At 53.2% G+C, this 51,390-nt stretch carries 64 protein-coding genes; 11 read left to right on the top strand and 53 right to left on the bottom strand.

Annotation, left to right across the window (positions count from 1 at the left end; genetic code table 11):
• Positions 1 to 118 precede the first annotated feature (118 nt).
• The 5 genes from I9W95_RS05530 to I9W95_RS05510 form a co-directional block, all read right to left on the bottom strand.
• Positions 119 to 2,641 carry an ExeM/NucH family extracellular endonuclease gene (locus tag I9W95_RS05530; RefSeq protein ID WP_225672684.1) on the bottom strand — a complete coding sequence of 841 codons (2,523 nt, stop codon included), beginning with the start codon at positions 2,639 to 2,641 and terminating at the stop codon, positions 119 to 121.
• A gap of 161 nt (positions 2,642 to 2,802) precedes the next feature.
• Complete coding sequence (locus tag I9W95_RS05525) at positions 2,803 to 3,531, bottom strand: substrate-binding periplasmic protein (protein ID WP_225672682.1); 729 nt, start codon at positions 3,529 to 3,531, stop codon at positions 2,803 to 2,805.
• A 33-nt stretch (positions 3,532 to 3,564) separates the two neighbouring features.
• Positions 3,565 to 4,542 (bottom strand): CobW family GTP-binding protein, encoded by a 978-nt coding sequence (locus I9W95_RS05520; protein ID WP_225672680.1) that lies wholly within the window; start codon positions 4,540 to 4,542, stop codon positions 3,565 to 3,567.
• A gap of 37 nt (positions 4,543 to 4,579) precedes the next feature.
• The gene (locus tag I9W95_RS05515) at positions 4,580 to 7,057 is read right to left on the bottom strand and encodes an ABC transporter permease (protein WP_225672678.1); all 2,478 of its coding nucleotides are present in this window, start codon (positions 7,055 to 7,057) and stop codon (positions 4,580 to 4,582) included.
• Positions 7,054 to 7,749, bottom strand: a complete 696-nt coding sequence (locus I9W95_RS05510; RefSeq protein WP_225672676.1) for an ABC transporter ATP-binding protein — start codon at positions 7,747 to 7,749, stop codon at positions 7,054 to 7,056. The genes I9W95_RS05515 and I9W95_RS05510 overlap by 4 nt, the downstream gene beginning before the upstream one ends.
• On the opposite strand from I9W95_RS05510, the gene I9W95_RS05505 reads away from it, so the two are divergent.
• The 3 genes from I9W95_RS05505 to I9W95_RS05495 all read left to right on the top strand — a co-directional run bounded on the left by I9W95_RS05505 (position 7,736) and on the right by I9W95_RS05495 (position 11,970).
• Positions 7,736 to 8,353: an arylesterase gene (locus I9W95_RS05505; protein WP_225672674.1), complete on the top strand. Its 618-nt coding sequence runs from the start codon at positions 7,736 to 7,738 to the stop codon at positions 8,351 to 8,353. The two genes, I9W95_RS05510 and I9W95_RS05505, sit on opposite strands and share 14 nt — an antisense overlap.
• Before the next feature lie 105 nt (positions 8,354 to 8,458).
• Positions 8,459 to 11,092, top strand: a complete 2,634-nt coding sequence (locus tag I9W95_RS05500; protein ID WP_225672672.1) for a putative bifunctional diguanylate cyclase/phosphodiesterase — start codon at positions 8,459 to 8,461, stop codon at positions 11,090 to 11,092.
• An 83-nt stretch (positions 11,093 to 11,175) separates the two neighbouring features.
• Positions 11,176 to 11,970 (top strand): inositol monophosphatase family protein, encoded by a 795-nt coding sequence (locus I9W95_RS05495; protein WP_225672670.1) that lies wholly within the window; start codon positions 11,176 to 11,178, stop codon positions 11,968 to 11,970.
• On the opposite strand, the gene I9W95_RS05490 is transcribed toward I9W95_RS05495, so the two are convergent.
• The 8 genes from I9W95_RS05490 to I9W95_RS05455 all read right to left on the bottom strand — a co-directional run bounded on the left by I9W95_RS05490 (position 11,971) and on the right by I9W95_RS05455 (position 19,390).
• Positions 11,971 to 12,966: a lipase secretion chaperone gene (locus I9W95_RS05490; RefSeq protein ID WP_225672668.1), complete on the bottom strand. Its 996-nt coding sequence runs from the start codon at positions 12,964 to 12,966 to the stop codon at positions 11,971 to 11,973. It lies immediately after the preceding gene.
• Position 12,967: 1 nt separating this feature from the next.
• The gene (locus I9W95_RS05485) at positions 12,968 to 13,906 is read right to left on the bottom strand and encodes a lipase family alpha/beta hydrolase (RefSeq protein WP_225672666.1); all 939 of its coding nucleotides are present in this window, start codon (positions 13,904 to 13,906) and stop codon (positions 12,968 to 12,970) included.
• Positions 13,907 to 14,174: 268 nt separating this feature from the next.
• The gene (locus tag I9W95_RS05480) at positions 14,175 to 15,116 is read right to left on the bottom strand and encodes an esterase/lipase family protein (RefSeq protein ID WP_225672664.1); all 942 of its coding nucleotides are present in this window, start codon (positions 15,114 to 15,116) and stop codon (positions 14,175 to 14,177) included.
• Between the two features lie 279 nt (positions 15,117 to 15,395).
• Entirely contained in the window at positions 15,396 to 16,439 is a 1,044-nt protein-coding gene (locus I9W95_RS05475; protein ID WP_225672662.1) for an NAD(P)H-dependent flavin oxidoreductase, read from the bottom strand.
• 70 nt (positions 16,440 to 16,509) lie between these two features.
• On the bottom strand, positions 16,510 to 16,848 hold the full coding sequence (locus I9W95_RS05470; protein ID WP_225672660.1) for a hypothetical protein: 339 nt from the start codon (positions 16,846 to 16,848) through the stop codon (positions 16,510 to 16,512).
• A gap of 99 nt (positions 16,849 to 16,947) precedes the next feature.
• Complete coding sequence (locus I9W95_RS05465) at positions 16,948 to 18,321, bottom strand: sensor histidine kinase (protein ID WP_225672658.1); 1,374 nt, start codon at positions 18,319 to 18,321, stop codon at positions 16,948 to 16,950.
• A 3-nt stretch (positions 18,322 to 18,324) separates the two neighbouring features.
• Entirely contained in the window at positions 18,325 to 19,020 is a 696-nt protein-coding gene (locus I9W95_RS05460) for a response regulator transcription factor (protein WP_225672656.1), read from the bottom strand.
• A gap of 94 nt (positions 19,021 to 19,114) precedes the next feature.
• Entirely contained in the window at positions 19,115 to 19,390 is a 276-nt protein-coding gene (locus tag I9W95_RS05455; RefSeq protein WP_225672654.1) for a late competence development ComFB family protein, read from the bottom strand.
• A gap of 87 nt (positions 19,391 to 19,477) precedes the next feature.
• Between I9W95_RS05455 and I9W95_RS05450 the strand changes: the two genes are divergently transcribed.
• Positions 19,478 to 19,897 (top strand): CBS domain-containing protein, encoded by a 420-nt coding sequence (locus I9W95_RS05450; RefSeq protein WP_225672652.1) that lies wholly within the window; start codon positions 19,478 to 19,480, stop codon positions 19,895 to 19,897.
• 10 nt (positions 19,898 to 19,907) lie between these two features.
• Here the strand turns inward: I9W95_RS05450 and I9W95_RS05445 are convergent, their stop codons facing one another.
• Positions 19,908 to 21,032, bottom strand: coding sequence for an HD domain-containing phosphohydrolase (locus I9W95_RS05445; RefSeq protein WP_225672650.1), 1,125 nt, complete (start codon positions 21,030 to 21,032; stop codon positions 19,908 to 19,910).
• Positions 21,033 to 21,202: 170 nt separating this feature from the next.
• Here I9W95_RS05445 and I9W95_RS05440 point away from each other — a divergent pair, with 170 nt between their 5' ends.
• Positions 21,203 to 21,535, top strand: a complete 333-nt coding sequence (locus tag I9W95_RS05440) for a TraR/DksA family transcriptional regulator (RefSeq protein ID WP_225672648.1) — start codon at positions 21,203 to 21,205, stop codon at positions 21,533 to 21,535.
• Positions 21,536 to 21,551: 16 nt separating this feature from the next.
• Here I9W95_RS05440 and I9W95_RS05435 read toward each other — a convergent pair whose 3' ends face one another.
• From I9W95_RS05435 to I9W95_RS05390, 10 genes are all read right to left on the bottom strand, one after another.
• On the bottom strand, positions 21,552 to 22,394 hold the full coding sequence (locus I9W95_RS05435) for a potassium channel family protein (protein WP_225672646.1): 843 nt from the start codon (positions 22,392 to 22,394) through the stop codon (positions 21,552 to 21,554).
• 86 nt (positions 22,395 to 22,480) lie between these two features.
• Complete coding sequence (locus I9W95_RS05430; protein WP_225672644.1) at positions 22,481 to 22,921, bottom strand: OsmC family protein; 441 nt, start codon at positions 22,919 to 22,921, stop codon at positions 22,481 to 22,483.
• Between the two features lie 2 nt (positions 22,922 to 22,923).
• Positions 22,924 to 23,472 carry a Tll0287-like domain-containing protein gene (locus tag I9W95_RS05425; RefSeq protein ID WP_225672642.1) on the bottom strand — a complete coding sequence of 183 codons (549 nt, stop codon included), beginning with the start codon at positions 23,470 to 23,472 and terminating at the stop codon, positions 22,924 to 22,926.
• Positions 23,473 to 23,481: 9 nt separating this feature from the next.
• Entirely contained in the window at positions 23,482 to 23,862 is a 381-nt protein-coding gene (locus I9W95_RS05420; RefSeq protein WP_225672640.1) for a rhodanese-like domain-containing protein, read from the bottom strand.
• Between the two features lie 77 nt (positions 23,863 to 23,939).
• Positions 23,940 to 24,236: a cyd operon YbgE family protein gene (locus I9W95_RS05415; RefSeq protein WP_225672638.1), complete on the bottom strand. Its 297-nt coding sequence runs from the start codon at positions 24,234 to 24,236 to the stop codon at positions 23,940 to 23,942.
• A 7-nt stretch (positions 24,237 to 24,243) separates the two neighbouring features.
• Positions 24,244 to 24,360 (bottom strand): cytochrome bd-I oxidase subunit CydX, encoded by a 117-nt coding sequence (gene cydX / locus I9W95_RS05410; protein WP_225672636.1) that lies wholly within the window; start codon positions 24,358 to 24,360, stop codon positions 24,244 to 24,246.
• A gap of 16 nt (positions 24,361 to 24,376) precedes the next feature.
• Positions 24,377 to 25,513, bottom strand: a complete 1,137-nt coding sequence (gene cydB, locus I9W95_RS05405) for a cytochrome d ubiquinol oxidase subunit II (RefSeq protein ID WP_225672634.1) — start codon at positions 25,511 to 25,513, stop codon at positions 24,377 to 24,379.
• Between the two features lie 10 nt (positions 25,514 to 25,523).
• Entirely contained in the window at positions 25,524 to 27,128 is a 1,605-nt protein-coding gene (locus I9W95_RS05400) for a cytochrome ubiquinol oxidase subunit I (RefSeq protein WP_225672632.1), read from the bottom strand.
• On the bottom strand, positions 27,125 to 27,334 hold the full coding sequence (gene cydP / locus I9W95_RS05395) for a cytochrome oxidase putative small subunit CydP (RefSeq protein WP_225672630.1): 210 nt from the start codon (positions 27,332 to 27,334) through the stop codon (positions 27,125 to 27,127). Before cydP ends, I9W95_RS05400 begins: the two co-directional genes overlap by 4 nt.
• Positions 27,327 to 27,857, bottom strand: a complete 531-nt coding sequence (locus tag I9W95_RS05390) for an MBL fold metallo-hydrolase (RefSeq protein WP_225672628.1) — start codon at positions 27,855 to 27,857, stop codon at positions 27,327 to 27,329. The genes cydP and I9W95_RS05390 overlap by 8 nt, the downstream gene beginning before the upstream one ends.
• Positions 27,858 to 28,100: 243 nt before the next feature.
• Here I9W95_RS05390 and I9W95_RS05385 point away from each other — a divergent pair, with 243 nt between their 5' ends.
• The 6 genes from I9W95_RS05385 (at position 28,101) to I9W95_RS05360 (ending at position 37,035) form a co-directional block, all read left to right on the top strand.
• Complete coding sequence (locus I9W95_RS05385; protein ID WP_225672626.1) at positions 28,101 to 29,450, top strand: sigma-54 interaction domain-containing protein; 1,350 nt, start codon at positions 28,101 to 28,103, stop codon at positions 29,448 to 29,450.
• Positions 29,451 to 29,576: 126 nt separating this feature from the next.
• Positions 29,577 to 33,293: a DUF1631 family protein gene (locus I9W95_RS05380; protein WP_225672624.1), complete on the top strand. Its 3,717-nt coding sequence runs from the start codon at positions 29,577 to 29,579 to the stop codon at positions 33,291 to 33,293.
• A gap of 130 nt (positions 33,294 to 33,423) precedes the next feature.
• The gene (locus tag I9W95_RS05375; protein ID WP_225672622.1) at positions 33,424 to 34,260 is read left to right on the top strand and encodes a TRAP transporter TatT component family protein; all 837 of its coding nucleotides are present in this window, start codon (positions 33,424 to 33,426) and stop codon (positions 34,258 to 34,260) included.
• 7 nt (positions 34,261 to 34,267) lie between these two features.
• Positions 34,268 to 35,269, top strand: coding sequence for a TRAP transporter substrate-binding protein (locus I9W95_RS05370; RefSeq protein ID WP_225672620.1), 1,002 nt, complete (start codon positions 34,268 to 34,270; stop codon positions 35,267 to 35,269).
• 6 nt (positions 35,270 to 35,275) lie between these two features.
• A complete protein-coding gene (locus I9W95_RS05365) occupies positions 35,276 to 35,761 on the top strand; it encodes a TRAP transporter small permease (protein WP_225672618.1) in 486 nt (161 codons plus the stop codon).
• The gene (locus tag I9W95_RS05360; RefSeq protein WP_225672616.1) at positions 35,758 to 37,035 is read left to right on the top strand and encodes a TRAP transporter large permease; all 1,278 of its coding nucleotides are present in this window, start codon (positions 35,758 to 35,760) and stop codon (positions 37,033 to 37,035) included. The genes I9W95_RS05365 and I9W95_RS05360 overlap by 4 nt, the downstream gene beginning before the upstream one ends.
• Positions 37,036 to 37,426: 391 nt before the next feature.
• Here I9W95_RS05360 and rplQ read toward each other — a convergent pair whose 3' ends face one another.
• From rplQ to I9W95_RS05215, 29 genes are all read right to left on the bottom strand, one after another.
• Positions 37,427 to 37,828: a 50S ribosomal protein L17 gene (rplQ, locus tag I9W95_RS05355; protein WP_225672614.1), complete on the bottom strand. Its 402-nt coding sequence runs from the start codon at positions 37,826 to 37,828 to the stop codon at positions 37,427 to 37,429.
• Positions 37,829 to 37,860: 32 nt separating this feature from the next.
• Positions 37,861 to 38,862: a DNA-directed RNA polymerase subunit alpha gene (locus I9W95_RS05350; RefSeq protein ID WP_225672612.1), complete on the bottom strand. Its 1,002-nt coding sequence runs from the start codon at positions 38,860 to 38,862 to the stop codon at positions 37,861 to 37,863.
• Positions 38,863 to 38,884: 22 nt separating this feature from the next.
• Positions 38,885 to 39,505, bottom strand: a complete 621-nt coding sequence (gene rpsD / locus I9W95_RS05345; RefSeq protein WP_225672610.1) for a 30S ribosomal protein S4 — start codon at positions 39,503 to 39,505, stop codon at positions 38,885 to 38,887.
• A 12-nt stretch (positions 39,506 to 39,517) separates the two neighbouring features.
• Positions 39,518 to 39,907 (bottom strand): 30S ribosomal protein S11, encoded by a 390-nt coding sequence (gene rpsK, locus I9W95_RS05340; RefSeq protein ID WP_145466702.1) that lies wholly within the window; start codon positions 39,905 to 39,907, stop codon positions 39,518 to 39,520.
• Positions 39,908 to 39,990: 83 nt separating this feature from the next.
• Entirely contained in the window at positions 39,991 to 40,347 is a 357-nt protein-coding gene (rpsM, locus tag I9W95_RS05335) for a 30S ribosomal protein S13 (RefSeq protein ID WP_225672608.1), read from the bottom strand.
• A gap of 106 nt (positions 40,348 to 40,453) precedes the next feature.
• On the bottom strand, positions 40,454 to 40,567 hold the full coding sequence (gene rpmJ / locus I9W95_RS05330; RefSeq protein ID WP_225672606.1) for a 50S ribosomal protein L36: 114 nt from the start codon (positions 40,565 to 40,567) through the stop codon (positions 40,454 to 40,456).
• Between the two features lie 20 nt (positions 40,568 to 40,587).
• A complete protein-coding gene (secY, locus tag I9W95_RS05325) occupies positions 40,588 to 41,907 on the bottom strand; it encodes a preprotein translocase subunit SecY (protein ID WP_225672604.1) in 1,320 nt (439 codons plus the stop codon).
• Positions 41,907 to 42,341, bottom strand: coding sequence for a 50S ribosomal protein L15 (gene rplO / locus I9W95_RS05320; RefSeq protein ID WP_225672602.1), 435 nt, complete (start codon positions 42,339 to 42,341; stop codon positions 41,907 to 41,909). The genes secY and rplO overlap by 1 nt, the downstream gene beginning before the upstream one ends.
• A 1-nt stretch (position 42,342) precedes the next feature.
• Entirely contained in the window at positions 42,343 to 42,528 is a 186-nt protein-coding gene (gene rpmD, locus I9W95_RS05315) for a 50S ribosomal protein L30 (RefSeq protein WP_068443059.1), read from the bottom strand.
• Positions 42,529 to 42,534: 6 nt separating this feature from the next.
• Entirely contained in the window at positions 42,535 to 43,047 is a 513-nt protein-coding gene (gene rpsE, locus I9W95_RS05310; RefSeq protein WP_225672600.1) for a 30S ribosomal protein S5, read from the bottom strand.
• A gap of 11 nt (positions 43,048 to 43,058) precedes the next feature.
• Positions 43,059 to 43,409, bottom strand: a complete 351-nt coding sequence (gene rplR, locus I9W95_RS05305; RefSeq protein WP_225672599.1) for a 50S ribosomal protein L18 — start codon at positions 43,407 to 43,409, stop codon at positions 43,059 to 43,061.
• Positions 43,410 to 43,419: 10 nt separating this feature from the next.
• Positions 43,420 to 43,953 (bottom strand): 50S ribosomal protein L6, encoded by a 534-nt coding sequence (rplF, locus tag I9W95_RS05300; RefSeq protein WP_225672598.1) that lies wholly within the window; start codon positions 43,951 to 43,953, stop codon positions 43,420 to 43,422.
• A gap of 12 nt (positions 43,954 to 43,965) precedes the next feature.
• Positions 43,966 to 44,358: a 30S ribosomal protein S8 gene (rpsH, locus tag I9W95_RS05295; protein ID WP_225672597.1), complete on the bottom strand. Its 393-nt coding sequence runs from the start codon at positions 44,356 to 44,358 to the stop codon at positions 43,966 to 43,968.
• A gap of 92 nt (positions 44,359 to 44,450) precedes the next feature.
• Entirely contained in the window at positions 44,451 to 44,756 is a 306-nt protein-coding gene (gene rpsN, locus I9W95_RS05290; protein ID WP_225672595.1) for a 30S ribosomal protein S14, read from the bottom strand.
• A 10-nt stretch (positions 44,757 to 44,766) separates the two neighbouring features.
• The gene (rplE, locus tag I9W95_RS05285; protein ID WP_225672593.1) at positions 44,767 to 45,306 is read right to left on the bottom strand and encodes a 50S ribosomal protein L5; all 540 of its coding nucleotides are present in this window, start codon (positions 45,304 to 45,306) and stop codon (positions 44,767 to 44,769) included.
• Between the two features lie 18 nt (positions 45,307 to 45,324).
• Positions 45,325 to 45,639 carry a 50S ribosomal protein L24 gene (gene rplX / locus I9W95_RS05280; protein WP_225672591.1) on the bottom strand — a complete coding sequence of 105 codons (315 nt, stop codon included), beginning with the start codon at positions 45,637 to 45,639 and terminating at the stop codon, positions 45,325 to 45,327.
• A 15-nt stretch (positions 45,640 to 45,654) separates the two neighbouring features.
• Complete coding sequence (gene rplN / locus I9W95_RS05275) at positions 45,655 to 46,023, bottom strand: 50S ribosomal protein L14 (protein ID WP_225672589.1); 369 nt, start codon at positions 46,021 to 46,023, stop codon at positions 45,655 to 45,657.
• Positions 46,024 to 46,055: 32 nt separating this feature from the next.
• On the bottom strand, positions 46,056 to 46,322 hold the full coding sequence (gene rpsQ / locus I9W95_RS05270) for a 30S ribosomal protein S17 (RefSeq protein ID WP_225672587.1): 267 nt from the start codon (positions 46,320 to 46,322) through the stop codon (positions 46,056 to 46,058).
• A gap of 2 nt (positions 46,323 to 46,324) precedes the next feature.
• Positions 46,325 to 46,516, bottom strand: coding sequence for a 50S ribosomal protein L29 (rpmC, locus tag I9W95_RS05265; RefSeq protein ID WP_225672686.1), 192 nt, complete (start codon positions 46,514 to 46,516; stop codon positions 46,325 to 46,327).
• On the bottom strand, positions 46,516 to 46,929 hold the full coding sequence (gene rplP / locus I9W95_RS05260; RefSeq protein ID WP_225672585.1) for a 50S ribosomal protein L16: 414 nt from the start codon (positions 46,927 to 46,929) through the stop codon (positions 46,516 to 46,518). The genes rpmC and rplP overlap by 1 nt, the downstream gene beginning before the upstream one ends.
• A 12-nt stretch (positions 46,930 to 46,941) precedes the next feature.
• Entirely contained in the window at positions 46,942 to 47,631 is a 690-nt protein-coding gene (gene rpsC / locus I9W95_RS05255) for a 30S ribosomal protein S3 (protein WP_225672583.1), read from the bottom strand.
• Positions 47,632 to 47,642: 11 nt separating this feature from the next.
• A complete protein-coding gene (gene rplV, locus I9W95_RS05250) occupies positions 47,643 to 47,981 on the bottom strand; it encodes a 50S ribosomal protein L22 (RefSeq protein WP_451923597.1) in 339 nt (112 codons plus the stop codon).
• 11 nt (positions 47,982 to 47,992) lie between these two features.
• Positions 47,993 to 48,268, bottom strand: coding sequence for a 30S ribosomal protein S19 (gene rpsS, locus I9W95_RS05245; protein ID WP_225672579.1), 276 nt, complete (start codon positions 48,266 to 48,268; stop codon positions 47,993 to 47,995).
• Between the two features lie 16 nt (positions 48,269 to 48,284).
• Positions 48,285 to 49,109 (bottom strand): 50S ribosomal protein L2, encoded by an 825-nt coding sequence (rplB, locus tag I9W95_RS05240; RefSeq protein ID WP_225672577.1) that lies wholly within the window; start codon positions 49,107 to 49,109, stop codon positions 48,285 to 48,287.
• A gap of 14 nt (positions 49,110 to 49,123) precedes the next feature.
• Complete coding sequence (gene rplW / locus I9W95_RS05235) at positions 49,124 to 49,420, bottom strand: 50S ribosomal protein L23 (protein WP_225672575.1); 297 nt, start codon at positions 49,418 to 49,420, stop codon at positions 49,124 to 49,126.
• Positions 49,417 to 50,019, bottom strand: a complete 603-nt coding sequence (gene rplD, locus I9W95_RS05230) for a 50S ribosomal protein L4 (protein ID WP_225672574.1) — start codon at positions 50,017 to 50,019, stop codon at positions 49,417 to 49,419. The genes rplW and rplD overlap by 4 nt, the downstream gene beginning before the upstream one ends.
• Before the next feature lie 3 nt (positions 50,020 to 50,022).
• On the bottom strand, positions 50,023 to 50,655 hold the full coding sequence (rplC, locus tag I9W95_RS05225; protein ID WP_225672572.1) for a 50S ribosomal protein L3: 633 nt from the start codon (positions 50,653 to 50,655) through the stop codon (positions 50,023 to 50,025).
• A gap of 105 nt (positions 50,656 to 50,760) precedes the next feature.
• Positions 50,761 to 51,072 (bottom strand): 30S ribosomal protein S10, encoded by a 312-nt coding sequence (gene rpsJ / locus I9W95_RS05220; RefSeq protein WP_068443270.1) that lies wholly within the window; start codon positions 51,070 to 51,072, stop codon positions 50,761 to 50,763.
• 215 nt (positions 51,073 to 51,287) lie between these two features.
• Positions 51,288 to 51,390: EF-Tu C-terminal domain-related protein (locus I9W95_RS05215; RefSeq protein WP_451923596.1), on the bottom strand; the 103-nt coding region annotated here is incomplete at its 5' end.

Below are 51,390 nucleotides of genomic sequence, written 5' to 3'. Positions count from 1 at the left end.
GAGAGGGGGAAGGCCCCTCTATGAGGACAAGGGGCCTGGAATATCTAGCAAAAGTTCAAATAAAAATTTGTGGGACAGCAGTGGCAATTGCCGGCTTTTTTATAGCAGAAAGTTGCCCTTATACGGCCTGACCGCGACGAATAAAAAACAGCGACAGGAACGGCAACAACCAGAAAACAGACAATGCTCCGCCCGCTCGTGGCACCTTCAGTGCGACGACAATCGGATCGTGATCGGACGACCGGTAGGCATCTGGTTGCGCGTAGTTATCAATGGATTTATATGTCTGACCATTGGCTTCCGTCAGATAGTCCATCAGGCTGTCTTCCACCGAGTTGATGTGCCAGGCATCGACGCTCAGCACCCAATCCGTCATCTCAGCGCTGGCCAGCGCATGATCCAGACTACCCAGCATTCCGCTGAACGAATACGAATAGGGCTGTTGTTCAGTGGATTTATCGGTGTACTTCAGGTTGGTCAGGCCGCTCTGATACAACACCTGCATCGGGTCTTCCTGACTGTAGGCATTGAGATCACCGAGCAGGATCAGGTTATCTGAGTCAACGCCGGTTGGCCGGGTAGCCAGAAACTGTGTCAGCGCCTGGGCCGCACGACTCCGGGTAAGGTTGCAATTACCCTGTCCGTCCGCACCTTCGTTTTCTTCGTCACAGGCAGAGCCTTTGGATTTCAGATGGTTAACCGACACGGTGAAGGTTTCATCGTTCATAATGAATGACTGAATCAGCGACGGACGGTTTTTGCTGTCGAGGAACAACGGCTCGCCGTTGGCATCCAGTGGTGAATTTGAAGAATCGAGAATGACGGTTTCACCGCTCAGGCTCACCACCGCAGGACGGTAGAGCAGACCTACGGTAATTTCGTCTGTACCAATCTGACTGACGCCTGGCTGAACAAACTCATACTCGTTGCCCTCGACCTGCTGTGCGTTGAGCGCATTCACCAGAGTCTGTATTGCACTGAACTCACCAAAGCCATCATTTTCCAGTTCCATCAGACCGATAATATCGGCATCCATCGCCACCAGTGCGGCAACAATTTTATCGTTCTGCATAGCGAATGCTTCGACGCTCGGAGCTCCGCGAGAAGTTGGAAAACCACTGCCCTGACCATCACCGTTAAAGTAATTCAATACGTTCATACCAGCGATGATCAGATTCGCATCAGCTGCCACTTGTGGTTCAGGGCTGCGCGGATTAACCGGGTCGATAACCAGACTCTGTGGCACAACAATAAAGTTGTTTTTATAGGCATGCATAACACCCTCAAGCGCAGGGACGCTGTAGCCAATTCGCATCGGATTATCGGCGCTGAAACCACTGTCGTCCGGAAACGGAATAAACTCTGGGTATGAAGCCGAAACGCCGTCGTCGATCAGCAGGGTATCGAGAATCCGCTCCTCGTTAGCGGCAAGTGCTGCAGAAGAGCCTGGCAGCGCAATCTCGGTTCCCTGAAAATGCAGTGCCGACGACACAGCAAACTGACCGTAATTACCAAAGCCATAACCCGTGCCGAACAGATCCGACACCAGCAGGTTCTGCTGATTGCTGACACGCATACCTTCCACCGCTTCCAGTTCGGTTAACGATTGCACCGGCAGATTAACCGACACCGCATCCGGCAGAGTGTTACCGCTGGAACACACCACAATATCGGTCAGAGATTTAATCTGCGTGGTCTGACTGTATTCCGCAACGGTACCGCGCAGACGCACTTTATCGCCAATATTGACCGCATCACGATAGTGATACACGAACACCCCTTCGGAGGTGGATGCATCAGCGTCCGTATCGGTGTTTTCTTCCTGTATCCAGAAGCCACTGTACTGATAGGAAGACTCACCATTGGCCAGTAAGCCACCCTGTTTATCCATGGTGACGATACCTTCAACGATAACCGTCTGACCCAGCAACGGGCTGGCGTCTGCCGCCATATCGCTGATGCTGCCCTGCACCGCGCTGATCAGCTGAAATGCGCTTTGCGACGTTTCGCCACAAGCACCCAGAGTATCTTCAACCGGTTCATCGCCACAGGCATTGGCAGCCCCCGGAGTGGGTACCGCCTGAGTGTAGCTGTCGCTGTTGCGGGCACCGCCACTGCCGTTAGCACAGCGTTGCATGGATTCAGTCACAGTGTCATTAACCTGTGGCTGATTGCTGTTCAGCAGCGTCAGCAAACCGCTGTCATCGGCATCATTGGTGCCATACACCAGCGCGTCGCTCAGATTGCTGGTTGTCAGCGCAGAACCATTGGGGAAATCCTTTGCCTCTGCCTGATACAGAGCAACCGCGTCAGCACCATTCTGAATAAGATTGGAATCCGGAGTCACATCCAGATCACAATTCGCAACGTTGGCGCTGTCGCCACACAAGACAAAATAACCGCTGGCATTTGTGTTATAGCCATCGAGATCGAAGGCCTGATAGCTCAGATCATTTGAGCCGTTAAACAGCACCAGGACGTAACCATCCAGCGACGTATTACCGTTACCGCCATCAAAGATTTCAACAAATTCGGCAGTATCCGTGCTGCTGTTGTCGGCATCCACTTCGTTAATAATCAGTTCGGCCTGTGCCGTCAGGCCGATACCCGACAGCGCCGCCATTGCAATCCAATGCTTCATATCCTTCCCCGGAGTTGGTTATGGTGAAAAAATTCCCGCAACCATTCAGCACGGCAGATATTGCAAAGCGGATAAAGAAATCTGACAGATTTATTCTTTTTTTATGACAACCGGTAAAACATTACCGTTAACAGAGAGGTTAGAACAGGCGCAGGCTCTGTTCAGAAAACACTGGCGTCTTCGCCCATTATTTCGTCATAGCGGCCATCGTTGTGTAACACTTTCAGGCCGGTATCGAGTGCCTGGGCAAGCTCCGCCGAACGAGGATTATCACGGTTGAAGGCGATGAAAATATCACTGATATGGTTAATTTCGCCGCGGTGGAACTGTCCGGGCTGATAAGGGCTGCCCTGGATAGTAAAATCAAATACCAGATCAAAGAATATCGCCATATCGGCGCGTTCATTCTGCAACAGCGCCATCATTTGTTTTTGCTTGGACACTTCCACCAGCTGAAAACGCGCACGATTGTTTTCAAAGGCTTCACCATATTCGTAGCCATTGATCACCGCGATACGTGTACCATCGGGAATATCCGCAGTGGAAAGGTAGTTTTTCTCTTTCCCGCGTTTGTAATAAAACGAGGCTGAGGTGCGAAACAGAGGCTCATTACCAAACAGAAAAACGGCTTCTGTACTGGCCTGACGGGTCACGTTCCAGCAGGCATCCACTTCGCCACTCATGGCCAGATTAAGCGCTCGGGCATAGGGCACGCTCTGTGTCTGTAGCATCAGCCCCTGTGAAGCAAAGGCCGCACTGGCCAGTTCATAGGACAAACCCATCCCCTGCTCATCAGAAAACGGCGGCCAGGCATCTTCGGCAGCAATTGTTACCGTCTCGGCAGTTACAACGGAACTCCATGCCAGCAACAGCAGACAAAACAGGCGCATACAGACGCTCCTCTCTGAAGGTAAGGCCATTTTTCAGGAGCGGCGGCAGGATAACAAGGCATTTTGTAAGGTTTCTGTAGCCAATGGCGACCCGTTAATCAATTCAATCCGGCTTTCATCCGGTTGCCGGGTCGGCATTTCGCTCAGCACACCATCACGCATATTCAGTACCAGCGGGCCTTCATCGGTTATCACGATGCCTTTTGCCCGCTCGACATCCAGACCACCGAGCCAGTGTCTGAGTTTAGCAGCTGAAAACTGCCACTGTGCCGTCAGCAGCCAGCCCAGTGAAAAATGTCCCTGACCATGGTTTTCCAGTACGCGTAATTCTTCGCCTTCAGCCAGCGGCGCCTGCGGTGCGATGTCGTCACGGCTGCGGGCATGCTGATGGGCATCCGGGTGCAATGCCAGACGACCGGCCACAGGCTCCAGCGCCAGTAACTCAACATCCACCTGTCCCTGCGTCACCCAGCCACTGGCGACTTTCGGCGGCTGACTGTTGGCCAGCAGTTGCTCAAAGGCCTCACGGTCAGCAGCGCTGACCAGATCGGTTTTATTAGCCACCAGCACGTCAGCCATCTGAATCTGATCACTGAAGACATCGTGGTCGCGATAGCGCGGGTTGGACAGGTTGCGAGGATCGAGTAAACACACACTAACCCCCACCTGTAATACATCCTGATAATGCGGGTTGTGCAGGGTTTCCAGAATTTTACGCGGATGGCCAAGCCCGGTCGGTTCGATCAGCAGAACGTCCGGCTTTTCCCGGGCAATCAGCATATTCAGACCCATCTGAAACGGCAGACCGGAAACGCAGCATAAACAGCCACCGGGAATCTCCTTAACCACCGCGCCCTGCGACTCGAGGATGGCACCATCCACCCCTACCTCGCCGAACTCATTGACCAGCACTGCCCATTTTTCATGCTCGGGCTTCTGGCTGAGCAAGTGCAGAATGGCAGTGGTTTTGCCAACACCGAGGAAGCCGGTAATCAGGTGCGTACGGGTCATAATGCAGTCCGGAAAATCAAAGGGTTACAATATAACATCAATCATTCAGACCGCGCAGCACCATCAGCGGCGAGACATTCACCGTGCGGCGCAGCAACCACAGGCCGGGCAGAGCCAGTAACAATGCAGCAAATGGTGGTAACCACAACCAGACCCAACCCGGGCCGGCATAGGGTAAATCCAGTACCTGACGATACAGCGCCCAGGTCACCAGCTCGGCACCGGCCAGCGCCAGCAGCGCCGACACCGCACCGAGTAACATAAACTCCAGCCGCTGACCGCGACGCAGTAAGCCACGGCTGCCGCCCAGGGTACGCACAATCGCCCCTTCGCGCAGTCGCTCGGACAAACCGGCCAGCAACGACGCCAGCATCACCATCACCGCAGCGCACAACACGAACACCAGTATCAGCTCAATGGCCAGTGTGACCTGCTGCAATACCCCCTGAATCTGGGCAATCACTGCCTGCATATCGAGCATGGTGATGCCCGGGTAAGCACGAATCAGCTCCGTCAGCAGCGCTTGCTTATCCGTCGGCACATAAAAGCTGGTGAGGTAACTGGCCGGCAATGCAGCCAGTACATCCGGCGAAAACATCATGTAGAAATTGGGCGTCATCGCGCCCCAGTCCACCTCACGCAGGCTACTGACGACGGCACTGAATTCGACACCACCGGCACTGAAGGTCAGGCGGTCGCCCAGCCCAACACCGAGTCGTTTAGCCAGACGCTGCTCTATTGATACCTGCCCCGCCTGCTGCTGCAGTGCCCAGTCACCAGCGATCACCCGGTTCGAGGCTGGTAGCTGGTCGTCGGCGGTCAGTGCCAGATCGCGATTGATCGCCGGATCATCCGCCACCTGCAGCTCCTGCACACTGACATCGTTAATGCGCAGCAGACGCCCCGGCACCATCGGATACAGTTTTTCATGTTGCAGACCCGCATCGGCCAGCGACGCGGCAAAGGCCTGTTGCTGATATGGCTGAATATTAATAGCAAACACATTGGGCGCTTTCTCCGGCAGGTTCGCCTGCCAGTCGGCGAGCAGATCATTACGTAAGGCAGCGATCACCAGCATCACCATCATGGTCAGGCTGAAGGCCAGAATCTGTCCTGCACTCTGGCGACTGTGGCGGCTGATATGCAGCCAGGCAAAACGCAAGGATAACGGCAGTGCACGACCCGCCAGCAGGTGGCGCAGAGCACGAATTGCCAGTAACAGCAGCGCCAGCATCAGCAACAACAGCAAACCACCACCAAGCAGTGTGCCAACGGAAATCAGCGCGTCGCCGGTAAACAGCCACAGCAGTAACGTCAGCGCAGCCAGCGCCAGTGAAGTGATCAGCCAACCAGCCAAAGGCACGGGTGCCAGATCACGACGTAATACACGCAAGGGGGCTACACGCGAGAGCGGCATCAGATAAGGTAAGGCAAAACCCAGTAAGGTCAGCAGGCCACTGCTCATGCCCAGCAACCAGGCCGTGACGGGAGCGGCGGGCAAATCATCCGGCACCAGCCCCTGTAATAACTGCAGTAACAGCGCCTGCAAACCAAGCGCCAGCAACAGTCCCGCCAGCGTAGCGACCAGCCCGAGTAGCAATAACTGGCTGGCGTAAATGCCCCATACCTGATTCTGCTGCAAACCGAAGGTTCGCATCAGTGCGCTGATATCAAAATGACGACTGGCGTAGCGCTGGGCGCTGATTGCCACCGCCACACTGGCCAGCACCACCGCCAGTAATGCGGCAATACCCAGATACTGGCGTGCACGATTAAGATTACGCGCCACCGCCTGATTGCCATCGTCCAGTGACTCAAAGCGCTGATTAACTGCCAGCGGCTGGCTTTGCTGCCAGCGCTCAATGGCGCTCGCCTCACCGGTGATCAGCAGGCGATAGTTCAGGCGTGCGCCAGGCCCTGTTAATCCACTGCCGGCAATATCATCCCAGTGCATCATCAGGCGCGGTGACAGGCTGTAAAAATTACCACCACGATCGCTTTCCTCAGCGATTTCACCGCTCAGGGTCAGAGTAAGACTACCAACCTCGACCTGATCGCCGAGTTTTGCTCCGAGCAAGGCCAGTAAACGTGGTTCGACCCAGGCTTCGCCCCGTGCCGGGCCGTGGTTCATTTGCTGTGCTTCTGCGCCAGCCACAGTGGTGACACGCAACACACTGCGCAGCGGATAATGCTCATCAACCGCTTTAATCGCTGCCAGCGACATCTCATCACCGAACAGGGCTACCGACGGAAAGCTCAGGGTACGGGCACTGTTCAGACCCAGTGTCTGTGCGTTCTGTTGCCACTCAGGCTCTGGTTCTGTGGTGGAGTGCAAACGGACATCCGCCCCCAGTAGTTCACTGGAGCGATGCTGCATGGCCAGCTCAAGGCGTGAGCTGAACAAGGCAATAGCGGTGGTCGAGGTCACCGCCAGCAGCAATGCCATAAAAATCAGGGTCAGTTCACCACTGCGTGCTTCGCGCCACAACAGGCGCCAGGCCATACGAATAATCACGACGCCTCCTGCAGATGACCATCCTGCATGCGTACCCGCCGCGCGCAGCGATCGGCAAGGCGTTCGTCATGGGTGACCAGTACCAGCGTGGTACCGGCATCGCGGTTGAGCTGGAACAGCAAATCTTCAATCTGGGCACCGGTGGCGCGATCCAGATTACCTGTGGGTTCATCAGCAAACAGAATCTTCGGCTGACCGGCAAAGGCGCGAGCAATGGCGACGCGCTGCTGCTCACCACCGGACAGTTGTGCCGGGTAATGATCGGTGCGGCCTTGCAGCCCCACCTGCTGCAGCAAGGTCTGCGCCTGCTGACGAGCGTCTTTCCGGGCACGAATTTCCAGCGGCAGCATGACGTTTTCCAGCGCCGTCAGCCCCGGCAGCAACTGGAAGTTCTGGAACACAAAACTTACACCGCGAGCGCGCACGGCAGCGCGCTGGTCTTCGCTCATGGTGGTCAGGTTTTCGCCCAGCAGCAATACATCTCCGGCAGTGGCCCGGTCCAGCCCGGCCATGATACCCAGCAGCGTCGACTTACCGCTGCCAGAGGCTCCAACCACCGCTACCGAGTCACCATGCTTGATATCGATACTCAGCTTGTTCAGGATGGTGAGCTGTTGTGAACCCGTCGTCACCGAATGGGTCAGATTATTAATTTGCAGTGCGCAGGCTGAGGCATCCATGGGCTTACTCATAAAATTTCTGTTTGTTCTGACGATGGCACTGGCATTGCCAGTGCGGGCGGAGCCAACCATTCTGGTGGTCGGAGACAGTATTAGTGCCGGATTCGGCATTCCAGTGCAACAAGGTTGGGTCGCTTTATTGGAGCACTCACTGCAACAGGATGTTCCTGACCTTAAAATGGTTAATGCCAGTATCAGCGGTGAAACAACCGGTGGCGGCCTCAATCGTTTGCCAGCACTGCTGGCAGAACACAAACCAGACCTGACGATTATCGAATTAGGCGGCAACGACGGCCTGCGCGGTATGCCACTACTGCTGATTCGCAAGAATCTTAAGCAGATGATTATCCTCAGCCAGCAGGCCGACAGTGACGTGCTGCTGCTCGGCATGCAGATCCCGCCCAACTATGGCCCACGCTACAGCAATGGTTTCCGCGACCTGTTTGCCGATCTGGCCGAGGAGCACGATACCGCGCTGGTTCCCTTCCTTCTGGAAGGCATTGCCACGCAAGCAGGCCTGATGCAGGCTGACGGTATTCATCCTACCGCTGATGCGCAACCCGTCATGGTGCGCTGGGTAGACAGCGCCGTGCGCAAATGGCTCGAAAGTCACTGACAAATCACTGCACGCCAGCCAGCGACTCCTATACTCATAGTCTGCATGGACACCAGTATCTGAAAAGGGCTGGTAAGAACCAACAGACAGGGAGTCAGCAAGCCAATGGATACAACCAGCAAGCGACCATTATCAGCATTCGCGCGCAGGCTTCTGCCTGCGATGGTGCTGTGCGGTCTGGCACTTTTGCTGGTGATATTTCTGTTTACCAGCTGGCAGCAGAATCGCGACAGTCTCTACCGCGAGATGGAAGGACTACTGCCAGTACTGGAGAATAATTCCCGACTGTTGCTGAGTCAGTCTGATCATGAGCTGAATGAAATTATTGCCGCACTCAGCAGTCATTCAGGCGAACAGGACTGGACCAGCCTCTACCTGCCGCCCAGAGCCCAGTTCAGCCATGTGGTTCTGTTTGCAACTGACGGCAGCACCGATTCAGGTACGCTATCGGCACGCCAGCTTGCTTCTCTCTCGTTAAGCGAGCGTGACCGCGAACGCCTGCTGAATATGCCATCGACCCAATTCAGTTCCACCCTGCGTATCCTTGGCGGTAATTATCTGCCCCTGTGCAAAGCCTTTGGGCCTGCCGGAAAGCCCCGTTTTATGTGTTTACTGGTATCACACGCCAGTGGACTTACGCCGTGGCAATACGGCACCCAGGCATCACATTTCGGCGGACGCCTGCTGCGTGACGACGGGGTTCTGCTGATGGCATCACCTCTGACAACCCATTATCAGCAATCGCTGGGAAAGCAGATTCCCGCCGCCACGCTGGCACTGATTCAGCCGCAGGATGACAACGGCAATGCCCGCTTTTTTGATGCCACAGGGCTGGATCTGCAGCGCCGCATGGGCATTGCTCACAGCGACGGTGACAGCGGCCTGGTACATGTTTTGTCTGTCCCCACCAGCTACCTGACACGCTGCTGGATTGCTGACATTAAATGGATAGTCCTGCTCTGGGCTATCGCTGCCGCCAGTATCTGGCAACAGTGGCTGCGCCGAAAAAGGAATGATGAAGGACTCAGGTCTTCTGGCACGAATAACGAAAACGACGCTAATGGTTTGCTGCTGGATGTTATTAACCACATTCACGGCGCCGCCTACCGTCTGCACCTGCCGGATCATAAACTGCTGACACTGGCCTCTGCGGAAGAAGATATTTTTCCTGCACAGTTTGCCACCCAACCCGAGCGCCATAGTTTAATTAACCTGATTCATGCCGACGACCAGCAACAGTATCTGGAACAGCTGGACAAGGTTAATGCAGCAAACGACAGCTACGAACTGGTATACCGCATTCAATCCTCTGGCAGTGAACAACGCTGGGTTATGGATCGCGGCAAAGCGGTAGAAATCGATAAACAAGGCGTCATTATCGAGGGCCTCATTGTCGATATTACCGAGCATATTCTTGCCCAGCAGCACGTTGAATATCTGGCGACTCGTGATCCCCTGACTGAGCTGATGAATCGTTACTTTTTTAATGACGAGCTGATCAGCACCATCGATCGAATGCAGCCCGGCGATAATGGTCTGGCATTACTGTTTATTGATCTCGACCGCTTTAAAACCGTTAATGATTCCCTTGGCCATCAGGTTGGCGATCGTTTGCTGAAACTGGTTGCCGAACGTTTACGTCATGTCGTTGGTGACAGTAATCCGATTGCCCGCTTAGGTGGCGATGAATTTATCGTCATGATGCTTAACCCAGCCAGCCGGGAAGACGTCGCGGTACTGGCCAATCAGATTCTTGCTCATATTGGCAGAGCCTACCAGCTGGACTATTACCGCCTGACCACCACCTGCAGTATCGGCATTACTATGTGTCCTGAAGACTCGCGTGAGTCTTATATCCTGCTGCGTAACGCCGATACCGCTATGTATACCGCCAAAGGCCGTGGTGGTAACTGTTTCCAGTTTTACACAGAGGAAATGAACAAGCAGGTTAATGCACGCCTTACCCTGGAAAGCGAATTGCGGCGCGCAATCAAAAGTCAGGAATTCCAGCTTTATTACCAGCCCCAGGTCGATACAGAAACAGACCAGTTACTGGGTGCAGAGGCGTTAATTCGCTGGGTACATCCGACGGCTGGAATTATTTCACCTGCGGAATTTATTCCGATAGCCGAAGAAACCGGCTTAATCAGAGAAATTGGTGATTGGGCATTATTAAAAGCCTGCCAGGATTTCCGGAAATTAAATGATGAATTCAACAGCGAATTATCCATCGCAGTAAACGTGTCTGTGCGCCAGCTCGATGATCAGTTCTGCACACGAGTCGGAGAGGTTCTGCAAACCTCAGGACTTTCTGCCGATTTCCTGGAACTGGAAATTACTGAAAGTCTGCTGATGGATAATGTACAGGAAAATATTCGCATTCTTGAGTCCATCAATAAGATGGGCATTCGCTTCGCAATGGATGACTTCGGTACCGGTTACTCATCGCTAAGCTATCTGAAGCAGTTTCCGATCAGTAAATTAAAAATCGATCGGGCTTTTATCAGTGACATCACCACCGACCCTGATGATGATGCTATTGTGCAGGCGATTATCGCCATGGCGAAATCATTACACCTGAATCTGGTCGCAGAAGGTGTGGAAACTCAGGAGCAACTGCAGCGCCTGCAACTCATGGCCTGTGACAGTTATCAGGGCTACCTGTTCAGCCGTCCACTGCCGTTACACGACTTCCGATCCCTGCTGGCAGCTCAGCAATCCGACCTGCGTTCAGGTTAGCGCCTCCCAAAGTGGGGGGTATCCACCAGTGACCCGCCCTCCGACTCTGGTTACACTGCGCACTATTCGCTACGGAGTCGCCTATGCCTGAACAATCCCCCACCGCTGATTTTATTCTGTCACTCGCTCGTCAGGCTGGTGAGGTAATTGCTCGCTTACGCGATCAGTTACAGGTCGATTTTAAAGGTGGCCATGAACTGGTAACTCAGGCAGACCTTGCAGCTGACCAGCTGATCCGGGATAGCATTCAGGCCTCGTTTCCGGCCCACCGGATTCTGTCGGAAGAGCTGGCTCCCGATGCCAGTTCTGATGCCCAGCATCTGTGGGTGATCGATCCGATTGACGGCACCGTGAACTATGCCCACCAGCATCCTCAGGTTGCCATCTCCATTGCCTATTTCTGCGACGGCCAAGCGCAACTGGCAGTCGTTCACAACCCGTTTCTCAATGAGACATTTTTTGCCCAGCGCGGACAGGGTGCTCGTCTGAATGACCAGCCTGTTCACTGTGCTGAGACGTCGGATATGCAGCGTGCGATTATTGCGACAGGATTTCCTTATCAGAAGCCGGATCTGCCACAACTCATGCGCCGCCTAACCGCCGTGCTGCAGCATTGTGCCGACGTGCGCCGACTGGGCTCTGCGGCACTGGATATTTGCTGGGTGGCCTGCGGCCGTATGGATGGCTACTACGAGACAGTTAAACCCTGGGATTCGGCGGCGGCACGACTGATTGCCAGTGAAGCCGGCGCTATGTGCGGGCATATTCACCCTCTGCCGGAGGGGGAAAACGAAGAACTTTTCAGTGAGAATATTCTGATTGCCGTACCGGCCCTGTTTAAACCGCTACAGTCATTATTACAGCAAGCTGACGGCTGATTATTCAGCCGCCAGCAGCGATAAGGCTGCGGGCAAACGCTTGAGCTCTGCCTCGCTGAAATGACGCTGCTTATAAGCCGTCAGTAACTGTTCCCGATCGGCATCCCCCAACCCCTTATCCGCCAGAGATTCGGTGTATTTACGATATTCACGCAACCGGTTCTGCCACTGCGCCTTGCGCGCATCGGCATCGGCCAGTCGTTGTGCAGCCTCAGTACCAAATTCCTGTACCCGCCACGCCTGTATTTCACTGCTGTCAGCGCCGGATTCTCGCAATTGTGCTTCGGTCTGACGCATGGTGGTGATGCGTTCCGCTTTTTCTCGCAGCTGACGAATTTCTTCAGGTAACTCGGCTTCGGCAGCAGCCAGTGCTGCGGCATCACCGCCCTGTTGCTGGATACGCAGTCGTTGCAGGGTATAACGATCAAGTGATTCATCCGCGGCGAAGAAAGCATCTACCACCAGCGGTTCCATCCATTCGCGACGCAGGCGCTCCTGCCATTCCAGGCGCGCAACCATGGAGTCGAAATCGCCGCCACTCAGACGCTTCTGAGTTTCCTCATCGAACTCCCCCAGAGCCGCCAGATAGCCGAGGTAGTCCTCAAGAATATCAATCGCCTGGCCCTGTCCCGGTTGTGGCAATCTGGCCATCTCAGCGTGCATCGCCGCTACGATGTCTGCAAGCTCCATCTCGCCTCGCGCTGACAGATAGAAATCGATCCAGTAGCGCAGCTGCATATCAACGATCAGTTCGCCTTTGTGATTGGTACGCAGTGCACCATCAACGCTGGCCCCCCTGAACGTTTTCAGGGTGGTCGGATTAAAATCCGCACCACCCTGTTCTGTCGCAGCTGTCTGCATGGAGGCCTGATAATCCCCTCCGGAGAAGGACGCCGCTGACGACGCCACTTCAACCTGAGGCTGCATCAGGTACCCGCCAGTCCAGATACCTGCCCCAACCAGCGTCAGGGCAATCGCACCATGCAGAAACTTCATATTACAGACCAGCCTGCTTCAGACGGTTAGCGTGAGTGCGGAACACGGTCAGCGGATCGGTGTCCGTCAGAGAGTGAATACCCAGCGCCTGGTTCACTTCGTCCAGGTGGTTCATAGCGAAGTCGTTACGGATAATCATGCCAAGGCCAGCGGCACAGGAGCCAACGAAGCCGTCGTTCTCCACACCCGCCGGGAAGAAGCTGCTGAAAGTCGCCGTCACAAATTCCAGTGGATCCAGAACATTGGTCACCGGCTTGTTACCCGCCCACGAGTAATAGCGAACGCCGCTGTATTCATAGTCACCTTCACCACAATCAGTTGCAGGAATACCACCCGGATGCTGGGCATTGAAAGCCTCTGTTGCTTCGGTAGTCATGGAGCCTACAGAAGCCATTACATCAAGCTCCTGATTGGCACCAGAGAGGAAATCAATAGCGTAAGACAGAGTACCAATCGCAGCTTCGAACAAAGCGCCGAATGCAGCCTGATCTTCCGACCATGCCATCAGAGTGTCAGCCACCGGAGTCGCTTTGTTTACACCGGAAATACCGGTAACAGACGCCACCAGATCCGGACGTACAGAGGCGACGTAACGGCTGGTCGGGCTGCCATGGCTGTGGCCAATCAGGTTTACTTTTTCTGCACCGGTCACCGCCAGAATCTGCTCAATCTGCTCCAGCAGCTGCTCGCCGCGATATTCCGGGTAGTTGGTATTGGAAACGGTTGCCGTATACACCTCGGCACCATCGGCCTGCAGGGTTTCTGCCACCTTATAGAAGTAATCAACGCCAGCAAGGCTATCAAAGCCGAGGAAGCCGTGCACCAGCACAATCGGGTACTTGGTTTCGGTATAACCGGTGTCCGGAGAATCGGACATTGCCATAACGTTTGCGGAAGACAGAACGGCTGCAGTAGCCGCAGTTGCGAGGAGCTTTTTCATATTGTCTGACCTTTATTATTTTTTATTGCCAGGAACGGTGTTACGGCGACCGGCCTGTTGTGCTTGAGTGCCATCAGTGTAGGCAAAACTTCAGGAGTCTGTAGGACTCTACAGGACAGTGTCGAGCGGCATGGTCGAAGACAGTACGGGACAACAGGGGACTATCTGCGACACCCGCAACGGTGTTGATAACAGGCATAAAAACGCCTCTCCGGGGAGAGGCTCTTTTCTTATAAGGCAGATAGCTGTCCGGACAGATTCAACGCGATTACAAACCCGCGTTTTTCAGACGGTTGGCATGAGTGCGATAAACCGCTACCGGGTCCGTTTCATTCAGATCGTGCAACCCCAGGAACTGGTTGATTTCGTCCAGATGGTTCATTACAAAATCATCACGGATCACCATGCCCAGATGAGCATCACAGGCGCCAACGAAACCATCGTTAACATAACCTTCCGGGAAGAACTGGCTGAAAGCGACGGTGATCAGATCCATCGGATCGTAAGCAACGGTTGTCGGATCGGCACCGGCCCAGGAGTAGTAACGAATACCATTGTATTCATAATCACCTTCGCCACAGGCCGTTTCAGGAATACCACCCGGGTGCTGGGCATTGAACACGACTGCACGCTCGGTTGTCATGGAAGCAATGGCCGTCATGGCATTCACGTCGTCGTAGTTGGCGCCGGAAATAATATTCAGCGCTTCCGCCGCCAGATTTATGATACCACCGAATACGGCGTCAAACGCAGCAGAATCCTCGGCAGTTTCCATCAGCGTATCAGCAATAGGAGTCCCTTTGTTTACGCCCGACACCGAGGTAACGGATGCCACCAGATCAGGACGCACAGATGCCGCATAACGCGAGGTCGGACCACCATGGCTGTGACCAATCAGGTTCACTTTCTCAGCACCGGTGATCGCCAGTACGCTTTCAATCTGGTTGATCAGCTCTTCGCCACGAACCTCAGGGGTATTGGCATTCGGCACGGTAATGACGTGCACATCGGCACCACCGTCCTGCAGGGTTTCGGTGATTTTATACCAGTAGTCGATACCCACCATGGTGTCCCAGCCGAGAAAGCCGTGTACCAGTACAATCGGGTATTTCGTTTCGGTATAACCGGTATCTGCCGTTTTTGACATAGCAGATGCATTGGAAGACATAAGGGTTGCCGCAAGAGCAGCGGCCGTGAGCAACTTTTTCATAATGCGTCCTGATATTTGTAGTTATTTTTCGCAGAGGAAGTCATCTGCGGACAGTCCGGGCGCAAGTGTAGTCAGCTGCGGCCACAGCAACAGGACAATAAAAGCCACGCAGGTCGAAGACATAAGAGGCCAGAATGGACGGAGTTTGCCGAATAAAATCCGCTCAGGCCAAAGACAGGGAAAGTCGTTCTGATCGGGACAGCTATAAAAATAAAAACAGCGTTTTCACGCTGTTTTTATTACTTCCCATTAAAGGAAAAAACGGGCCAATATTTTTTATTACCCGGCACTATCAAACAATCTGGCCTGTGAGGCATGAATGTTTTTCGCTTCCTGCATAATGCGCTGAATAATGTCATCTACGCCAGCGATGTCAGTAATCAATCCCTGGGTCTGACCAATAAACTGCACCCCTTTATTCAGATCGCCATCGATAGTCGCCGCCTTAAGACGCGGAACACTGGCTCCGAAATAGGCCAGCAGAAGTACTTTATCCAGCATCGCCAGCATACCCAGCATGATTTTCCAGATAGGTTGCTTAACGATTTTCGCCGCTTTCATCGCTTCAATAACTGCCATGAAAATGTTCATCGGCCGACGGGTTTCTTTAATGGAGCGCGGTGTTTTCATTACCCGGGCATACAGGCCATCAAAGTTTTTCGAATAAATTGTATCCTGCTCACTCTTGGCAACGACCGCTTGCTTGGTGCTGTCGTGCAGTGGGCTTTCTTTACTGGTGGCGAAACGCGACCCCATTGCCACTCCCTCGGCACCTAACGATAGCGCTGCCAGCAGACCTCGTCCGTCAGCAAACCCGCCCGTTGCAATCACCGGAATGGACACCTTCGAAGCAATCGCCGGAATCAGCACCAGAGAGGTGACGTCACCACCATGAGCTGCGGCCTCGTGCCCGGTGACCAGCAGCGCATCGGCACCGATAGACTCCGCCGACAGTGCGTGTTTTTCAGAAACGACGGTAGCAATCACCTTGCCGCCGTATTCGTGGGCACGCTTCACCAGCCAGTCGCCTTTACCCAGCGAGAAATTGATTACCGGGACCTGCTCGTCCAGAGCTACTTCGGCATTTTCTTTCGCTCCCGGCATCAGCAAGGTCACACCAATACCAAATGGCTTATCCGTCAGTTCGCGAATACGACGGATTGCCGCGCGGGTCTCGTCGGTGGTCAGCGGACCGCTGGCCAGAATACCTAAACCGCCGGCTTCGGATACCGCAGCCACCAACTCAGGAGTGGAAATCCAGCTCATACCTGGCAGCACCAGGGGGTAACGGATACCCAGTAATTCTGTAATTCTCGTTTTCATAGTGTTTCTGCTCTCTCACAAGCCGCTAATAGTAACGGCTGATGCGAACGAACACGAGTATGACGAGGGCTCAGCGCACCGGCGGCATCATCATGCCAGGCGGTGGAGGTGGGGGGGGAGGCGGTGGATTCTGGACAAAATCGCGGAACTGCTGCTGACGCTGTTCCGGGCTCATTTCACGCAGACGCTCGAAATGCTGCTCGCGCTCCATACGCTGAGCATCATGCCCGGGAGGGCGCGGACGCTCCAGAGACTGGTAAAACTGGTCCAGTGCCTGGCGCTGCTCAGGGCGGGCATTGTCCCACTCCAGCATCAGAGATGGATGAGTAAAACCGGGTTCTGGCGGACGCGCACCATCCTCAGCCAACGCTGATAAGGGCAACAGACACAACAGCCAAACCAGTTTCAATACACATCCTCCGCAGAGAAAACTTAAAGTACTATTCTAGCCCGATGCGGCTTCTTACCCCAGCCTCACTGGGTAAACACCCGGTAAAGGCTTCTGCTTTCAGTTTGCGTCAGCAACACAAGGCAGCACCAGCGTAACCTGCAATCCGCCGCCAGTATGATTGGCCAGTGTCAGGCGACCGTGGTGATGATGCACAATGCGCTCTGCTATCGCCAGCCCCAGGCCAAAACCCCGATGCCCCTGCTGCAGGCTGGCTAACGAACGCTCTCGCGCCTGTTCGCTGCGTACAAAAGGCTTCAGTAAATCCTCCAGCATATGCTCAGGCACTCCCGGGCCATGATCGCGGATAATCAGCTGACACTCGCCGTTTGTGCGCCTCAGATGAATATCCACCCCCGTTCCCGCACGGGTATGCAACAGCGCATTACGTACTATGTTTTCGACGGCAGAGGCCAGTAAGCGGGCATCACCCAACACCTGACAATGAGGGTCGTCTGCCGTCAGGCGTACATCGCCATCGGCATGTTCAAAGCGGGCATCAGCAACCACCTGCTCAATCACGTCAAGGCAGTTAACCGGCTGCCATTGCTGGCGCGCTTCTTCAGCTTCCAGCCTGGCCATGCTTAACAGATCGCCAATCAACTCATCCAGACGGCTGGTTTCAAGCTCTATCCTGTCCAGGTGCTCGCCCTGCTCCACCACGGCATCCAGACGAGCCAGTTCCAGTGCTACGGCGATGCGAGCCAGCGGTGAGCGCAGTTCATGGGATACATCGCGCATCAACTGCTGCTGCCCATCCAGTAACTTCTGCAGTCGCTCCGCCATTTGCGCGAATTCACGTCCCAGATCACCCACTTCGTCTTTGCGCAGCAGAACATCATCAGCGACTGCGACCGCCAGCCGGCCACTGGCAAACGAACGAATACTCTGTCTCAGCGATAACAGAGGTCGGGTCAGATAGCGCGACAGAATAAAACCCAGTACACCGAACAGCAGTAATGACGCAACCAGACCCCAGCCGATATAGGCGGGTAAATTGAACACCGCCAACGGATGCAGAAACTCTACCACCAGCAGATAAACGTTGCCGTCGCGGTCCTGAATCGGCGCTTTCACCAGTATTTCCGTTTGCCCCAACGGGTTGATACGCGCCTGATAAGAATCAGCGGCAAATGCATAAGTGCGCACATCGGCCGGTACATCAGCCAGTAAACTGATGCCCTGATGATCAAAAACGTAAGCGTTGACGCTGGGGTGGCGGCTGAAAGTGAGCAGCCACTCCAGTAACAAAGGTTCACCACCACGCTGCAGAATCAGCTCGGCGGCAGAGATATAACCGCCAGTGGGAGCAATCAGGTTGGTTGAATCGTTGGACCACTGACGGTAGTACACCGCCAGCGTCAGAGTTACCAGCGCGGCCACCAGACTGGTGATCAGAAACGCGGCATAAATCCGCAGAAAAATTCCCTGCACCCTTTACACCTGGCCAGTAGCCTCATCGGGGGTATACATATAACCAACACCGCGTACGGTGCGGATACGCTGCTCACCGCTTTGATTAGGACCCAGTTTTTTACGCAGATTACTCAGATGCATATCCAGGCTGCGATCATACAGGGTGAGTGAGCGCTGCAACGACTGCTGCGCAAGGCGGTTTTTGTCCACCACTTTGCCTGCTTCCCGGGCAAGGACACTGAGGATATTAAATTCGGTCACGGTCAGGTCAACCTGCTGCCCTGCGCGGCGTACACAATGTTGTTCCAGATCGATTTCAAGTTCATCCAGGGTGAGGCTGGCAGCTGCCACACTGCCAGAGTGACCACGTCGCAGAATGGATCGCAAACGTGCCGACAGCTCGCGGGGATTGCAGGGTTTAGGCAGGTAATCATCCGCACCGTACTCAAGGCCGCGGATACGATCCATTTCATCACCGCGAGCAGTAAGCATAATAATCGGCAGGTCAGTACGCTGACGAATGCTGCGTAAAACATCAATGCCATTGCCACCAGGCAACATGATGTCCAGAACCACTGCCTGATAACGACCACTGAGCGCTTCATCCAGACCTTGCTCAGCGGTATGTACGGCGGTCACGGTAAACAGCTCCCGCTCGAGATAGCGCTGCAGCAGCGCACAAAGTTCAATATCGTCGTCTACCAGCAGCAGATTCATCAGCGTACCCCTCATTAACTACTGCACAGTTTCGAGGATTTATGCCCGACTATTCAAGCTGGCGGGACAGTCTTTACATACGTAAAGATTCTTTCTAATCCTTCCGGTGATGGTTATCCACGAAACTGATGGCCTGCTGAACCGCGTTATTGACCGCGGCCGTCGTCGATGCCAGCTCATCCGGGGACATGTAGAACGCCATATCCACTTCATAACGAATGTAGCGGGCAGGTAAGCGATTTAACGCCACGCAGGCAACGTCTGCCATGTAATCTACCGACGGCTTATCCTCACGCTCAGACAATGTCCTGATGATCTCTTCAGCCACCAGTTGTTCGTAATAATTCCGAATGTGATTTCCGATGCTCATGAGTACCTCCCAAGTTTGAGTTCAGAATAGCACTTCACTGATTTCCTGCTTAACTTAGGGAATGAGAATTCCCTGTGAGAACTTGCTATGAAACTGGTCCAAGACCTGATGACCCGGACACTGCTGACCCATACTCCGGAAGACACCCTTCAGGCCGTTGAAAAAACCATGGCCGAGCATCAGATCCGCCACATCCCGGTTGTTAACAGCGATGGGCAGATTGCCGGGCTGCTCAGTCAGAAAGAGTTCCTGGCTGAAGCATTCCGTATCACCGACAAGTTTGGTGCACATAACCTGCAGACCTACCTGGCCAAAACGCCTATCAGTCAGTGCATGAAAAAAGAAGTCGCAACCGTAGCACCGGATATGCCATTGGCAGAAGCCGGTAAATTACTGAAAGAAAAGCGCCATGCCTGCCTGCTGGTGTCCGCCGACGGCCAGCATCTGGATGGCATGCTGACATCACGCGACTTTGTGCGCCTGGCTATTAATCTGCTTGAGCAGTAACAACCTTCACTTACGGATAGCGCTGCTGAATATCCAGAATCTGAGCCTGTGAGCGTTTAACCGCAGCAAAGCAGGCTTTATCAATTTCTTCCGCATCCACCATGGCCTGCATGGCATCCAGGGTCTCTTCCAGAGACCAGGCTTGTTTATAGCTGCGGTGATTTAATAGCGCATCGAGAATGTCGGCCACCGCTATAATGCGAGCCTCCAGCGGAATGTCCTCTGCAGTACAGCCGAGATAACCACTGCCATTCATTTTTTCATGATGAAACTCGACGATATTGCGCAGCATATCGCTGTATTCCATATCGCCCAGTGAAAAATGGCGAATCGCCTGATCGACAATATCCCGACCAACCGACACATGTTTTTTCATGGTCTGAAACTCGTCTGCGGTGAGCGGACCCGGCTTATGAAGAATCTGATCTGAAATTGCGACTTTGCCGATATCGTGCAATGGTGCGAACAGCGTCAGATACTCAATGAACGAATCTTCCAGCTGCAAATCTTTCTGTAATTCCCGCCCGATAATTCGCGCATAGGCCGCCATTCTGCGTACGTGCGAGTCGGTTTCCACGGAGCGCCGACCACTGACATCGGTAGCGAAATGCACCAGCGCCTGCATTCGTTTTACTGCGTCCCGCTCGCGCACCATAACCTGTGCAACCAGATGTCCCCACAAATTGCAGTAGGTGCTTTTGGCCGCATCGAAATAATTCATGCTGCTGGCGTTTAAAAACAGAAACGCCCGTAGTTTTCCATCATTAAACAGTGGCATTGTCAGACTCGAACGATAGCCCTGAGCAAGTAACGCCTGAGTATGCCGCAATGGTGTTTCACGCCGGAAGACGCGCATATCATCGACAATCCTGACCGAGCCTGTTCGCGCCAACGCAGCCAGAGATGGAACCTCCCTCAGGTGAACTTCATAGCCCAGTAACGGCGAACCCTGGTCGCCTTCATAGATAAACGTTGATAGTAAATCTGAGTCACTGTCGTACAGCGCCAGAGAAAAACGCTGAATACCCTCGAAATTCTCCCGCAGAACCCGATAAAGGTGTTCGAGCGTTGCGATGAAATGCATCGGTTTTCCCAATGCCTGATAAGGGTCCTGAAATTCAACCGGGCCTGTCATAGATCTCTCCTGCTATACAACCCGGTGCAGCGGCACAGAGTTACGATCAAGCATAGATGTGATCACGCAGACTAGCGCAGGCCTTTTGATATACGCATGACGCATATCAATGCACACAGGACAGCCCCCATCTAGGCTGAATATCCAGTTATAAGAAAATGGATTGCATTATGAACCTCAGCCACATCCGCCAGACCCTAACCGAGCGTAAAGCTATGCTGGAAGCGCGCGCGAATAAAACAGAACGGGATGCCAGCCATCGCGACGAACCCGTATCCGCAGACTTTGCAGAACAAGCTGTCGAGCGAGAAAACGACGATGTATTACGAGCCATTGCGGCAGAATCAAAACATGAGGTCGAGCAGATTAACGCCGCTCTGGCGCGACTGGATGCCGGCACCTATGGTGAATGCAGCGAATGTGGCGAGAGTATCAGTGAACAACGCCTGCAGGCTGTACCGTACAGCACGCTTTGCCTGAACTGCGCAGCGTCCCACGAATAGCGCGACTAAGGGGAGTTTAACGCTCCCCGGCTTCCGGGTCCCGGCCCCGCTCCAGCTGAAGGCGCTCCGCTTCGAGCGCCATCGTCAGCAGTCGGTCCAGCTTATCTTCCAGCTGTTCGATTTTATTTTCCATACGCGCTAATTGTTCGGCATGCTGACGTTCTTTATTGAACAGGTCTTCCTCTTCCTGCTGCATGAAGAAAGCCGAAAAACTCGCGGTCATCATTGAAAACAGACCGATCCCCATCAGAATCAGAAATGAGCCGAACAGACGCCCGGCGGTACTACCCGGAACAATATCACCATAACCTACAGTGGTAATGGTCACCCAGGCCCACCAGATACCGTCCAGCGGGGTCTCGACATTCGGGTCGATCACCGCCATCAGAGTACCGGCCATAATCATGATAATAAAACTCACCATCAGCGTCGGACCGAGGTGATTGCGTCCCATGATTTTCTGAAAACTGCCGGACATATTCATCAGCATGGTGAACATGGCCAGCAAGCGCAGTGCCCGCAACCCCCCTGCATAGGGCAGGTATTGCCACAACAACGGCATGCCGGCGACGATAATAACCAGATTACTCCAATTGGTTTTCAGGTAACGGCGGCGATCATCCACCAGAACCAGCAAGACGGTGGTTTCGACCAGAAAGAAAATCCACAGAAACCAATCAGTGATGTGAGCATAGGCAAATGGTTTGCCTACTCTGGCCTCCAGATACCATTCAAACAGTATCCAGAAGGCGATCAGAATCATGGGCCATTCAAAATAGCGTCCCACGCGTCGGGCGCGTGGGTTTTCGCTCCGATCAACCCCGGAAAGGCCGACGATGCTGGAGACGGAGACGATCATGTCAGAAGTCCGTAAGCCACAGTTTCTGTAAGCTTAAACCAGGATGGGGGATATTGGCAGAACAGAGGTTCCTGTCCTGCCACAGGTCATGACAATTGTGGCTCGACCACCACATCACAGAGTACTGAGTTGGCGATAAAACAATGCTGATGTGCTTTGTCGTGCATTGCCTGAATTGCAGCATTATCCGGTAGTTTTTCACCGGAAAAGGCTACCCGCGGTTTCAGAGTCAGACGACTGACCCAGAACTTGCCATCGTCACGCTGCGCCAGTTCCGCGCTGGCCTCGTCCCGATAGCTTTCAACCACCAGCCGCTTTTTCGCCGCTAACGCCAGAAAGGTCTGCATATGACAACTGGCCATCGCTGCCGCCAGCATCTGCTCCGGATCCGCACCAAAAGTATTTCCCGCACCGCCGGCAGGAATACGAACCTCAGACTGGAAGGCGATATCATGACGACGCTCATAACCTTCATGAGAAAACTCGCCGTTTTTCTTCCAGTCGATATGAATAACGTGCTCAGCCAAGATTATTCCTCCAGCACTTTGCGTAAGGTAAAGGCGCCGCGCAGATCACCAACATTAAAACCACGGGCCTGATCCTGCGGATACAACTGTGCCAGCTTCGCCTCAACTGCCGGAGCCAGTTCAGCGCCATGACAGGTCAGGCACAGGCCAGCAGTAGGAATGGCTTTCATATAGCGGAACTCGCCGTCATCCGTTACCGAGGCTTCCAGTCCGGCCGGATCTTCGCCCGCCGCCATGCGTGCGCTGAAATCTTCCAGCACCTGAGTTTCCCAGGCATCCGCTGCGTTGTCCGGGTTGCGAATTTTCAGTGAGGTACGCGCAACCTGCCAGCCATCCGTACTTAACTGACTGGCGATCGCCGGGGCTTCGGTATTACACACTGCAATGGCCGCCACCGGACCGTCTTTCTGCATACTGGCTTTCAGCGTGCCGCCCAGCGTCGTCGCAAAGGCCTTCACCTGCTGCCGCGCTGCGCCGGTTAAATCCGCCACAGGCTCCGCACACACGGCCGCGCTGCTAAACATGGCCAGAGTCATTAATATTCCACGCATAACGTCTCCTCAGCGGTATACGCTTGGGTCTACTTCCACTTTGTGCACACTGCCGGTCCAGCCATCAAAGCCGCCTACCAGCATTTTTACATTGTTGAATCCCATACGCTTGAGCGTATGTGCAGCCAGCGTGCTGCGACCGCCATTCTTGCAATACAGTAAAATTTCGGCAGCGCTGTCGGTTAAAGCCGGATGATCACCAACACGGAACTCCAGCACACCGCGCGGTACATTCACCGCACCAGGCAGATGCCCCATATCGAACTCCGCTGGTTCACGAACATCCAGAACCACCGCGCCCTGCTGCAACAAAGCTTCAGCCTGAGCAGCATCCACCGGATTAACTGAACCCCGTGCTTCCGCCAGCAATTCTTCTTTTGTCAGTGCCATAACGTGTTACTCCTGTTTCAAATCAATAGCATTACCAGATAAGCATACAGAAATCGTATCTCTGTGCCACTGCGACGTCAGTTCAGCCACCAGCCGGCGCACACCAGCATCAGTGGCCAGCCGACGTATGGGCCCAGCGTGATGCGCCATATTTTCATCACCGGCACATAGCCCACACCATGCACGAAGCCAGCACTCAGTCCCCACAGACACAAAGACAGCAGTCCGTGATCAATACTCATACTGTCACTGGCGACCACATGTGGCACCGCCAGTAACAGCGCCGACAAACCCAGCGCTGCCAGCAATGACAGCGCGCGAGCCCAGCCCGCATAAAGCGGGCCGTAATCACTGTAGTTAACCGGTCCGTTCATAGCGTCATCACTCTTTGACGTCGGCGTCACGGTCAAAGTCTTCGTTCATCTCAAGCCACATGGCGTTGATCAGACCAAATGAGCAGGCCAGCAACACCCCTAAAATCCAGGCGAAATACCACATAAGTTCATCCTCCGTATCAGTAGGTGCTGTATTTGTTGTTTTCAATAAAGTCAGTGGTCAGACGACCGCGCATTTTGTAGTAACCCCACGCAGTGTATGACAGTACCAGCGGTACGAAAATCATCGCTACCCAGAACATAATGCCCAGTGTTTTATGACTGGACACTACATCCCATGCCGTCAGGCTGTGTGACGGGTTGAGGCTGGACGGCATGACAAACGGGAACAGGCTGAATCCTGCAGTAAGAATAATACCGGTCACCGCCAGCGAGCTGGCCACGAACGCCAGTGCACCACGGTTCGCCAGAGACATCAGCAGCGTCAGAGCCAGACCAGCAAACGCCACCAGCGGTGCCAGCATCATCAGCGGGTACTTGCTGTAATTCGCCAGCCACGCACCTTCCTGCACTGCCACAGTTTTATCCAGTGGTGTCATCACTCCGCCCACGCTAACGCTGTCGGTGATCACATAGCCATCAATACCGGCGTATAACCAGATACCAGCCAGAGCAAACAGCGCAGCGACCACTACCGCCAGCAATGCTGCAACTTTACGGGTACGGTCATGTAATTCACCGGCCGTACGCATCTGCAGGTAAGTCGCACCATGCATACACAACATCAGCAAACTGACCAGACCCGCGACCAGCGCAAACGGATTGAGCAGAGCCCAGAAAGAACCGGTATAGGTAGAACGCATAAATGCATCCAGTTCAAAAGGTACGCCCAGCAGCAGGTTACCGAAGGCCACACCGAACACCAGTGCCGGAACTGCACCGCCGATGGTCAGACCCCAGTCCCACATATTACGCCAGCGATCGTTTTCCATTTTCGAACGGTATTCAAAACCTACCGGACGGAAAAACATAGCAAACAGCACCAGCAGCAAGGCCCAGTAGAAACCGGAGAATGCGACTGCGTAGACCACCGGCCAGGCAGCGAAAATAGCGCCGCCCGCGGTGATGAACCACACCTGATTACCATCCCAGTGCGGACCGACGGTGTTGAGCATCACCCGCCGCTCACTGTCGGTACGACCAATCACTTTTAACAGCGCGGTCACGCCCATGTCGAAACCATCGGTGACAGCAAAACCAATCAGCAGCACACCGATCAGTACCCACCAGATAACTTTTAATAATTCGTAATCCATGGTCGCCTCCTTAAGCGGGATCTTTCACAGCCTGAGCAGGCTGAGTGGCAGCAGCACCGGCGGATGCCTGTTGTTCAAAATGGTAACGACCAGTGTGCAGACTGGATGGTCCCAGACGGGCAAAGCGAATCATCAGATACATTTCCGCAATCAGCAGCAGTGTGTACAGACCGATAAAGCCCGCCAGACTCATGTACAGGTCTTCCACTGAACGGGTTGAAACCGCCAGGTGCGTCGGCAGCACTTCACCAATCGACCATGGCTGACGACCGAACTCGGCAACAAACCAACCCATTTCGCAGGAAATCCATGGTGCAGGCAGGAAAATAATCAGTGCTTTCAGCAGCCAGCGTTTCTGTTCAACATTATGATGAATGCTGTACCAGAAGCTCAGGCCAATCAGAATAAACATGGCAAAACCCAGGCCCACCATAATGCGGAAGGTCCAGAACATCGGCGCCACTTTCGGAATGGTATCGCGCGCAGCCTGTTTGATCTGTTCTTCAGTCGCATCAACCACATTGTTGGTGTACTTCTTCAGCAGCAAGCCATAACCAAGATCATCTTTCAGTGCGTCGAAAGCAGCCACCACATCATCGGCTTTGTCACCACCGCGCATTCTTTCCAGCAACGCATAGGCTTCGATACCACGACGTACACGCTCTTCGTGTTCCACCAGCAGGTCTTTAATACCTGTGACTTCTTCGGTAGTGGAGCGCGTTGCAATCAGACCCAGAACCGCCGGAATTTTAATGGCGTAATCGGTTTCCATGGTTTCTTCATTGGGCAGGCCAATCAGGGTAAAAGCCGCCGGTGGTTCGTGGGTATCCCACTCGGCTTCAATCGCCGCCAGCTTGGTTTTCTGCACGTCACCTATTTCGTAACCGGATTCATCACCGAGCAGAATGACTGACATAATCGAGGCAAAACCAAAGCTTGCAGCAATCGCAAAGGAGCGACGGGCAAACGGAAGATCACGCTTTTTCAACATGTAATAGGCAGAAATTGCCAGCACAAACATGGCGCCGGTAACGTAACCAGCCGACACGGTATGCACGAATTTAACCTGCGCTACCGGGTTAAAAATAAGCTCAGAGAAGCTGGTCATTTCCATACGCATGGTCTGGTAATTAAATTCTGCACCCACCGGATTCTGCATCCAGCCATTGGCGATCAGAATCCACAGGGCTGACATATTGGAGCCAATCGCCACCAGCCAGGTCACCATCAGATGCTGAACCCGGGTCAGACGATCCCAACCAAAGAAAAACAGACCAATAAAAGTCGATTCCAGGAAGAACGCCATCAGGCCTTCGATGGCTAAAGGTGCACCGAAAATATCACCGACGTAATGCGAGTAATATGCCCAGTTGGTACCAAACTGGAATTCCATAGTCAGACCGGTGGTGACGCCCAGAGCGAAGTTGATACCAAACAACTTACCCCAGAATTTCACCATATCCTGATACACCTGCTTACCCGTCATCACAAACGCCGACTCCATAATGGCGAGAATGAATGACAGACCCAGGGTCAGGGGTACAAACAGAAAGTGATAAAACGCGGTAATAGCAAATTGCAGCCGCGATAAATCCACCAGATTTTCACTGATCATTTCAGATCCTCCGATTGCGAGGGGTGGTTATAGTCAGAATTTGTAAGGCCAAATTGTTGTGAAACAGCATCCTGCGGATCGGTCATATCCACAGGGTCAGAAAAGAAAGCTGATTTAATAACGAAGATCAGCGCCAGCTTGATAACAAGCACGACGGAAAGCTCACGTACGAGCGGAAAAGAAAATAAAGAACGCTTATCAGGCATGACTCACTCCCTCGTCACCACGACTGCTGACGGCAGCCATTTTTTCCTGTGCAATCGTCGATATACGAATGCCGGCTACCATTTTTCCCGGGTGAACGATGTGGTCGTCAGGAAAATTAACGAGCGGCATCATAGAGGAATCGCGACTAACGCCGCCTGCGACGTTTTGTCGCAGGGCGAAAGGCGTCAACCATTGCCCGCTGAACAGGTGACCATCGCAAACATACAATGCCAGCGTAGACGATGAATGAGCAAAGCGTTCGATATGGGTCTCGCCCAACGGCAGTGTGGACTGCGACAATTCCGTTGCTGCCGTCACCAGTTCCGCTGCCAGACCACTCTCATAGCCTGTTTCTGCGGTAAACAGCACATAGCGACAATTCAATCCACGCATACGTATCACCTTCAGATACTCCGCTTCCTGTCCGGGCTGCGGATCAATCATTGCGCAGTGCCGGGAAACAGGCTCAATCAGCATGTAACTCAGCTGATCGCCTGACAGCCATTGTTTAACCCGCACCATAACGTCTCTTCCACTCGCCACCATCCACCACCTTCAGCAAGGAGTGGGCCACTTATTCAATACCCACAAAAGGTCTCTGGTTTTGTCATTTACCGGCGCTTAAAACCGTCTTGCTATGGGGTTTGCAGAGGCAGGATCGGCTGCTGGCTTGGCGCTGAACTGATCGGTCAATACCAACCAGTCTTTACAACAGCCCTCAGCACTGCCAGATTTGTCATATTAACTGCCAAGGGTGACACAAGCATGACAGACGACCGCTATCACCACTCCCTGCCCGCCATCTCGACACTGCTGGATGCCATTACCGCGCCTGCGATCCTGATGAATCTCGACTACGAGGTCTGTGCAGCCAATGAAGCCTATCGCCGCACCTTTGCCAGTGATCAGCCTATCCTCGGCCGCCACTGTTACGAGGTATCCCACGGTTATCGGGTGCCCTGCGACCAGGCCGGTGAAACCTGCCCACTACGCGGCTGCCTCGACAGTGGCCAGCGCCAGCGCATTCTCCACATTCACAACACCCCTACAGGACGTGAACATGTGGATGTGGAACTCAGTCCAATCCGTGATGAAGAAGGTGAAATTCGATACTTTGTCGAGATAATGCATCCTGTGAATCAGGGCGATCGGCATCTTGATCGGCAGATGGTCGGCTACAGTCCCGCCTATACCCAGATGCTGGAGCTACTCAGTAGGGCTGCCGCTGGCGATATCAGCGTGCTGCTACTGGGTGAATCCGGCACAGGTAAGGAACTGGCGGCTCAGTACCTGCACAGCCACAGCAAACGATCCGCCAATCCCTTTGTCACTGTAGAGTGCTCGGGCCTGACCGAAAGCTTGTTTGAGAGCGAGCTGTTTGGCCACGAAAAAGGTGCGTTTACCGGTGCTACCCACCGCAAGCCCGGACTGGTTGAAGCCGCCCGAGGTGGCACGCTGTTCCTCGATGAGGTGGGCGATATTCCGCTCGCTATGCAGATTAAACTGCTGCGCCTGATTGAGTCCGGCAGCTACCGCCCGGTGGGCAGTGTGACGCCGAAACAGGCAGACTTCAGGCTGATCTGTGCCACCCACCGCGACATCGCCGCTATGGTTCAGGCCGGATCATTCCGTAAGGATCTTTACTACCGCATCAGCCCGTTCCCGGTGTTACTGCCGTCACTGAGCGAGCGTCTGGAAGATATTATTCCGCTCGCCACCCATATGCTGGAGCAACTGAGCCATCAGCGCCCCCTGCAGTTCTCCGACGCGGCCTGCGACTGGCTGATCAGCCGCGATTATCCCGGCAACATTCGCGAACTTCGCAATCTCATAGAACGGGCTATTCTGTTATGTGATGGCAATACGATTGAGCCGCTGCACCTGCAACCGCCCGGTATTCTTCAGACGCCGTCCACAGACCAGGTCATTCCAGCTCAGGAAATTCTGCCGCTGGCCAATCTGGAAAGCACCTACCTAAGTCGGGTTGTGGAACGCTTCCGTGGAGATAACAGTGCTCTGGCAGAAAAGCTCGGGGTTAGCGAGCGCACACTTTACAGGAAGTTGCGGCAGCTACGGGAAAACGATCAGAGCGGACGATCTGACAGCCCGTTCTGACAATTTGTGTTTATTCGTATGCCGACATGCGCGAAACTGTAATTATATATGTCAATAGTGATAGGGTGATGCAGGCCTCGCAGACCGTCAGACTCGACGGCCCTCACCGGAAGATGGAATTTAAGCATGGGTGCCGAACTACGCGAGAACCCGAGATTTTCGACCTACATTGATGCTCAGCTGCTGCTGGCATCAGGCCAGAACTATGAGTGTCAGATCGCCGATTACTCACAAACCGGCATGCACCTGCTGTGGCCACATCTGCCCCCGACAGATACCAGCGGCGACCATACCCTGACCTTTGAGCTGAATGGCAAAGCCGTCAGCGTCAGTGTGCAATGGATATACTGCAATGAGCAGCACGCGGGCATCCACTTCGCAGAACATCACGATCAGCTGTTCCTGCAATTGCAGGAGTTTAACCAGAAGCATCGAAAATCGAAGAAAATCGACGACAACAAGCGCCAGCAATATATCGGCGTTCTTGCCAGGGAAGTTCAGGGGCTGTGCGACCGCCTGCCAAAACAATGGCTACCGGAATTTATTGAAGGCGCTTTTGATAAAGCCAATCGCGCTCACAATACCGCCGAGCAGCAACTCTGGATGAAGCTGCAGAAAGACACCAAAGCTCAGGCCAGCAACCTGCTGCGCCACTTCACGCAGAATATTCTGAAGCAATTTCAGCGCTGGCAGGAAGGTAAACCGGAATACAGTCCGGAACACGAACCCACCACCGGCGAACTGCGTCTGTCGCTGGTACAGCAGGCCGATTTCGAAGACTGGCTGCTGGCCAAAGTAACTGCATCACATCTGCAATCACGCCTGGCTCACCTGACCTTCGAGCTGCGCCAGCTGACCGACACCCTGTCACAGGCTCCGATTGAGTATTGCTTTAACCCGATCGGTCCCGGCACCGTAACGGAAGCCTTCCGCGACGCGGTAGAACAAATGCGATTGCCGCAGGAAGCACGCGCACTGGCCTTTGATGTGTTTGAACAGGTTGCCACCAACATGCTGCAGGGCACCTATCAGACCCTGATCAAACAGATTGATATTCCCCTTACCTTCCGCTTTCGCCGTGAACCACCTGCACCACCGAGCCAGGGTAACGGCAGTGGCCAGGGCGGCTATGGCTCCGGAGGAAATGGCTCAGGGGGTAACGGACAAAATGGCGGGGCGGCTCAGGCAACCGCACCGACAGCGACCGCTCAACCTCACGGCAACTATGCTGACTCTGTCGTCAGTTTCCAGCGCCATCAGGAAGAAGCCCGTCAGGCCTATGCCAATATCCAGAATCTGATGAAGCTGCGCTATCAACGGGCGGAAGCTGCACCGGAAGACGAACTGTTACCGGCGGCTCAACCCGAACAGATTTCTGAGGTCGTCAGCCATCTGGCACAGGACATCAGCCTCAGCGATGGCCATGTCCTGGAAAATGTACAGAAAGCACTGGCGCAGCAGGAGGTTGCTCTGCCCGTCGAATCGCGTGACGCCATCGACACCATGGAGCAGGTCACCCAGCATCTGCTCAGCAGCCAGCAGGTCGCCGGATTCGTTAAGCCACACATTGAACAGCTTGGCTGGCCACTGCTGCAATTAATGCTGAAAGACCCGAGCCTGCTGTTTAATCCGGAACACCCGGGGCGTCTGATTCTCAACCTGCTGGCCAAACTCGGACAGCTCACCACCACCGGCGAAGCACAGCTGGCGAAAAAACTCGACGGACTCATTGGTCCGGTGGCAAAAAACATCGAGTCGGATGAACACTCGCTGGAAGAACTGCTGGAAAGCCTGCAGGGCATGGTTAACAGCGCCGAACGCAAAGCCAAACAGAATGCTGACCGCGTCGCACAGGCTGCCGAAGGCGAACATAAACTGCAGACCGCCCGTAAACGCATTGAAAACCTGATTGGTAAAGACAGCGCTAACCGCACCCTGCCCAGCTGCGTTGTCGACTGGCTGCAGAACGGCTGGCAACAGATGCTGACCCTGCTGTTGCTACGCGATGGCGTCGACAGCAAGCGTTTCAAAGGCGCGGTAAAACTGTATCGGCAGGTACTGGCACTGTTCAGTCAGAACAACAGCGGCCGCCGTGAGTTGCTGCAACGTTTCGGGCCGATGATGGATCTCGCCCGGGCAGAACTGGACCGCCTGAACGGTAACCTGCCGGAACATCAGCGCTGGCATGACGACATCATGCAGGCAGCGGAAGAGCATCTGAATCAGGGTGAAATCCGTGAAGCCATTGATCTGCCATCCTTCGAAGCCAAACCAGCCGAAGTGGTACCACAGGGACGCGGTACTCGCCGCGCCATGAACCTGCAAATCGGCGACTGGCTGCTACTGGTAGAGCAGGACCAGTCGGTGTCTGTGGCCTGGATCGCACAGGACGCTTCGCGCTTTGCCTGTGTTAACCACAGCGGCATGAAAGTGATGGACTTCTCCCTCGGCGAACTGGCCAGAGCACTGGATGAAGGCCGCATCAAGCGCCTGTATGAGCAGGAAGAATCTGCCGTTGATCGCAGCGTTGATAAGCTGGTGCAACAGATCTACCGCGATCTGTCAGAGCAGGCGAATGTCGATCCGCTAACCGGCCTGTTCAACCGCCAGCACTTCCTGCGCATGCTGCAGGAACGCCTGGAAACATCAATACGAACATCAGCGCCAACCACGCTGTGTATGATAGATATTGACCAGTTCAAACTGATCAACAAAAACTATGGAGTTGAAGGTGGTGACGCATGTCTGCAGAGCGTAGCAGCCCTGCTCAGCGATGCCGAAAACGCCATTGCTGCACGTATCGGCAGTAACGAATTTGCCGTGTTGTTCCATCAGCAGGACATTGAACAGGCAGAAGCCAGCGCACGCATTATTAAGAAGCATCTGGAATCGACCAGCATCGACAGCCGTGATGAAAGCTTCCGCATTCATGTCAGCGTCGGTCTGGCCAGCATGAACGCTGATCTGAACGATGCTGCAGAGTTGCTGGAGCAGGCCGAATCGTCCTGTCTGGTGGCGAAAGAGAAAGGCGGCAGCCGTATCGTGCGCTACGAATTCGACGATGCCACACATCAGCGCCAGGATCAGTTTATGGTGTGGGGTAATAAGCTCAATCAGGCTCTGTCGAATAACCAGCTGCAGGTATTGTGTGTACCCGTGACCCCGATGCAGGAACGCAACCGCAACAAAGAACAGTACGAAGTGCTGATCAGTGTGCTGGACGAAAACGGCGCCCAGATTCCACCGATGGAATTCCTGCAGGCCGCCGACAACTTTAATCGCATGTACATGATCGACCGCTGGACCATCGAACGACTGGTACAGTGGATGGCGGACAATCCGGATACCGCCAGCGAAGTCAGCCGCTTTATTCTTCGCCTGTCAGGTCACGCAATTAATGACGACAGCCTGTTGGCCTACATTTTCGAACAGGCCCGGGAAAAAGATATTCCGGTACGGAAACTCTGCTTTGAGTTAAATGAAACATCTGCAATCCGCAACCTGGAAGATGCTGCCGACTTCATGCACGAGATGCGCAGTCTTGGCTGTCAGTTTGTACTGTCTGACTTTGGCACCGGCCAGTCGTCATTCGAGTATCTGAAAACACTGCCCGTGGACTACGTCAAAATCGACACGAACTTCACTGCCAACCTGCACACCAGCTCCGCTGACCATGCACTGGTGAAGTCGATTCAGGAAATTGCCCACTTCATGGCGAAGAAGACCATCGCCGAACACAGTGCCAACAACAGTGTATGGGAGATTCTGCGCACCATCGGCATCGACTACATTGTTGCAGCACCGGAAGAGCATGTTGCACTGGAACAACTGAAGGCCGGATAACGCCAGCACTCGCTGATCCGGCCATCAGTCGGGCGTTTATCACCGCAAGAATGGCACGACTGGTTAATGAAAACGCAAGATTAACCAGTGTACAATCCGCGCTTCATTTATAAGTGGTCGCTGTTTTACCGTGAAAAAGCCCCTTATCACTCTAGCGCTGATCAGCATCGTCAGCGCCTGTTCAGTCGGCAACCTGCCCGGCAACCTGTCCCGTTCAATGATGAATCAGGATGATCCTGCGATCGTAGAAGCCGGCGCACCGGCGTATCTGCTGCTACTCGATGCGCTGATCCTGACGTACCCTGACGACGAAGATTTCCTGCTGGCCGGCGCTCGTTTATACGGCGCCTATGCCGGAGTATTCGCCCGCGATCCGGCACAGGCTAAACGCATGGCAGACAAGGCCATGAACTATGCCCGACGCGCATTGTGTGAATACGACGAAGACGCCTGCACCCTGCTGGATGGCCCTCAGGACCAGATTCTGCCAACCCTGCTGGACGACTACGATGAAGACGACATCGCTGTCTTTTACGCCATGGCCACCGCCTGGGCAGGCTGGATACAGGCCAATACCGACGACTGGAATGCCATTGCCCAGCTGGGTAAAGTCCGCATTCTTATGGAGTGGGTGGCCGACATCGACCCGGCCTACGATAACGCTACGGTGCAGGTTTACCTGGGCGTACTGGAAACCCAGCTGCCGCCTTCTCTGGGCGGTAAGCCGGAAGTCGGAAAAGCCTGTTTCGAGCGCGCGATTGACTTCAGTGGCGGGCACAACCTGATGGCGAAAGTGCTGTATGCCAAGCAGTACGCACGCCTGATGTGGGAGCAGGAGTTACACGACCAGCTGCTCAATGATGTACTGGCCGCAGAGCCAGCCTACGAAGGCCTGACCCTGATTAACCGTCTGGCCCAACGCGAAGCAGCCGTCCTGCTCGCTGAATCCACCGATTTTTTTGAGTGAGATCCCAATGAAATTTCTGACTGCTCTGGCCCTGAGCCTCAGCCTCATCGCGCCATTATCCCAGGCCGCCACCACCCTGAAGATTGCCACCCTGGCACCGGACGGAACCGGCTGGATGAAAACCATGCGCAAGGCCGCTGACGATATCAAAAGTGCCACAGAAGGCCGAGTGAAAATTAAATACTTCCCGGGCGGTGTGCAGGGCAGCGACAAAAGCGTACTGCGTAAAATCCAGATCCGTCAGCTGCAGGGCGGCGCCCTGTCCACTGGTGCGCTGGCACATCTGACCAACGTAACCCAGCTCTACAGCCAGCCGTTCACGTTCAAAAACCTCGATGAAATCCGTGCGATTCGCCCGCAATACGATCAGTACATTGCCGATGCACTGCAGGAACAAGGCTTCGTTATGCTCGGCCTGTCCGAAGGTGGCTTCGCTTACCTGATGTCTGACAGTGCACTGAAATCTTCAGAAGATGTACGCGCCAAGAAAGTCTGGGTACCGGAAGGTGACATCATCAGCCAGACCATCTTTGAAAATGGTCAGGTAGCGCCGATTTCCCTGCCGGTATCCGACGTATACACCAGCCTGCAGACCGGCCTGATCGATACCATCGCTGCCAACCCGACCTCGACCATCGCACTGCAGTGGCACACCAAACTGAATTACGCCACAGACTTCCCGCTGGTGTTCCTGTTCGGCATGCTGGTTGTGGATGATAAGGCGTTCGCCAAAATCAGCAGCGAAGACCAGCTGATCGTTCGTCGCATCATGGCCGAAGCTTTCAAAGCCATGGATCTGCAGAACGAAAAAGATGAAATGGGCGCTCGTGCAGCTCTGCAGCAGAATGGTATGCAGTTTGTGGAACTGACTGCTGCTGACCGCGAAGCCTGGTACAAACTGGCCGAGGGCGCGGTTGCACAACTGGCAGAGAAAGGCGTTTACCCGGTTGAGCTTTATCAGCAGCTGCAACAGTCGATTGCTGAATACCGTCAGAAGCAGGCTAAGTAATCCAACATGAAGCAACTGCTACGAGCCATTCACCGCAGTGAAGATGCGCTGCTGGTGATTATTTTGCTGGTCATGATTGTTCTTGCAGGCGTGGATATTATTGCCCGCCTGCTGTTCGGTGGCGGCATCAGCTGGGTGCCACCCTTTTTGCGCGTACTGGTGCTGTGGCTCGGCCTGCTCGGAGCCCTGCTGGCAACGCGCTCTCGTGAACACATCGCCATTGATCTCGCCAGTCGCCTTGCGGGCCCGATCCTCAGGCGCGTACTGGCTGCTGTAACCGCCATGTTTGCGGCACTGGTGTGCGGCCTTATCGCCTGGCACAGTGGTCTGTTCGTCGAACTGGCCTATGAATTCGGCGACGTAGCCTTTAATCGCGTTCCGGCCTGGCCACTGCAGTTAATCATCCCGATCAGCTTCGGCCTGATGGCGATCCGATTTGCCCTGCAGTCCGTACTTGCCGCAGGGGGCAATTTGCCGGAGGCCGAACAATGAGCATCCTCGTCCCCCTGATCCTGTTACTTCTTGCTGTTGCTGGTGCGCCGCTGTTCACCGTGATCGCTGCCAGCGCCATGTGGGGCTTCTGGCAATCCGACGTAGACCTGCAGGCCATGGCGATCAATATTTACCAGATTGCCGAAATGCCCGTCCTGATCGCCATCCCGCTTTTCACGTTTGCCGGCTATCTGCTCGGAGAAAGTAAGGCGCCGCAGCGTCTGGTGCGTATTACAGATGCTTTCCTTGGCTGGATGCCGGGTGGACTTGCCATCGTCGCCCTCGCCGCCTGTGCGTTGTTTACCGCCTTTACCGGAGCGTCCGGTGTAACCATCGTTGCGTTAGGCGCCCTGCTGGTTCCTGCGCTGTCTAAGGCAGGCTATAAAGAATCCTTTAACCTTGGCCTTGTCACCACCTCCGGCAGTCTCGGCCTGTTATTTGCCCCATCCCTGCCACTGATTCTGTATGGTGTGGTTGCACAGCAAATGGCACTGGAAACCCCTGTCAGTATCGACGACCTGTTTCTGGCAGGCCTGCTGCCCGGCGGCCTGATGCTCGCAGCCCTGTCGATTTACAGCGCCTTCCAGACAAGAGACGTGCAGAGGGAACGCCGTCCGTTTGACCGCGCTGAAGCCTGGGCTGCAGTTAAAGATTCAATCTGGGAAATGCCATTGCCCATCGTGGTTCTGGGCGGCATCTATTCCGGCTGGTTTGCGGTATCTGAAGCTGCCGCTTTAACCGCGTTCTACGTACTGATCGTCAGTGTATTTATACGCCGTGAAATCAGCTTTACCCAGCTGCCGGTTGTTATGCGCGATTCCATGAAGCTGGTTGGTGCAATACTGCTTATTCTCGCGGTTTCAATCGCATCGACTAATTACATGATCGATGCTGGTGTGCCGGAAGAAATCTTTGGCTTTATTCAACAGCATATCAGTGACCCATTTACCTTCCTGCTGCTGCTGACCCTGTTCCTGCTGGTGCTGGGGATGATGCTGGATATCTTCTCTGCAATCGTCATTATGATTCCCATCATTCTGCCGATTGCCATTGAATACGGCATCCACCCGATTCACCTGGGCATCCTGTTCCTTGCCAACATGCAGCTCGGCTACTTCACCCCGCCGGTAGGCATGAACCTGTTTATTGCCAGCTTCCGCTTCAATAAACCGGTGATGGAGCTGTACAAAGCAACCATCCCATTCTTCTTTATCCTGCTTGCCTGCGTGCTGGTGATTACCTACTGGCCAGCACTGAGTCTGGCATTTCTCTAGGAGTCGGACGTCGAGCTTGAGGCTTGAGGCTTGAGGCGTCTGACGTCTGACGTCTGACGACAGAACATAACACCCATCTGACGATTCTTTACCGGCCCTTGCCCTGCCTGACAGGGAAAGGGACTACTATGAATACAGGTAAGCAATTACCGCTCTGATCTCTCTCCCAGAGCAACGATTGATGGGTTTGCGGGCTATATGCCCGCTTTTTTTTATGCCTGGAAGGCTAGAGGCTGGAGGCTGGAAGTGTGTTTTCTGCCCAGCCAGCGCCAAGCTTTTCGAGCTTCGAACTTTAGGCTTTTAACATCCGACGTCCGACCTCCCCCGACTAATACCCATAAAAAAAACCCGCAGCCCTTACGGGCGGCGGGTTTTCTTTTGCTCGCTGATGTTACTCAGCTGCGTCGTCAGCTACTTCAACAGCCTCGGTGTTAACCGGACGGTCTACCAGCTCTACGAACGCCATAGGAGCGTTGTCACCTGCACGGAAACCACACTTCAGGATACGGATGTAACCACCCGGACGAGCCTGATAACGTGGACCCAGATCAGTGAACAGTTTACCTACTGCTTCTTTGCTACGGGTACGAGCAAAGGCCAGACGGCGGTTAGCAACTGAATCAACCTTAGCCAGGGTGATCAGTGGCTCAGCTACGCGACGCAGCTCTTTCGCCTTTGGCAGAGTAGTCTTAATGATTTCATGCTCGAACAGGCTCACAGCCATGTTTTTCAGCATGGCTTGACGGTGTGCGCTAGTACGATTGAAGTGACGACCACTTTTACGATGACGCATGGTTTAAATTCCTTACTAACTGAACGAACCGCTTACGCGAGAACTTTATCGTCGTTGCGGAGGCTGGCAGGTGGCCAGTTCTCCAGGTGCATACCCAACGACAGTCCACGGGAAGCAAGAACGTCTTTGATTTCAGTCAGAGACTTCTTACCTAAGTTAGGTGTCTTCAGCAGCTCAACTTCAGTACGCTGGATCAGATCACCGATGTAGTAAATGTTTTCTGCTTTCAGACAGTTGGCAGAGCGAACGGTCAGCTCCAGGTCGTCCACAGGACGCAGGAGAATCGGGTCGATCTCTTCTTCTTCACGAACCTGTTCAACGACTTCGTCGTTCTCCAGGTTAACGAAGATGGCCAACTGTTGCTGCAAGATAGTCGCGGAACGACGGATAGCTTCTTCCGGATCGATGGTACCGTTGGTTTCGAGATCGATAACCAGCTTGTCCAGATCGGTACGCTGTTCTACACGCGCAGAATCTACGCTGTAAGAAACACGCTTAACCGGGCTGTAGGTAGCATCCAGTTGCAGTTTGCCGATGGCCTTGGTTTCTTCATCATTCTGGTTGCGAGCTTCAACAGTCTCGTAACCACGACCAGAAGCAACCTTCAGAGTCATCTTCAGTTCAGCGCCTTCGCCGATATGGGCGATAACGTGATCGGGGTTTGCAACTTCAACACCGTGATCCAGTTGAATGTCGGCAGCTGTCACTGTAGCAGGACCAGTTTTGGTCATGCTCAGGATTGCTTCGTCACGCTCATGCAATTTGACCGCAACACCTTTCAGGTTGAGCAGGATTTCGATGACGTCTTCCTGAACACCTTCGATGGCGCTGTACTCATGCAAAACGCCTTCGATTTCACATTCAACGATCGCGGCACCCGGCATAGAAGAAAGCAGGATACGACGCAATGCGCTGCCCAGGGTATGACCGAAACCGCGCTCGAGCGGCTCCAGGGTTACCTTGGCGTGGGTATTGGATACCTCATCAACTTGGATGTTTCGAGGTGTCAAAAATTCATTAACTGCACGCTGCATAGCTGCCCCTTAATTTCCTCTATTACTTAGAGTAAAGTTCCACGATCAGGTTTTCGTTGATCTCAGCTGGGAGATCAGCGCGCTCAGGAACTGCTTTGAAAGTCCCTTCCATCTTGCTTGCATTAACATCGATCCAGCCGCAGTCTGAACGCTGACCAGCCAGTTCCAGAGCCGTTTTGATACGGTCCTGAGACTTTGACTTTTCACGTACAGCTACAACGTCACCACCCTGAACCTGATAGGAAGGGATGTTAACTGACTTACCGTTAACGGTGATCGCCTTGTGAGATACCAGCTGGCGTGATTCAGCGCGAGTTGAGCCGAAGCCCATGCGGTAAACAACGTTATCCAGACGAGATTCCAGCAGTTGCAGCAGGTTTTCACCGGTAGCGCCTTTACGACGAGCGGCTTCTTTGTAGTAGCTACGGAACTGCTTTTCCAGGATACCGTACAGACGACGCACTTTTTGCTTTTCGCGCAGCTGCAGACCGTAGTCTGACAGACGACCGCGACCAGCACCGTGAACGCCTGGTTTGGTTTCCATTTTACATTTTGTGTCTAAAGCGCGTACGCCGCTCTTCAGGAACAGATCAGTTCCTTCACGACGGGACAGCTTACACTTAGGACCAATATAACGTGCCATTTTTCTGCCTCCTTATACGCGACGCTTCTTAGGTGGACGACAGCCGTTATGTGGGATCGGGGTAACATCAGTGATGTTAGCGATCTTATAACCACATGCATTCAGAGCGCGGACTGCGGACTCACGACCAGGGCCTGGACCTTTAACTTCAACGTCCAGATTCTTCAGGCCGTACTCTTTAGCAGCTTCACCAGCGCGCTCGGCTGCAACCTGAGCGGCGAAAGGAGTGCTTTTACGCGAACCACGGAAACCAGAACCACCCGCAGTTGCCCATGAGAGAGCATTACCCTGACGGTCGGTAATGGTTACGATGGTGTTGTTAAAAGAGGCGTGGATGTGCGCAATGCCATCGACTACCGTCTTTTTAACCTTTTTCTTGGTTGATCTTTGTGGCTTAGCCATTTGATAAATCCTGCTTTTAATATCAACACTGCAACAAGTCGAATGCAGCTACACTAAAAGGCCAGATCCAAGTAATCCGGAGATTACTTACGGATCGGCTTACGCGGACCCTTACGGGTACGTGCGTTTGTTTTAGTACGCTGACCACGAAGTGGCAGGCTGCGACGGTGGCGGATACCACGGAAACAACCCATATCCATAAGACGCTTGATGTTCATCTGAGTCTCACGACGCAGATCACCTTCAACCGTATATTTAGCTACTTCGTTACGAACAACATCCAGCTGATCTTCGCTCAGTTCACCGATTTTGGTGGTCTCAGCGATGCCAGTAGCGGCGCAGATTTGCTGGGCAGTAGTCTTACCAACGCCGAAGACGTAGGTCAGAGAGATAACTGCATGCTTGTTGTCAGGAATATTGACACCGGCAATACGGGCCATGTCTAACTCCGTTACACTTTACTTGATGAAAGGGCGCAAAATACTACAGGTGGCTTTGAAATAAATCAAGCCACCTGTTGCATTTACACCCGGCCTTGTCTGGGAATTAACCCTGACGTTGTTTGTGCTTAGGATCAGTACAGATCACTCGCACACTGCCGTGACGGCGAATAATTTTGCATTCACGGCAGATTTTTTTAACAGACGCACGTACTTTCATGACAGTCTCCTAAAATCAGCTCAACGAGTTGAGCCGAAATTCTTCAGATTTGCTTTCTTCATCAGCGATTCGTACTGGTGTGACATCAGGTGCGATTGAACCTGAGACATAAAGTCCATTACGACCACCACTACGATCAACAGGGACGTGCCACCGAAGTAGAACGGTACATCAGCCGCTACCACCAGGAACTGGGGCATCAGACATACCGCGGTGATGTACAGGGAGCCGAACAGAGTCAGGCGACCAAGCACACCATCGATATATTTGGCAGTCTGAATCCCAGGACGAATACCAGGGATAAAGGCGCCAGACTTCTTCAGGTTTTCAGCAACGTCTTTCGGGTTGAACATCAACGCCGTGTAGAAGTAGCAGAAGAAAATAATACCGGCAGCGAACATAACAATGTACAGCGGCTGACTAGGCGCCAGAGCCATACTGATGTCCTGCAGCCATTCCATACCTTCACCCTGACCGAACCACTGCCCCAGGGAAGCTGGGAAAAGCAGCAAGGAAGAAGCGAAGATCGCTGGAATAACACCGGCCATATTCAGTTTCAGAGGCAGATGACTGGTCTGCGCAGCAAACATTTGACGGCCTTGCTGACGTTTCGCGTAGTTGATCGTAATACGACGCTGACCACGCTCGACGAAAATAACAAATGCGATCACAGCTACTGCAAGAACAGCGATTGCCAGAAGCACTACGATGTTCAGGTCACCCTGACGGGCGGACTCGAAAGCCTGACCAATTGCACTCGGCAGACCAGCAACAATACCGGCGAAGATCAGAATGGAGATGCCGTTACCAATACCACGTTCGGTAACCTGCTCACCAAGCCACATCATAAATACTGCACCAGCCACGAAGGAAGGTACAGCTGCGATGTAGAAATCTAAGCCTGAAGAGAAGGTAACGCCCTGGCCGGCGAGGCCGGCCGAGACGCCAAAGGCCTGGATCGTTGCAAGCAGTACAGTACCGTAACGGGTGTACTGGGTAATCTTGCGACGACCGGACTCGCCTTCTTTCTTCAATTGTTCAAGCTGGGGACTCACCGCCGTCAGCAATTGCATGATAATGGATGCAGAGATATACGGCATGATGCCGAGCGCAAGAATACTCATACGCTCGAGCGCGCCGCCCGAGAACATATTGAACATTTCCAGGATCGTGCCCTGATTTTGCTCAAACAGTCTCGACAGTGCATCTGGATTAATGCCTGGTACCGGGATATGGGTACCAATCCGATATACTACAATCGCCAGGAGCACGAAGCGGATACGAGCCCAAAGCTCGCCCAGACCGCTCTGCATTCCCTGTGGGAGTCCTTGCCTTGCCATTAGTCTTCGACCTTTCCACCGGCTGCTTCAATAGCAGCTTTAGCACCTTTAGTGACTTTCAGACCTTTAACGGTCACAGCCTTGGTAACTTCACCAGACAGAATCACGCGAGCTTCTTTGATTTTCTCGCCGATTACGTCTGCAGCTTTCAGCGCTGCCAGATCAACAACATCGCCTTCAACCAGAGTCAGTTCGTTGAGACGGATCTCTGCAACGTACTGGGCTTTACGAGAAGTAAAACCAAACTTTGGCAGACGACGGTGGATTGGCATCTGACCGCCTTCGAAGCCTGGTGCAACTTTACCGCCAGAGCGTGATTTCTGACCTTTGTGACCACGGCCACCAGTCTTACCCAGACCGGAACCGATACCACGACCAACACGCTTAGCAGCAGGTTTGGAACCAGCAGCTGGGCTCAATTCGTTGAGACGCATGTTACTCCCCCTCAACCTTAACCATGTATTGAACTTGGTTGATCATACCGCGAACAGAAGGAGTATCCTCCAGTTCAACAGTGTGACCAATACGACGGAGGCCCAGACCTTTCATAGTCTCGCGGTGCTTCGGCAGTTTGCCGATAGTGCTGCGGGTCTGGGTTACTTTTACGGTTTTCTTAGCCATAACGAATTACCCCAGGATGTCTTCTACAGACTTACCGCGTTTAGCTGCAACTTCTTCTGGAGACTTCATTTGTGCCAGTGCATCGAAAGTTGCACGCACAACGTTCACAGGGTTAGTTGAGCCGTAGCATTTAGCCAGTACGTTCTTAACGCCAACCATTTCCAGAACGGCACGCATTGCGCCGCCGGCAATAATACCGGTACCTTCTGAAGCAGGCTGCATATAGATCTGAGAGCCAGAGTGACGGCCACGAACAGGGTACTGCAGCGTGCTGCCGTCCAGCTGTACGTTAACCATGTTGCGCTTGGCTTGTTCCATTGCTTTTTGAATAGCAGTTGGAACTTCACGTGACTTACCACGACCAAAGCCAACACGACCGTTACCATCGCCAACTACAGTCAGAGCGGTGAAGGCGAAGATACGACCACCTTTTACCACTTTAGCTACACGGTTCACCTGAACCAGCTTTTCCTGCAGTTCGTTTTCGTTACGTTCTACACGTTGTTCATTATTTGCCATGATCTTTACCCTTAGAATTCCAGGCCGTTTTCACGAGCCGCGTCAGCCAGGGCTTTAACACGACCATGGTATTTGAAACCGGAACGATCAAATGCAACCTTAGTTACACCTGCTGCTTTCGCGCGCTCAGCAATCAGCTGACCAACGCGGGTAGCGGCACTTACGTTACCAGTGGTTTCGCTACGCAGATCTGCTTCTACAGTAGAAGCTGTCGCCAAGACATTAGCGCCATTGGCAGAGATGATCTGAGCGTAGATGTGTCTTGGCGTACGGTGTACGCAAAGACGTACCGCGCCCTTCTCACGGATGTTTACGCGAGTTTTGGCGGCGCGGCGCAGACGAGCTTTTTTCTTCTCATTCATGGCCTAAACCTTACTTTTTCTTGGCTTCTTTACGACGAACATTTTCGTCAGCATAACGAACACCCTTGCCTTTGTACGGCTCTGGTGGACGGTAGCCGCGGATTTCAGCTGCAACCTGACCAACCTGCTGCTTGTCGATACCTTTGATAACGACTTCAGTCTGGCTTGGAGTTTCACAGGTAACGCCTTCCGGCAGCTCGTAATCCACAGGATGTGAGAAGCCCAGAGACAGATTCAGGGTTTTGCCAGATGCTTTGGCACGGTAACCAACACCTTGCAGAACCAGTTTCTTTTCAAAGCCTACGCTTACACCGGTAACCATGTTGTTTACCAGGGCACGGAAAGTACCGGCCAGAGCGTTAGACTGTTTGTCGCCAGTCTTAGGAGCGAAAGTCAGAACGCCGTCTTCCTGCTTGATTTCAACAGCAGAATGAACGTTCAGTTCCAGTTGACCTTGCTTACCTTTGATAGCGATCTTGCTATCAGCCAGCTTGACTTCAACGCCAGCTGGAATAGCTACAGGAGCTTTTGCTACGCGAGACATCGTTAATACTCCTTAGAATACGGTCGCAATAACTTCGCCGCCTACACCCGCAGCGCGAGCAGCACGGTCAGTCATTACACCCTTAGAAGTGGAAACGATAGCCACGCCCAGACCTGCTTCAACTTTAGGCAGTTCAGTAGCGCCGCGGTACTGACGCAGACCAGGACGGCTAACGCGCTGAATGCGCTCGATAACCGGCTTGCCTTCGTAGTATTTCAGATCGATGGTCATAGTCGGCTTAACCGCTTCATCGACAGAAAAACCGCTGATATAGCCTTCCGCTTCGAGAACTTCAGCGACAGACTTTTTGATCTTAGAAGACGGCATGCTTACATTCGCGTGGCCCGCTTGTTGGGCATTACGAATGCGGGTAAACATATCCGCCAGCGTGTCTTGCATACTCATTTTAGATTTACCTCTGTTGTACAGCGCCCCGGCCAATGCAGAACAGCGCACCTGAAAACAGGTGCGCTTTTCTTAACCAGCCTGGGAATTGCTTACCAACTAGCTTTTTTCAGGCCCGGTACATTACCCTTCATGCCTTCTTCGCGCAACTTAATACGTGAAAGCTTGAACTTACGGTATACACCGTGTGGGCGACCGGTCATCTGGCAACGACGCTGCAGACGGCTACGTGAAGAGTCACGTGGCAGTTTCTGCAGTGCGATTTGCGCATTCCAACGAGCTTCATCAGACGACTCAGGGTTGTTGATGATAGCTTTCAGCTCAGCGCGCTTGGCAGCGAACTTCTCAACCAGCTGTTCACGCTTCAGTTCACGCTGCTTCATGCTAATTTTAGCCATGACGAACTCCTTAGTTACGGAACGGGAACTGCAGCGCTTTCAGCAAAGCGCGGCCTTCTTCGTTGGTTTTGGCAGTGGTAGTGATAGTCACATCCATACCGCGAACCTTGTCTACTTTGTCGTAGTCAATTTCCGGGAAGATGATCTGCTCTTTCACACCCATGCTGTAGTTACCGCGGCCGTCGAAAGACTTGCCGTTAATACCACGGAAGTCACGTACACGTGGCAGAGCCACGTCAACCAGACGATCCATGAATTCCCACATACGATCACGACGCAGGGTAACTTTACAGCCGATTGGCCAGCCTTCACGCAGTTTAAACGCTGCGACTGACTTACGTGCCTTGGTGACAACAGACTTCTGGCCAGTGATAGCTTCCATATCAGCTACCGCATTCTCCAGCAGTTTCTTGTCGCCCAGTGCTTCACCAACACCCATGTTCAGGGTGATTTTGGTAACGCGTGGCACTTCCATAATGTTTTTGTAACCAAACTCTTCTTGCAGTTTGGCTACTACTTCTTTTGTGTACAGGTCTTTTAAACGTGACATAGTAGTACCCAACTCCAATTAGGCGTCGACTTGATCGCCAGTGGATTTGAAGATACGTACCTTAGCGTCGCCTTCAACCTTGAAGCCAACACGGTCGGCTTTCTCAGTTTTAGGGTTCCAGATCGCAACGTTGGAAGCCTGAATACCAGCTTCTTTTTCAACGATGCCACCTGGCTGCTGCAGGTACGGGTTTGGTTTCTGGTGTTTTTTCACCATGTTAATGCCGGAAACCAGCAGGCGACCGTCGTCCATAACTTTCTGGACTTTGCCGCGCTTACCTTTGTCTTTACCAGCAATAACTACTACTTCGTCGTTCTTACGAATCTTCAACATATCTATTCCCTCCCCTTACAGCACTTCAGGTGCCAGGGAAATGATTTTCATGAACTGCTCAGAACGCAGTTCACGAGTCACAGGGCCAAAGATACGGGTACCGATTGGCGCCAGTGAAGCGTTCAGCAGAACGGCAGAGTTTACATCAAAACGGATCACAGATCCGTCAGGACGACGTACGCCTTTCTTGGTACGAACAACAACAGCGTTCATAACCTGGCCTTTCTTCACTTTACCGCGTGGAATTGCTTCCTTAACGGATACCTTGATCAGATCACCGATGCCAGCATAGCGACGATGTGAACCGCCCAGTACTTTAATGCACTGTACGCGTTTCGCGCCGCTGTTGTCGGCAACGTCAAGCATGGTTTGAGTTTGAATCATGCCTTCTCGCTCCTAACTACATGCGCCCGGTATTAAACCTTGGCGGCGCGCTCATCAATGCTTACCAGCGCCCAAGTCTTGTTTTTAGACAGTGGACGTGACTCTTTTACCGTTACAACGTCGCCGATCTGGCATTCGTTGTTGGCATCGTGTGCCATCACTTTCGTGGATTTCTTCACGAATTTTTTGTAGATCGGGTGCTTAACAAAGCGCTCGATCTGCACAGTGATAGACTTATCCATCTTGTTGCTTACTACGCGACCAGACAGAGTGCGAACAGATTTTGTGTTCTCAGTCATGATTATTCACCTGCCTTCTGTGCCAGCACGGTTTTTACACGAGCGATATCACGACGCGTCTGGCGTACCAGGTGGGTTTGACCCAACTGACCAGTCGCTTTCTGCATGCGCAGTTTGAATTGTTCGCCCAACAGTTCTTCCAGCTGAGATTGCAGCTCAGCTACTGATTTTGTGTTCAGTTCACTTGCTTTCATCACAGCACCGTCCGTTTAACAAATGCAGTTTCAAAAGGCAGTTTCGCAGCAGCCAGAGCAAATGCTTCACGAGCCAGCTCTTCTGGTACACCTTCGATTTCATACAGGACTTTACCTGGCTGAATCTGGCATACCCAGTACTCTACGTTACCCTTACCTTTACCCATACGAACCTCAAGAGGCTTCTCGGTAATTGGTTTGTCTGGGAATACGCGAATCCAGATTTTACCACCACGCTTCACTTTACGAGTCATCGCACGACGCGCTGCTTCGATCTGACGTGAAGTCAGGCGGCCACGTCCAGTAGCCTTCAGAGCAAACTCACCGAAGCTCACTTTGGAGCCACGGATCGCAAGACCGCGGTTGCGGCCGGTCTGAACTTTACGGAACTTCGTACGTTTTGGTAACAACATAACTAAATCCCCTTACGAACGACCGGTTTTCTTTTTGCCCTGGTTCTTAGCGCGATCACGTACCTCTTGGATACCGCCCAGGATCTCGCCTTTGAAGATCCAGACTTTCACGCCAATAACACCATAGGTAGTGTGTGCTTCATACGTCGCGTAGTCGATGTCTGCACGCAGTGTGTGCAGAGGAACACGACCTTCGCGGTACCACTCGGAACGAGCGATTTCAGCACCACCCAGACGGCCACTCACTTGGATCTTGATACCTTCAGCACCGCCACGCATAGCGTTCTGTACAGCACGCTTCATAGCGCGACGGAACATCACACGACGCTCCAGCTGACTTGCAACGCTCTGAGCTACCAGCTTGGCATCCAGATCCGGTTTACGAACTTCTTCAATGTTGATGTGTACCGGAATACCCATCAGATCACTGACGTCTTTACGCAGTTTTTCTACGTCTTCGCCTTTCTTACCAATCACGATGCCTGGACGGGCAGTGTGGATGGTTACTTTGGCGTTTTGTGCTGGACGCTCAATAACGACTTTGCTTACTGACGCTTTTTCCAGACGCTTTTCGATCAGAGAACGAACAGCGATGTCAGCCAGCAGGTTATCGGCGTACTTATCCTTACCGGCATACCAGACCGAGTTATGGTCTTTGGTGATACCTAAACGGATACCGGTTGGATGAACTTTCTGACCCATCTGACCAACTCCTATTTTTCTGAAACTTTCACAGTGATGTGACAAGTGCGCTTGAAGATACGATCCGCACGGCCTTTAGCACGTGGACGGATGCGCTTCATAGTCATACCTTCGTCAACGAACACGGTAGAAACCGTCAGCTCGTCCACGTCAGCACCATTGTTGTGCTCAGCGTTGGCGATAGCAGATTCCAGCACCTTCTTCATCAGATCGGCGCCTTTTTTGTTGCTGAAGCTCAGAATGTTCAGTGCTTCATCAACTTGCTTGCCACGGATGGTATCCGCAACCAGGCGAGCTTTCTGTGCAGACAAGCGAGCACCACGCAATACAGCGGCTACTTCAGACATGATTCACCTCTTAATTAACGTTTGGCTTTCTTATCCGCAACGTGACCCTTGTAAGTACGGGTCAGCGCGAATTCGCCGAGTTTATGACCAACCATGTCTTCTGTTACGAAAACAGGCACGTGTTGTTTGCCGTTATGTACAGCAATTGTCAGTCCCACGAAATCCGGAAAGATTGTGGAACGACGAGACCAGGTCTTGATCGGACGTTTGTCGTTCGCCTCAAGAGCGGCCTCTACCTTCTTCATTAAGTGATGGTCGATGAATGGACCTTTTTTCAATGAACGTGGCACAGTTCTATCCTCTTAATTATTTCGCAGAACGACGACGTACGATCAGGTGATCGGTACGCTTATTCTTACGAGTCTTGTAGCCCTTAGTCGGAACACCCCAAGGAGTAACAGGGTGACGACCGAAGGTACGACCCTCACCACCACCGTGTGGGTGGTCTACCGGGTTCATGGCAGTACCACGAACAGTCGGACGTACACCGCGCCAGCGAGTTGCACCCGCTTTACCCAGTTCACGCAGACCGTGTTCGGAGTTACCAACCTCACCCAGAGTCGCGCGGCAATCAGACAGCACTTTACGCATCTCACCGGAACGCAGACGGATTGTGCAGTAAGCACCATCGCGCGCTACCAGCTGAGCAGAAGCACCTGCTGAACGAGCCAGCTGACCACCTTTACCAGGCTTCAGTTCGATATTGTGTACAACACTACCAACCGGGATGTTGCGCAGAGACATCGCGCTACCCACTTTGATAGGTGCATCTTCACCAGACACTACGGAATCGCCTGCTACCATGCCCTTAGCGGCCAGGATGTAGCGACGTTCACCGTCGGTGTACTTAACCAGTGCGATGTTAGCGGAACGGTTCGGATCGTATTCCAGACGCTCTACAACGCCCTGAACACCGTCTTTGTTACGCTTAAAATCAATCACACGGTAGTGCTGCTTATGACCACCACCCACGTGACGGGTAGTGATACGACCGTTGTTGTTACGACCGCCAGACTTACCTTTTTTCTCAACCAGCGCTGCGAAAGGCTTACCTTTGTGCAGATCAGGATTTACGACTTTAACCAGATGACGACGGCCAGCTGAAGTCGGTTTAGTTTTCACCAATGCCATGACTAAAGCTCCTCTTATTCCGCGTCTGCGAAGTCGATGTCCTGACCGTCAGCCAGGCGAACGTAGGCTTTACGCACATCGTTACGCTTGCCTAAACCACGAGCAGTACGCTTGGTTTTACCTTTGATGTTGACGGTCTGCACGGACTGAACTTTCACTTCGAACAGAGCTTCAACAGCCTTTTTAATTTCAGGCTTGGTTGCATCCGGAGCAACACGGAAAACGTACTGGCTGTTCTTTTCAGCTACCAGAGTCGCTTTCTCAGAGATGTGTGGAGCTACCAGCACCTTGTAAATACGTTCACGATTCATGCGTAAGCCTCCTCGAGTTTCTTCAGGGCAGGCACAGTCACCAGCACCTTGTCGAAAGCAATCAGGCTTACAGGATCGATAGCTGATGCTTCAGTCACACCAACATGTGGAACGTTACGAGCAGCCAGGTACAGCTTCTCGTCGATATCATCGGCAACGATCAGTACGTTGCTCAGTTCCATTTCTTTCAGCTTGGCTACGAATTCTTTAGTTTTGTGGGATTCCACAGCAAAAGAATCAGCAACAATCAGGCGCTCCTGACGAACCAGTTCAGACAGGATGGACTGCATCGCAGCGCGATACATTTTCTTGTTTACTTTCTGTTCGAAGCTACGAGGCTTAGCAGCAAAAGTAACACCACCTGAACGCCAGATAGGAGAGCTGGAAGTACCTGAACGGGCACGACCAGTACCTTTTTGACGCCATGGCTTAATACCACCGCCGCTAACTTCTGCACGAGTCTTCTGAGCTTTAGAACCCTGACGACCGCCCGCCATGTAAGCAGTAACGATCTGGTGAACCAGAGCTTCGTTGAACTCACGACCAAAAGCCGCTTCGGAAACCGCTACTGCAGCACCAGTGTTAGTTTTCAGTTCCATTGCTTACCCCTTAGCCTTTACAGCTGGTTTAACAATTACGTCGGAACCAGTAGAACCTGGCACAGCACCTTTGATCAGCAGCAGATTGTTCTCTGCATCCACACGTACAACTTCCAGGTTCTGAGTAGTAACCTGTTCTGCACCCATGTGACCCGCCATTTTCTTGCCCTTCCACACGCGGCCAGGAGTTTGGCACTGACCGATAGAACCAGGGGCACGATGAGACAGGGAGTTACCGTGAGTTGCATCCTGAGTACGGAAGTTCCAGCGCTTAACGCCACCCTGGAAGCCCTTACCCTTAGAAGAACCAGTAACATCTACTTTCTGACCAGCTTCGAATTGTGCAACAGTCAGCTCTTCGCCAGTGGCCAGAGCTTCTTCGGTGCGGAATTCAAGCACACCACGACCAGCCTGTACGTTTGCTTTCGCAAAGTGACCAGCAGCAGCTTTGTTTACGCGAGATGCTTTCTTCTCGCCATATGTAATCTGCAGAGCGCTATAACCGTCAGTTTCAGATGTCTTAACCTGCGAAACGCGGTTAGGAGTTACCTGAACAACAGTAACAGCAACAGATTGACCTTCTTCAGTAAATACGCGAGTCATACCCGCTTTTTTACCGACAATACCAATTGCCATTTTTAATTTACCTCTCGTGTACGGGGCTTTAACCCACTATGGCCGCCCCCTGTTCCGACATGGATCGGGGCGTTACACAGAGCCTTACGGATAAACCCTTACGGATTAACCCAGGCTGATCTGAACTTCCACGCCGGCAGCCAGATCCAGTTTCATCAGCGCATCAACTGTTTTCTCAGTTGGTTCGACGATGTCGAGCATGCGCTTGTGCGTACGGATTTCGTACTGGTCGCGCGCGTCTTTATTAACGTGCGGAGAAACCAGAACGGTATAACGCTCTTTACGAGTAGGCAGTGGGATAGGACCACGTACCTGAGCGCCCGTACGCTTGGCAGTATCAACAATCTCCTGAGTCGAGGTATCGATCAGACGATGGTCGAACGCCTTCAGACGGATACGGATTCGTTGGTTTTGCATTACCAAACTCCAAGTTTTAGGTGCAAGAGCAAATTCCCCCCAAATAAGGGGACGCGAATTGTATTCGGCTGTACAAAAAGTGTCAACCAATGATTGAGATAAAGAGAGTGCAGCCCGCAGGATGCGAACTTACAGAGAGGAGAATTGAAAAGCCCCGAAGACCGGGGCTTCAGAGCGACTGATCAGATCAGTCGCCCGAGTGCAGAGCTGTCAGATCACTCGATGATCTTAGCCACAACACCAGCACCAACGGTACGGCCACCTTCACGGATAGCGAAACGCAGACCTTCGTCCATCGCGATAGGCGCGATCAGAGTT

The sequence above is a fragment of the Thalassolituus marinus genome, from assembly GCF_020320395.1.
GTDB classification, from domain to species: Bacteria; Pseudomonadota; Gammaproteobacteria; order Pseudomonadales; family Oceanobacteraceae; genus Venatoribacter; species Venatoribacter marinus.
Note: the sequence above shows the minus strand (reverse complement) of the source record. Positions and strands in the feature narration are given on the sequence as shown.

Coding starts and splice junctions, on each gene's coding strand:
- I9W95_RS05530 (WP_225672684.1), bottom strand. CDS start 2,641: ATGAAGCATTGGATTGCAATGGCGGCGCTGTCGGGTATCGGCCTGACG.
- I9W95_RS05525 (WP_225672682.1), bottom strand. CDS start 3,531: ATGCGCCTGTTTTGTCTGCTGTTGCTGGCATGGAGTTCCGTTGTAACT.
- I9W95_RS05520 (WP_225672680.1), bottom strand. CDS start 4,542: ATGACCCGTACGCACCTGATTACCGGCTTCCTCGGTGTTGGCAAAACC.
- I9W95_RS05505 (WP_225672674.1), top strand. CDS start 7,736: ATGGGCTTACTCATAAAATTTCTGTTTGTTCTGACGATGGCACTGGCA.
- I9W95_RS05510 (WP_225672676.1), bottom strand. CDS start 7,749: ATGAGTAAGCCCATGGATGCCTCAGCCTGCGCACTGCAAATTAATAAT.
- I9W95_RS05500 (WP_225672672.1), top strand. CDS start 8,459: ATGGATACAACCAGCAAGCGACCATTATCAGCATTCGCGCGCAGGCTT.
- I9W95_RS05495 (WP_225672670.1), top strand. CDS start 11,176: ATGCCTGAACAATCCCCCACCGCTGATTTTATTCTGTCACTCGCTCGT.
- I9W95_RS05490 (WP_225672668.1), bottom strand. CDS start 12,966: ATGAAGTTTCTGCATGGTGCGATTGCCCTGACGCTGGTTGGGGCAGGT.
- I9W95_RS05485 (WP_225672666.1), bottom strand. CDS start 13,906: ATGAAAAAGCTCCTCGCAACTGCGGCTACTGCAGCCGTTCTGTCTTCC.
- I9W95_RS05480 (WP_225672664.1), bottom strand. CDS start 15,116: ATGAAAAAGTTGCTCACGGCCGCTGCTCTTGCGGCAACCCTTATGTCT.
- I9W95_RS05475 (WP_225672662.1), bottom strand. CDS start 16,439: ATGAAAACGAGAATTACAGAATTACTGGGTATCCGTTACCCCCTGGTG.
- I9W95_RS05460 (WP_225672656.1), bottom strand. CDS start 19,020: ATGAATCTGCTGCTGGTAGACGACGATATTGAACTTTGTGCGCTGCTG.
- I9W95_RS05455 (WP_225672654.1), bottom strand. CDS start 19,390: ATGAGCATCGGAAATCACATTCGGAATTATTACGAACAACTGGTGGCT.
- I9W95_RS05450 (WP_225672652.1), top strand. CDS start 19,478: ATGAAACTGGTCCAAGACCTGATGACCCGGACACTGCTGACCCATACT.
- I9W95_RS05445 (WP_225672650.1), bottom strand. CDS start 21,032: ATGACAGGCCCGGTTGAATTTCAGGACCCTTATCAGGCATTGGGAAAA.
- I9W95_RS05440 (WP_225672648.1), top strand. CDS start 21,203: ATGAACCTCAGCCACATCCGCCAGACCCTAACCGAGCGTAAAGCTATG.
- I9W95_RS05435 (WP_225672646.1), bottom strand. CDS start 22,394: ATGATCGTCTCCGTCTCCAGCATCGTCGGCCTTTCCGGGGTTGATCGG.
- I9W95_RS05425 (WP_225672642.1), bottom strand. CDS start 23,472: ATGCGTGGAATATTAATGACTCTGGCCATGTTTAGCAGCGCGGCCGTG.
- I9W95_RS05420 (WP_225672640.1), bottom strand. CDS start 23,862: ATGGCACTGACAAAAGAAGAATTGCTGGCGGAAGCACGGGGTTCAGTT.
- I9W95_RS05415 (WP_225672638.1), bottom strand. CDS start 24,236: ATGAACGGACCGGTTAACTACAGTGATTACGGCCCGCTTTATGCGGGC.
- cydX (WP_225672636.1), bottom strand. CDS start 24,360: ATGTGGTATTTCGCCTGGATTTTAGGGGTGTTGCTGGCCTGCTCATTT.
- cydB (WP_225672634.1), bottom strand. CDS start 25,513: ATGGATTACGAATTATTAAAAGTTATCTGGTGGGTACTGATCGGTGTG.
- I9W95_RS05400 (WP_225672632.1), bottom strand. CDS start 27,128: ATGATCAGTGAAAATCTGGTGGATTTATCGCGGCTGCAATTTGCTATT.
- cydP (WP_225672630.1), bottom strand. CDS start 27,334: ATGCCTGATAAGCGTTCTTTATTTTCTTTTCCGCTCGTACGTGAGCTT.
- I9W95_RS05390 (WP_225672628.1), bottom strand. CDS start 27,857: ATGGTGCGGGTTAAACAATGGCTGTCAGGCGATCAGCTGAGTTACATG.
- I9W95_RS05385 (WP_225672626.1), top strand. CDS start 28,101: ATGACAGACGACCGCTATCACCACTCCCTGCCCGCCATCTCGACACTG.
- I9W95_RS05380 (WP_225672624.1), top strand. CDS start 29,577: ATGGGTGCCGAACTACGCGAGAACCCGAGATTTTCGACCTACATTGAT.
- I9W95_RS05370 (WP_225672620.1), top strand. CDS start 34,268: ATGAAATTTCTGACTGCTCTGGCCCTGAGCCTCAGCCTCATCGCGCCA.
- I9W95_RS05365 (WP_225672618.1), top strand. CDS start 35,276: ATGAAGCAACTGCTACGAGCCATTCACCGCAGTGAAGATGCGCTGCTG.
- I9W95_RS05360 (WP_225672616.1), top strand. CDS start 35,758: ATGAGCATCCTCGTCCCCCTGATCCTGTTACTTCTTGCTGTTGCTGGT.
- rplQ (WP_225672614.1), bottom strand. CDS start 37,828: ATGCGTCATCGTAAAAGTGGTCGTCACTTCAATCGTACTAGCGCACAC.
- I9W95_RS05350 (WP_225672612.1), bottom strand. CDS start 38,862: ATGCAGCGTGCAGTTAATGAATTTTTGACACCTCGAAACATCCAAGTT.
- rpsD (WP_225672610.1), bottom strand. CDS start 39,505: ATGGCACGTTATATTGGTCCTAAGTGTAAGCTGTCCCGTCGTGAAGGA.
- rpsK (WP_145466702.1), bottom strand. CDS start 39,907: ATGGCTAAGCCACAAAGATCAACCAAGAAAAAGGTTAAAAAGACGGTA.
- rpsM (WP_225672608.1), bottom strand. CDS start 40,347: ATGGCCCGTATTGCCGGTGTCAATATTCCTGACAACAAGCATGCAGTT.
- rpmJ (WP_225672606.1), bottom strand. CDS start 40,567: ATGAAAGTACGTGCGTCTGTTAAAAAAATCTGCCGTGAATGCAAAATT.
- secY (WP_225672604.1), bottom strand. CDS start 41,907: ATGGCAAGGCAAGGACTCCCACAGGGAATGCAGAGCGGTCTGGGCGAG.
- rplO (WP_225672602.1), bottom strand. CDS start 42,341: ATGCGTCTCAACGAATTGAGCCCAGCTGCTGGTTCCAAACCTGCTGCT.
- rpmD (WP_068443059.1), bottom strand. CDS start 42,528: ATGGCTAAGAAAACCGTAAAAGTAACCCAGACCCGCAGCACTATCGGC.
- rpsE (WP_225672600.1), bottom strand. CDS start 43,047: ATGGCAAATAATGAACAACGTGTAGAACGTAACGAAAACGAACTGCAG.
- rplR (WP_225672599.1), bottom strand. CDS start 43,409: ATGAATGAGAAGAAAAAAGCTCGTCTGCGCCGCGCCGCCAAAACTCGC.
- rplF (WP_225672598.1), bottom strand. CDS start 43,953: ATGTCTCGCGTAGCAAAAGCTCCTGTAGCTATTCCAGCTGGCGTTGAA.
- rpsH (WP_225672597.1), bottom strand. CDS start 44,358: ATGAGTATGCAAGACACGCTGGCGGATATGTTTACCCGCATTCGTAAT.
- rpsN (WP_225672595.1), bottom strand. CDS start 44,756: ATGGCTAAAATTAGCATGAAGCAGCGTGAACTGAAGCGTGAACAGCTG.
- rplE (WP_225672593.1), bottom strand. CDS start 45,306: ATGTCACGTTTAAAAGACCTGTACACAAAAGAAGTAGTAGCCAAACTG.
- rplX (WP_225672591.1), bottom strand. CDS start 45,639: ATGTTGAAGATTCGTAAGAACGACGAAGTAGTAGTTATTGCTGGTAAA.
- rplN (WP_225672589.1), bottom strand. CDS start 46,023: ATGATTCAAACTCAAACCATGCTTGACGTTGCCGACAACAGCGGCGCG.
- rpsQ (WP_225672587.1), bottom strand. CDS start 46,322: ATGACTGAGAACACAAAATCTGTTCGCACTCTGTCTGGTCGCGTAGTA.
- rpmC (WP_225672686.1), bottom strand. CDS start 46,516: ATGAAAGCAAGTGAACTGAACACAAAATCAGTAGCTGAGCTGCAATCT.
- rplP (WP_225672585.1), bottom strand. CDS start 46,929: ATGTTGTTACCAAAACGTACGAAGTTCCGTAAAGTTCAGACCGGCCGC.
- rpsC (WP_225672583.1), bottom strand. CDS start 47,631: ATGGGTCAGAAAGTTCATCCAACCGGTATCCGTTTAGGTATCACCAAA.
- rplB (WP_225672577.1), bottom strand. CDS start 49,109: ATGGCATTGGTGAAAACTAAACCGACTTCAGCTGGCCGTCGTCATCTG.
- rplW (WP_225672575.1), bottom strand. CDS start 49,420: ATGAATCGTGAACGTATTTACAAGGTGCTGGTAGCTCCACACATCTCT.
- rplD (WP_225672574.1), bottom strand. CDS start 50,019: ATGGAACTGAAAACTAACACTGGTGCTGCAGTAGCGGTTTCCGAAGCG.
- rplC (WP_225672572.1), bottom strand. CDS start 50,655: ATGGCAATTGGTATTGTCGGTAAAAAAGCGGGTATGACTCGCGTATTT.
- rpsJ (WP_068443270.1), bottom strand. CDS start 51,072: ATGCAAAACCAACGAATCCGTATCCGTCTGAAGGCGTTCGACCATCGT.